The sequence below is a fragment of the Pseudomonas sp. P5_A2_2 genome, from assembly GCF_054177685.1.
In genome coordinates, this window is the sequence record NZ_JBGCUL010000001.1 from 1 (window position 1) to 57,671 (window position 57,671).

Sequence of the window (57,671 nt, forward strand, 5' to 3'; positions counted from 1 at the left end):
TCGATGAACTGCTCCAGCAGACCATTGACCGCGCCCCGGATCGCAGCAACCAGATGCAGGGTCTTGGCGCAATCGGCATCGGACTCGAGCGCTCGCTCCACGGCTTCCACCTGTCCGGCAATCCGTCTTACCCGCTTGATCAAGTCATCTTTGTGTTCGTGAATGTGCGACATACCTATACCCCCTACCTCTATATGGCGTGTATGGTCGTCGATAGAGCGGAGCCTGGCAAGGCACAATCCGATGACAGGCAGGCCTGGCGGGTCAGCGACTTTCCCAGCTAGTTGGCCGTTAAAGGCCTGGGTTCAACTCCCAACTGCCCGATCCGTCCTGCATCCGGCCAGAACAACGCCGCCTGCCCCACCCGCGCACCGTGTTGATCGATGAGCGTCCACACCTTGCCTTCATGAATCATGAAGGCATTACCTTGCCGATCCACCCGATAGCCACTGTAACCGTGAGCAATGCCATTGGCGGTGACCTGCTCCAGCAGGGTCTGACGCACCGCGCGGTCCAGTGGCGAGGCGCTGAAGCGTGACGGCATGCCCAGAAATTCCGGGCGCGGGTACTTGAAGCAGGCCAGCGCCTGTTCGTTGGCGTAGAAAAAAAGAGGGTCGTCTTCAGCGCCATGGGCCAGCAAACTGTAGGGCGCGTGGGTGTGCAGCCAGTGCAGGCGTTCCAGCCCGGTCAGCGATTCCGGAGCTGGCAGGTGTTTACCGGTCCAGTGCCGATAAGACTGGTCCAGCAGTTCGATGGCTGTAGCGTATTCGTTGATTAGCGGCATGGGCCTCCCAGGCAATCGCGGTCAGTCATCCCGCGTCAGCACTTCCAGCAATTCAATTTCGAAGATCAGGTTCGAATTCGGCGTGATCTTGCCCATGGTGCGTTCGCCATAGGCCAGATGCGCCGGCACCAGCAACTTGCGCTTGCCGCCGACCTGCATGCCCAGGATACCCAAGTCCCAGCCCTTGATGACCCGCCCGGTGCCAATCACGCACTGGAAGGGTTTACCACGGCTATAGGAAGAATCGAATTCGGTCCCGTCCTCCAGCCAGCCACGGTACTGGGTGGTGATCAGTGCGCCTTTGATGGCGGCTTTTCCGTCACCTACTTGCAGATCGATTACCTGAAGCTCGTCATTCATTGAATTCACTCGTATGCTCACTCGCCCTCAAGGGCCTGACGGGCGCCGTTTTCCCAGATTTGCCCTCGATTGGCAACCATTGCCACCTCCCGCGCGACGTTTAAAGCTGTTTGCTGAACTAAAATAATCAACAATTACCCGTACGGTTCACCGCCCTGATGGCCATCCCCGAATGATCCTGCTATGGACCAGCGTCATCCTTGGTTCAACGACGCTCATCCTGATCCTCGCGCTGAAAACCACGACGAGGAATACCGCGTGGTCTGGTCCGACGGCACCATCCGCTGGCTGCGGGAAACCGGCAACGTGGTCAAGAACGACCGCGACGAAACGATCAAGATGATGGGCGTGGTGCGCGACATCACCGAAGAAAAGGCCTCGGCCAACTACCTCAAGTACCTGGCCCATTACGACCCGTTGACCGGCCTGCCCAATCGCCTGGTGCTCGAAGAGCGCCTGTCCGAAGCGCTGGAGCTGGCGCGCACCAGTGCCACATCGGCACCAKCCTTGGCGTCGCGGTGTTTCCCGATCACGCACCGAGCATCGACCGCCTGCTGCACATTGCCGACCTGGCGATGTATGAGGCCAAGCGCRGCGGGAACAATCAGTATCGGCTGGGCACCGAGAGCGTGGTGTGGGCACATAGCGAATAACGCTTCGGCGGCGGGTGCCCATCGCGAGCAAGCTCGCTCCCACAGTGATTTGTGCTGTACACAGTATTTGCGTACGACCAAAAAACATTGTGGGAGCGAGCCTGCTCGCGAAGGCGGCGGCACAACTGCATGGATGTAACTGAAAGCCCACGGTAGATCTTCACAGAGCCCAGCCTTTATCCTTGGCGCCCCCGTTGTGTCGAGTTCTGGAGTTTCGCCCATGCCCCATGAAGGCAACCTGCTACAAGCCGCTGTCGTATTTCTGATGGCGGCCGTGCTCATCGTTCCATTGGCCAAGCGCCTGCAACTGGGGGCGGTTCTGGGTTATCTGTTTGCCGGGGTGATCATCGGCCCGTCGGTGCTGGGCCTGATCGACAACCCGCAAAGCGTCGCGAACATTTCCGAACTCGGCGTGGTGTTGCTGTTGTTCATCATCGGCCTGGAGCTGTCGCCGCGACGCCTGTGGGTGATGCGCAAATCAGTGTTTGGCGTAGGTTTGGCGCAAGTGTTGTTGACCGGCACGGTGATTGGCGTGGTGGCGCTGTGGCTGTTTGGCCAGCCATTGAACACCGCGATCGTCCTCGGCCTCGGGCTGGCGCTGTCATCCACGGCATTCGGCCTGCAAAGCCTGGCTGAACGCAAGGAACTGACCAGCCCCCACGGGCGGCTGGCGTTCGCGATCCTGTTGTTTCAGGACATCGCCGCGATTCCGTTGATCGCCATGGTGCCATTGCTGGCCGGCGGCGATCACCGCACCACCGCCAGCGAAGACCTGAACCACGGCCTGCAAGTGCTGTTCAGCATCGCGGTGGTGGTGATCGGCGGGCGTTATCTGCTGCGGCCGGTGTTTCGTGTGGTGGCCAAAACCGCGCTGCCAGAGGTTTCCACCGCCACGGCGTTGCTGGTGGTGATCGGCACGGCATGGCTGATGGAACTGGCTGGAATTTCCATGGCCCTGGGCGCATTCCTCGCCGGCCTGCTGCTGGCGGATTCCGAGTATCGCCATGAACTGGAAGCCCAGATCGAGCCTTTCAAAGGCCTGTTGCTGGGGCTGTTTTTCATCAGCGTCGGCATGGGTGCGAACCTGAGCCTGTTGCTGAGCATGCCGATCTCGGTGCTGGGCCTGACCCTGATGCTGATCGCGATCAAACTGCCGCTGCTGTTTATTGTCGGTCGCCTGGCCGGTGGCTTGAAGAAGGTCAGTGCGATCCGCCTGGGTATCGTGCTTGCGGCCGGTGGTGAATTTGCCTTTGTGGTGTTCAAGATCGGTCGCGATCATGGGCTGTTCGCCGCAGAACTGTATGACTTGCTGGTGTTGACCATCACCCTGTCCATGGCCGTGACGCCGCTGTTGCTGCTGGTGTGCGCGCGCTTGGTCAGCCCGAAAGTGCAACCGGTGGAAGTACCGGAGAAGTTCCGCGAAATCGACGCCGACGCGCCACGGGTGGTGATCGCCGGTATGGGTCGCATGGGCCAGATCATTGCGCGGATTCTGCGTGCGCAGAACATCAAGTTCGTGGCCCTCGACACCTCGGTGGAAACCATCGAACTGTCTCGCAGCTTCGGTGGCGTGCCGGTCTTCTACGGCGACCCGATGCGCCCGGAAATCCTCAACGCGGCCAAGGTCGGGGAAGCCGAGTATTTCGTGATCGCCACCGACGACCCGGACACCAATATCAAGACCGCCGAACTGGTGCGCAAGCTCTACCCGCACATGAAAATCATCGCCCGTGCCCGTAACCGCCAGCATGTGCACCGGCTAATGGACGTCGGCGCTCACGCCGTGCGCGAAACCTATTATTCGAGCCTGGAAATGAGCCGGCAAACCCTGATCGGCCTGGGATTGACCCAGGCCCAGGCGGATGCGCGGATCAAACGCTTCAAGCAGCACGACGAAGAGGTGCTTGAAGCCCAGCATGCGGTGTATGACGACGCGGTGAAAGTGCTGCAGACGGCGCAGGAAGCGCGGGCGGAACTGGCCAGGTTATTCGAGTCGGATCAACTGCAAGAGCAAGCGGGCACAAAATGAGGTGAATTTGAGGGCCTCATCGCGAGCAGGCTCGCTCCTACACTGGATCTTTGTCGCTTATACGCTCTTCTGTAGGAGCGAGCCTGCTCGCGATGAACGATGACGCGGTGTGATGGATCAACAACAATCGCCAAGGAGCCACCATGGCTGACAAACCCTCTCCGGCCCTCAAGGAAATCTTCAACACCGAGCGCCTCCAGCACATCGCGAGCGAAATGACCGCGGTCTATCCGCCCTTCGAGGCCAGGCGTTTCCTGAAGCTGGCCCAATCCGGCCTGGCTGACCTCAGCGTCATGCAGCGCATGGCCCGGGTCAGCGAATGCCTGCACGCGGTGTTGCCGCTGGACTATGAAGCGTCGCTGGGGGTGCTGCGCGCCCTCGCCCCGCGCCTCAACAGCGGCTTCGTCAGCATGTGCCTGCCGCACTATGTCGCCAGCTACGGCGTCCATGCGTTCGATCAGTCGATGGACGCACTGAAGTACTTCACCGCCTTCGGCTCCTCGGAATTCGCAATCCGTCACTTTCTGCGCAGCGACCTCGAACGCTCACTCAAGTTGATGCACGACTGGTCACTGGACGACAACGAGCATGTGCGGCGCCTGGCCAGCGAAGGCTGTCGGCCACGCCTGCCCTGGTCATTCCGGCTGGAGCCCATCCAGACCGATCCGACACTGGCCGCGAACATCCTCGACAACCTCAAGGCCGACAACAGCCTGTACGTGCGCAAGTCCGTCGCCAACCACCTCAACGACATCACCAAGGATCACCCCGACTGGGTGCTGGACCTGATCGAAGGCTGGTCGCTGGACAACAGGCACACCGCATGGATCGCCAGACACGCCCTGCGTAGCCTGATCAAACAGGGCAACCGGCGGGCACTGGCGATCATCGGCGCGGGCGGCAAGCCTGAGGTCGAGATCGTTGATGTAAAAGTCGAACCGCCGGTGATTGGTCTGGGAGAAAAGATCACCCTGTCGTTTGCCGTCAAATCCACCGTTCAAAGCAGCCAACGCCTGGTGATCGACTACGCCATCGATTACGTCAAGGCCAACGGCAGCACCTCGGCGAAGGTATTCAAACTCAAGGCGCTGACGCTGCCGGGCAATGCCGTCGAAGCCGTCAGCCGTGGTCAGCAGATCAAGGAACTCACCACCCGCCGGCATTATGCGGGGCGCCACGCGGTGCATATCATGGTCAATGGTGAAAGGCTGGCCAGTACCACATTCGAGATTGTTGCTTGAACCTCGGGATGGATATTGGATGTGCCGCCGCCATCGCGAGCAAGCTCGCTCCCACAAGGTCTGTGTATGCCCGACTTAATGCACCTCCTCCAGATCATCATGCAGCAGCCCGAAGATCTCGCGTTTCATCTCGATGAACGAGCGCTCCATGACCATGTCCAGGTTGCGTGGACGCTCGATCGGCACATCCAATATCTGCTTGATCCGGCCAGGTCTGGCGCCCATGACGTAGACCCGGTCACCCAGCAGAATCGCCTCGTCGATATCGTGGGTCACGAACAACACGGTCTTCTTGCTGTTGCCCCACACCCGCAGCAACAACTGCTGCATTTGCAGGCGCGTCTGGCTGTCGAGGGCGCCGAAGGGTTCGTCCATCAGCAGGATCTGTGGATCGTTGGCCAACGCCCGGGCAATCGCCACGCGTTGCATCATCCCACCCGACAACTGCTTGGCGTAGTTGTCGGCAAAGCCGCTCAGGCCCACCTCATTGACGTAGTAATCGACGATGTCCTTGCGTTGCGCCGCTGGCATGCCGCGCCGCTTGAGGCCGAACTCGACGTTCTGGCGCACGGTCAGCCACGGGAACAGCGTGTAGCTCTGGAACACCATGCCGCGATCCGCACCGGGGCCTTCCACCTGTTGGCCGCCGACGTAAATTTCGCCCGAGGTCGGTTCGGCCAGGCCGGCGGTGAGGTACAGCAGACTCGACTTGCCGCAGCCCGAAGGCCCCACCAGTACAGCGAATTGCTGGTCCGGCACCTCGAACGACACTTCCTCCAACGCGGTAAAGGTACCGCCATCGGGTTTCTTGTAACGCAGGCTGACCTTGTCCACTTGCAGCCGAGGCGCGTTCACCTGGGCAGCCTGAGGGGCGACAAAACGATGAGTGGCGGCGGTTACTGAGCCCATGCGGTAATCCTCAGGCGTAGGAAACGGAACAGTTGATCGGTGACCAGGCCCAGCAGGCCGATGATCGCGATGGCGAGGAAAATCACATCCACCTGGAAGCCACGCATGGCCTTGAGGCTCAGGTAACCCAGGCCACTGGAAGCGGCGACCAGTTCAGCCACCACCAGGTAAGTCCAGGCCCAGCCCATGGTCACGCGCAGGGTGTCGAGCACACCCGGCAGTGACGCCGGGGCGATCACATGCAGCACCGCGTCACGACGGTTCGAACCGAGGGTATAGGAGGCGTTGATCAGGTCCTTGGAGATGCCTTTGGACACGTCCGCGATCATCACCAGTTGCTGGAAGAACACGCCGAAAATGATCACCGACACCCGCTGCTCCAGACCGATGCCGATCCACAGGATGAACAGCGGCACGAACGAGGTCACCGGCAGGTAACGAATGAAATTCACCAGCGGCTCAAGAAAGGCCTGGACGATGCGGAAGCTGCCCATCAGCAAACCCAGCGGCACTGCCACCAGGGACGACACGATGAAGCCGACCATCACCACTTCGACGCTGGCCCACACATGCTGGCCGAGTGTGCCGTCGCGACCGAGGCGCACAGCGGCCTCGACCACCGCACCCGGCGTCGGCAGGAACATGCCCGGCACCACGCCACCGTAGGACAAGCCGGCCCACAGGCCGACCAACAGCACCCAGGCAAGACCGCTCGCGCTCCAGATCACCGAGACCGGCAGACCGGTCTTGGGCGTGATGCAGCGGCTCAGCCATGAATTGCGCTTGAACATGCAGCCTCCTAGAGCGGGGTGACGAAGCGGTTGTCGATGAGGTCGTCATTGCTGACGTTGTAGGGCTTGCCTTGCAGCTCGCTGGCGGTCTCGTTGGCCAGTTTGATCAGCGGTGCGCTGTCACCCGGTTTGCCCGGCGAGCCCAGGAGTTTTTCGCTCATGGCCTGATCGTAGAAACGCACGCCCTGGGCGGCGGCTTCCAGCTCCTTCGGATCGGCCAGGTAACCGCCAACGCCCTTGGCCATGATTTTGTAGGCTTCCTGTGGATGATCCTTGGTGTACTGCACGGCTTTGTACAAACCGGCCACCAGAGCCTTGACGTCTTCCGGCTGCTTTTCGATCACGGTGCAGTTCAGTGCGACCACGTCGACGATCACCCCCGGTGTGCTGCTGCTGTCGATCAGCACCTTGCCCTGCTGCTTGTCGCGAACCATCGACAGGTGCGGCTCCCAGGTCACGGCAGCCGGTACGCGACCGGCGATGAACGCGGTGGCGGCGTCGTCGGCCGTCATGTTCTGCACGGTGATGTCGCTCATGCTCATGCCGTGTTTTTTCAGCAGATACGAGAGCCAGAACTGCGAGGTCGAACCTTCGTTGACCGCAACGGCCTTGCCCTTGAGCTCCTGCAGGCTCTTGACGTCCTTGCCTACCAGCACGCCGTCGCCACCATGGCTGTCATCCAGCGCGGCCACGGCCTTGAAGCAGAATTGCGGACGGTACTTGAGCACCTCGTCGATGGTCGACGCCGAGCCGGACAACTCACCAGAAGCTTGCGCGGCCATGTACATCGCCGCTTCCTCGACCACCGGCAACTCGACGGTCAAACCGTTTTCCTTGAAGTAGCCAAGGTCCTGGGCCAGGTACAGGGTGCCGTAGCCGACCCAGGTGGTATGACCGATGGACAGGGTGCCGGCCTGGGCGCTAGTGGCGACCGTCGCGGCGATGGCGGTGACCGCCAGTGGATGGGCAACGCGGGTAAGCAAGGACTTGATCATGGAGCACTCCCAAAGCTGTTGATTTAGTTTTGTCATGGGCAGTACGGCCAGTGGCCCTGAAGCAGCTGCGGCCTGTGGTCTCTGATGGACCCTTTGGTGTGCAGCATTGGGCTGGCTGGGGAGATCGATGTTGGCCCAAGGGCGGGATTAGGAAAATGAGGAAATATGTGGATGCGAACGATGAAAAAACTCGTTAGCGCGCACTGCTAAAGGGCGCTGTGGGCGGGGATGCCCGAGGTGGGTGCAAGACTTGAGAAGTATGTTGATTCGACAAAAGCAATCGCGAGCAGGCTCGCTCCTACAGGGGTCTATGTCGCCCTCATTACCGATGATCGACACAAATCCAATGTAGGAGCGAGCCTGCTCGCGATAAGGTCCGCAGGACCTTCCAGCAAGATCAGAGCCGGCCGTATTCCTGCGCCGTTCGATCCACCGCTTTCAAGGTCTTGCCGATCAGTTCATCAATCTCTTCACGGCTGGCAATCAAGGCCGGCGCCATGATCATCCGGCCCAGTGTGGAGCGAATGATCACGCCCTCCTCAAAACCAATCGTACGGCAGCGCCAGGCGATGTCGTTCTCGTTGGCGAAACGCTTGCGGCTGTTTTTGTCTTCGGCCAGTTGCAGCGCCGCGACCATGCCGGTGCCCTGGATATCGCCCACCAGCGGGTGCTTGCCGAACACTTCGCGCAGGCACTGTTGCAGGTACGGACCAATGTCATCCTTGACCCGCGTCACCACGCCTTCATCACGTAGCGCCTTGAGGTTGGCAATCGCCACCGCCGCCGCCACCGGATGCCCGGAATAGGTCAGGCCGTGGGCAAACACGCCGCCCTGTTCCACCAGCACCGAGGCCATTTTTTTCGACAGGATCAAGCCGCCCATGGGAATGTAGCCCGAGGTCAGCCCCTTGGCGATGGACAGGGTGTCCGGCTCGAAACCGAAGTACTCGTGGGCGAACCATTCGCCGGTACGACCGAAGCCGCCGATCACTTCATCGGCGCACAGCAGCACGTCGTACTTGCGGCAGATGCGCTGGATTTCCGGCCAGTAGCTTTCGGGCGGGAAGATCATCCCGCCCGCGCCCTGGAACGGTTCGGCGATGAAGCCTGCGACCTTGTCGGCACCCAGTTCGAGAATCTTCGCTTCCAATTGCCGGGCCGCACGCAGACCGAATTCGGCCGGCGTCAGGTTGCCTTCGTGGGCGAAGAAGTACGGCTCGTCGATGTGCTCGATGTCTGGAATCATGCCGCCCATTTCGTGCATGAATTTCATGCCGCCCAGCGCCGTCGCGGCCAGGGTCGAACCGTGGTATCCGTTCCAGCGGCCGATCATGATTTTCTTCTCGGGCTTGCCGAGCACCTGCCAATAGCGACGCACCGTGCGGATCAACACCTCGTTGGCTTCGGAGCCGGAGTTGGTGTAGATCGCGTGGCTGTAGTGACCCGGCAGCAGGCTGAACAGCAGCTCGGACAGCTCGATCACCTGCGGGTGGGTGGTGTGGAAAAACATGTTGTAGTACGGCAGCTGTTCCAGCTGCCGGCTCGCCGCGGCGGCCAGGTCCTTGCGCCCATAACCGAGGTTGGTGCACCACAGCCCGGACATGCCGTCGAGGTAACGCCGGCCATCGTTGTCCCACAGGTGCAGGCGCTCGCCACGGACCATCACCCGTGGCCCCTCGTCGTTGAGGGCTTTCTGATCGACGAACGCATGAATGTGGTGCGCAGCGTCGGCGGCCTGGTAGTCGCGGGTGTCACGTGGTGTGGTCATCGCCAGTTCTCCGTTTTGTTATCAGCGCAATTGAAACCAGGTGGTCTTCAACTGGGTGTATTTATCGAATGAATGCAGGGACAAGTCGCGGCCGAAACCCGACTGCTTGCCACCGCCAAAAGGCACGGTCACGTCCAGTGCGTCGACGCTATTGACCGACACCGTTCCGGCCCGCAATTGTCGCGCCACACGGTGGGCGCGATTGAGGTCGTCGGTCCACAGCGAGGCCGCCAAGCCGTAGACGCTGTCGTTGGCCAAGTGCAAGGCGTGGGCCTCATCGTCGAATGGCGTAATCGCCAGCACCGGGCCAAACACTTCATCGCGAAACAGCGGCATATCCGGGGTCACACCGGTGAAAATCGTCGGCTGGATGAAGTTGTCCGAGCCGTTGAAAATCGACTGCCGACCGCCACAGATCCTGGTCGCGCCTTGCTGTTCGGCCTGCTGGATAAACTTCATGATGCGCGCGGTCTGACGGCTGTCGACGATGGCTCCGGCGGCGCTCGACGGGTCCAGCGGATCCCCCGGCAACCAGCGCTCGGCCTGGGCCTTGAGGCAGTCGACGAACTCGTCATGAATCGAGCGTTGCACCAGCAATCGCGAGTTGGCCGAGCAGACTTCGCCCTGATTGAAGAAGATGCCGAATGCGGCTTTCTCGGCCGCCAGATCCAGGTCCTGGCAATCGGCGAACACCAGGTTGGCGCTCTTGCCGCCGCACTCCAGCCACACCTGCTTGAGGTTCGACTGGGCCGAGTACTGCATGAAATATTTGCCGACTTCGGTGGAGCCGGTGAACACCAGGCAATCGACGTCCGGGTGCAGGCCCAGAGCCTTGCCGGTCTGCTCGCCGAGGCCCGGCAGCACGTTGAGTACACCTGGAGGAAGACCCGCCTCCAGCGCCAGCTCAGCCAGACGCAGGGCGGAAAACGGCGACTGCTCGGCCGGTTTGAGGATCACCGAGTTGCCGGCGGCCAGGGCCGGCGCGAGTTTCCACGCCGCCATGTCCAGGGGGAAATTCCACGGCACCACGGCCGCCACCACGCCGAGGGCTTCGCGGGTGATGGTCGCCAGCACGTTCTGCGCGCTCGGCGCGACCTGATCGTAGAGTTTGTCGAGGCTTTCGGCGTACCAGCGCAACACCCCAGCGGCACCCGGCACGTCGATGTTGTAGGCATCGGCGACTGGTTTACCCATGTTCAGTGAATCGAGCAGTGCCAGCTCTTCACGGTTTTCGAGGATCAAGTCGGCCAGGCGCAACAGCACTTGCTTGCGTTCGGTCGGTGAGCGCGCCGCCCAGGTGCCCGCCTCGAAGACCTGCCGCGCATTACGCACCGCCGCATTCACGTCTTCTTCGCCGCAAGCGGCAACGTTGGCCAGGCATTGCCCGGTAGCGGGGTTGATCGCGGCGAAAGTCTGCCCCGACTGCGCCGCACGGCGCTGGCCGTTGATCACAGCCTGGTCGGGAAACCGCAGGGAAGCGGCCTTGCGTTGCCAATACTCAAGCTCGAACACGTTCAGATGCTCCAGAGGACATTCTTGTGTATTGGATAGTCGCTCAGGCCCAAGCAGTGGAAAACCAGTAAAAATGTGTTCGCAGGCCAAGAAAAAACTACGTAGCCAATCTCCCTTCTGGTGCAGCATGTGGTTATTGTTCAACCACAACAAATCGCTGCCCGAGCGGATAGGGGTGGCGCGCAAATTGCCCGGATGCCTGATCCGTTCTCCCCCGAGGTTTGCTGTGGCTGCCTACAATCTGCGTCAACTGAAATATTTCATCACCACTGTCGAATGCGGCAGCGTCGCCGAGGCCTCGCGCAAGCTGTACATCGCCCAGCCTTCGATCTCCACGGCCATCAAAGGGCTGGAAGACAGCTTCGGTGTGCAACTGCTGATCCGCCATCACGCCCAGGGCGTGTCGTTGACCCCCAGCGGTGCGCGCTTCTATCGCAAGGCCCAGGAACTGTTGCGCATGGCCAGGGAGTTCGAACAAAACGCCCTGGCCGATAACGACGTGGTCTCCGGGCAGATTGATATTGGCTGCTTCGAAACCGTCGCGCCGCTGTACCTGCCGCAATTGATCGCCGGGTTTTCGGCGTTGTACCCGGGGGTGGAAATCCGCATCCGCGACGGCGAGCAGCAAGAGCTGGTGCAGGGCCTGACTTCTGGTGCCTTCGATCTGGCGATCCTTTACGAGCACGATCTGGACGGCACCATCGAAACCGAACCGCTGATGCCGGCGCAACGACCTTACGCATTACTACCGGCGGATCACCGCTTTGCCCAACAGGCACAAGTGTCGCTGCGGGATCTGTGCCTGGAGCCGATGATTCTTCTGGACGTGCAGCCGAGCCGGACCTACTTCGTCAGTCTGTTCGATGAGCTCGGACTGACCCCACGCATCGCCTTCAGCTCGCCATCCATCGAGATGGTGCGCGGCATGGTTGGCCAGGGCTTTGGTTTTTCGATTCTGGTGACCAAGCCGCACTCGGAGTGCACCTACGACGGGCAGAAAGTGGTGTGCGTGGACATCGCCGAAGACGTCACCGGTTCGGGGCTGGTGGCGGCATGGCTCAAGCGTGGGCAACTGACCAAGCCGGCGCAGTTGTTCGCGGACTATTGCCGCGAACAACTCACGGCGAAATCCGAAAGATCAACCCAGACCTCATAGGAGCTGCGATTACTTGCGCGGTTTGATCCGCGCAGTCGCCTCCGCCACCAGCGGATCATCCGGCCAGTAATGCTTCGGATAACGCCCCTTCAGATCCTTCTTCACCTCGGCGTAGGTGCTGCGCCAGAAATTGGCCAGGTCCTGGGTCACCTGCACCKGCCGCCGCGCCGGTGACAGCAGATGCAGCTTGACCACCTGCCGGCCCCCGGCGATGCGCGGGGTTTCCGCCAGGCCGAACAACTCCTGCAAACGCACCGCCAGAATCGGCGGCTGTTCGCTGTAGTCCAGACGAATCGACGAGCCCGACGGCACACTCAAATGATGCGGCGCCAGTTCGTCAAGCCGTTGCGGCAGCGGCCACGGCAGCAGGTTGTGGACGATGCTCGACAGGTCCAGATTGGCGAAGTGGCTGAGTCGCGAAACCTTGCCCAGATACGGCATCAGCCAGTGCTCCAGACTCTTGAGCAACGCCGCGTCGCTGACGTCCGGCCATTCGCTCTCGCCTTTACCGGCGAGGTCCAGTTGCCGCAACAAGGCGACCCGCGCCTGCCACTGACGCAGCTCCGGGGTCCACGGCAACAGCTCCAGGCCTTTGCGCCGCACCAGGTTCACCAGCGCCTGGCTGCGGGCGGCTTCGTCGAGGCCTGTCAGTGGCTCGCGGCTGAGGATCAGCTCGCCAACCTTGCGCTGACGCTCTGCCCGCAGCACCCCTTCACGTTCATCCCAATCCAGTTGATCGACGCAGCGCACCTGCTCGGCCAGCACTGAATCGAACAGCGCCGGATCGAAGTCCGTCGCCAGATAAATCCGCTCCTCACGCTGGCCCTGGCGACTGCCCAGATCGGCGATTACCAGCCACGGTTGCTTCATCAGGCTGTCGGCCTCGGCGAACAGTGCGGCACGTCCGTTGGCCAAACGATATTCCGCACCACCGGCGCGCCGTTGTTGGGCGACGCGGTCGGGATAGGCCAGCGCCAGCAACGCGCCGAGCCAGCGCGGGTGATCCGGATCGCTGACCGGCTCCGTCGCTTTGCCCCGCAGATAACCACGATACTGCCGCGCCAGTTGCCGTGCGCGCTGCACGCCCCCCTGAGCACCGCGTGCAGCGCGCTCTTCACCCGACAACAGCACCAGTCGGCTGTGCAGGTCCGCCCCGGAGCCGCGCAAGATATCGCGCTCACCGAGCAGCGCGGCGACGTCGCAGGCCATGTCCGCCAGACCCAGCGCCTGGCCGCGCAACAGCAAATGCGCAATGCGTGGATGCGCCGGCAGTTCGGCCATGGCCTGGCCGTGACGGGTCAGCGCTTCACCCTCCAGCGCCCCCAGGCGTTCGAGCAGGTCCTGGGCCTGTGCATAAGCGGCGGCTGGCGGCACGTCGAGCCACACCAGTTGCCCCGGTGTCACGCCCCAGCGTCCCAGTTGCAAGGCCAACCCGGCGAGGTCCGCCGAAAGGATTTCCGCACTGCCGTAGGCCGCCAGTTGCTCGTGCTGGTCCTGGGACCACAAGCGATAACACACGCCCGGCTCCAGTCGCCCGGCCCGGCCCGCACGCTGGGTCGCACTGGCCTTGGAAATCCGTTGCGTGTCGAGACGGGTCATGCCGCTGCCGGGGTCGAAACGCGGCACCCGCGCCAGCCCGGCATCGATCACCACGCGCACGCCGTTGATGGTCAAACTGGTTTCGGCGATATTGGTGGCCAGCACCACTTTGCGCTTGCCCGCCGGTGCCGGATCAATCGCTGCACGTTGCGCGGCCAGGTCCAGTTCACCGTGCAACGGGCACAACAGAACCTGTGGATTATCGCCCAACGCATCCGCCAGTTGCTGATGCACACGCCGGATTTCCGCCTGCCCCGGCAGGAACACCAGCACGCTGCCGGTCTCGTCGTTCAAGGCTTCAAGGATGGTCTGCACCAGACGCGGCTCGATGAATTCACCGGCCTGGAACGGCCGCCCCCAACGCATCGCCACCGGGAACATGCGCCCTTCGCTGCGCAGGATCGGCGCGTCGTCGAGCAACCCGGACAAACGTTCGCCTTCGAGCGTGGCCGACATCAAGAGGATTTTCAGCKGCTGATCGTCCCGGAACAGCTCCCTGCCATTAAGGCTCAGGGCCAAGGCCAGATCAGCGTCGAGGCTGCGTTCGTGAAATTCATCGAAGATCAGCAGGCCCACGCCTTCCAGCGCCGGATCATCCTGCAAACGCCGGGTGAGGATGCCTTCGGTGACCACTTCGATGCGGGTGTTGGGGCCGACCTTGCTGTCGAGACGAATGCGATAACCCACGGTCTCGCCGACCTTCTCCCCCAGCTCACTGGCCAGCCGCTCCGCCGCTGCACGCGCGGCCAACCGACGGGGTTCGAGCATCAGGATAGTCTGCCCGGCCAGCCACGGCTCGTTGAGCAAGGCCAAAGGCACACGGGTGGTCTTACCGGCACCGGGCGGCGCTTCGAGCACGGCTTCGTGGCGTGTAGCGAGGGCTTCACGCAGGGCGGGTAAAACTTCATCGATCGGCAAAGAAATCATGCTGGCTCCCCAGGGCGTGCCCACAGTAAATTGCGAGTCGCGTTGAAGCTGTGGGCGTGCCAGGCAAGGCGCGGGACGCAGGTAAGGGTCGTTTCCTTACCAAGTTCCGCAACGCAGCATGGCGCGTCCACAGCTTCAGCCCGGAGGGCCGAACCCCGATTACAAGTGTCAGCCGTTACGCGTTGTTGAACTGAAAAAAACAACGTCCATCCTCAACTATCTCTGTAGGGGTGAGACGCGGCCGCAATTTACTGTGGGCACGCCCTGCCAGCGCGAGTATAACGGCGAACTGCGTGGCGTTAATCACGGTCCTAATTCATACCGACGACGTTTCGTTTCGAGATTACCCAGGAGATTTCATATGCGTGCTCCCTTTCGCCTGATTGGCGGTGTTCTGGTCGCAACCTTGCTGACTCAAGTGACCGCCTGCGGATCGATCTTCTACCCCGATCGCCGTGGCCAGATCGAAGGCAAGATCGACCCGGCCATCGCCGCGCTCGACGCCGTTGGCCTGCTGTTCTACATCATCCCCGGCCTGATCGCGTTTGCCGTGGACTTCGCCACCGGCGCGATTTACTTCGAACCGGGCAAGACCGCCCAGGTCGACCCGCAAAAACTCAAGGACGCCATCGGCCCCGACGGCAAAGTCGATAACCGCAAGTTACAGACTATTCTGGAAAGCGAACTGGGCCGCAGCTTCCCGCTGGACGATCCACGCCTGATCCAGAGCAAAGGCAGCACTCAGCAACTGGCGATGTTCGGCCTGCAACCCGCCGCATAATCCCTGCGCGCAAAAGGACTCTTCAAGTAACGATGGCCACTATGACCTCCAGCTCCGAACACGCCCGCCTGCTGCGGCTGGCGACCCGTGCCTCGGTGGCGGTGGCGTGCACCCTGATCGTCGCCAAAGCCATTGCCTGGTGGCTGAGCGGCTCGGTGAGCATGCTCGCCGGGCTCACCGACTCGGCACTCGACGGCGTCACCTCATTGCTCAACCTGCTGGCGGTGCATTACGCCCTGCGTCCGGCCGACGACGATCATCGCTACGGCCACGGCAAGGCCGAGTCGTTGTCGGGCATGGCCCAGGCGTTGTTCATTGGCGGCAGTGCGGTACTGATTGCAATGCAGGCCTTTGATCGGCTGAAACATCCCGAACCGGTCGGCGCGCCGTGGATCAGCATCGGTGTGATTGTGTTCTCGCTCGCCCTGACCCTGGCCTTGCTGATGTTGCAACATCGGGTGGTCAAGGCTACCGGCTCCAACGCGGTGCGTGCCGACTCGCTGCATTACCGTTCGGACATGTTGCTCAACGGCAGCATTCTGCTGGCGCTGGTACTGGCCGGGTTTGGCTGGGATCAGGTCGACGCCTGGTTTGGCCTGGGCATCGCCGCTTATATCTTTTGGAGCGCAGTGCGGATCGCCCGGGAGAGTTTTGCGGTGTTGATGGATGAAGAACTGCCGCCGGATGTCAGCCAGCACATGCTGGAATTGGCGTGCAGCGTACCCGGTGTGTTGGGTGCCCATGACTTGCGTACGCGGATCTCCGGCAACCAGTGGTTTGTGCAGTTGCATCTGGAGTTGCCGGGGGAACTGACGCTGTCAGTCGCCCACGGCATCAGCGATCAGGCTGCCGCGGCCATTCACAACGCCTACCCACGCGCCGAAGTGCTGGTGCACGCCGACCCGCGGGAAGTGGTGAAAGCCGCCCGGGCTCAGTAATTCACCTGATAACCGCGACTGCTCAGGCAGTTGCCCTGGGCCTGTCGGTAGGCTTGCACCACCGACGGGTCTGGCTGGTAGGTAGCGGTTCGTGGATCGAAACCACTCTGCTGCACCGCGTATTGATAACACTCGTAGCCATCCCGACCGACCTGCTCCGTCGACTGACCGTTGGCCGGATACGCCTCCACGTCATAACCATTGCTGCCGGCCGGTGGTTCGCCAACCTGCGGCTCGACCACGACGTAGTCCTGAGTGCTTTCCTCATAGGCGTAATACGAACCGGCCGCAAGGAACAGCAGTGCCCCGCCGATGAACACTTGCTGGGCGTAATCGGGCAGGTATCTGACGCGAATCCCGCGCGGTGGCTTCACCACTTCATAGCGCGGGCCGAGCGGGCGATACCAGTAACCGCCGGAATAGTAGTAATCCATGCCACGGTAAGGCACGCGCAAGTGGCGTTCGGGGAAGCGGTCGATCATCTGGCCGGGGCGATACCTGGGACCTGGCCCCCAGCCGTTACCGTATCCACTCGAGCGCCCCTGCATGTGATTGTCATAGGACGGTGCGACTGTGTAGCCATTCCAGCGCTGGTTGTAGTTATTGCGACGCGGCTGGTCCTGGTAGTAACCACGCTGCGGCTGCTGGGTCTGGCGCACGGTGTCGGGACGGGGCTGGATCGGCATGTCAGTGGCCGGCAACTGCGGCGGTGGTGGTGGCGAGCGAACCCGGCTGTTGAAATCCGGCACTGGACGGTTCTGCCACTGGCCGTTGTTCTGATGCTGATTCTGGCCGTTGTGCTCGTCGTGGCGGTTGTCGTTGTTCTGCGCACGGGGCTCGTTCTGCGGCTGGCTGATTTGCGGGCGCGGCTGGTTGTTGCCCCCATGGCCCTGATTGTCACCCTGATGCCCGCCCTGGCCGTGTTGCCCGCCATCACGGTCATGGTTTTGTGGCTCATCGGCCATCGTTTGCGCGGTGACACTGACACACAGCAAACCAACGCCGGCCAAACGCCAGATGCGCGACTTCATGCTTTTCCTCATTGCGTGCTAGGGCCTGTACATAAGACTGGGAAAGCAGTGGCCGGTTCTGCTACAGGTTATCTGTCACGCAACTTATTTATTGAGGGCCGCGCTTTAATTCACGGCAGCAAATTCCACGCAAGAAAAAGGGGAGACCCGTCGGCCTCCCCTTAGAGAACTTCGTCCTGGCTCGACGCTTGTGGCGCCGGCTCACCTCACGCCGTCTTCTGGACAGTGTGTAGCTCGGGGGCCGGCACATCCCCGGTGGGGGTGGCGACCGCGGCGGGCCTGATTGGGCGAGCCGCACTGGACTGTTTGTCCGAGCAGTGATTCTGGTGATAAGAATAGGCCGGGAGCGCCGGCAGAGGATTGCGAAGATTGCTGAATTAAACATCACTTGCGCAATTTTTAACCACGGATACATAATCCTCCGCAATAGTTACGACAAAGGACCGTTTGATGAGCAAGCTCGACCGTTACGACCTGAGTATTTTGGCGGAATTGCAGCGCGACGCACGCATCTCCAACCAGGAGCTGGCCGAACGCATCGGCCTGTCGCCTTCGCCATGCTCGCGGCGGGTCAAGCAACTGGAAGACGACGGCTACATTTCCCGCCAGGTTGCCCTGCTCGACCGTAAAATGCTCGGCCTGAGCCTGACGGCCTACGTACTGATCGGCATGGACCGTCACACGCCGGAGCGTTTCGAAAACTTCGAAGCGGCCATCCGCACCCTGCCCCAAGTGCTCGAATGCAGCCTGGTGACCGGAATGGATGCCGACTATCAACTCAAGGTCGTGGTGCCGGACATGGATCACTACCAGAAACTGCTGCTGGGACATCTGACGCGGATTGAAGGGGTGACCAGCGTGCGTTCGAGTTTTGTGTTGAACCAGGTGTTGAACAGCACCGAACTACCTTTGACTCATCTGCGTAGCTGAGGGACCCATCGCGGGCAAGCCACGCTCCCACAGGTTTTGTGTTGACCGCACTATCGCGATCCATACAAAACCTGTGGGAGCGAGCTTGCTCGCGATAGGGCCGGCACAGGCGACGAATGACTGCGACACACCGACGCAGGTCAATACAGCGCGAACCCGCGCAGGCGTATACTGCCCCGCGCCCTTTTAGCCACGCCCGCGCTGGAGATGTTCGATGGATCCTGCCGTTTTCGAAGAGTGGATGATGACCGGTCTGGTCAGCATCCTGATCATTTTCATGGGTTTCATCGTCTGGGATCTGGCGAAGAAGTCCAAGGCCGGGCGCTTCGGCTCGTTCATTCTGTTTTTCGTGTTGGGCCTGGGCGTAGCGGCGTTCATCATCAAGAGCGTGGTGATCGGCCTGATCGAATCCGGCGCCTTATAAGCGCGCCGGTACTTCTTTCCACTGGCCCTGATCGAGCCCTTCGATCGTCCAGTCACCGATTCTGACCCGTACCAGGCGCAACGTCGGCAAACCCACCGCAGCGGTCATGCGCCGCACCTGGCGGTTGCGCCCTTCGCGAATCACCAACTCCAGCCAACTGGTCGGCACGCTTTTACGAAAGCGCACCGGCGGATTGCGCGGCCACAACTCGGGTTCGTCCAGTTGCCGCGCCTCGGCGGGCAAGGTCATGCCGTCATTCAACTCGACGCCGTCACGCAAGCGCTGCAACTGTTCGGCGCTCGGTTCACCCTCGACCTGTACCCAATAGGTCTTGGCCAGCTTATGTTTCGGGTCGGCGATCCGCGCCTGAAGCTGACCGTCGTTGGTCAGCAGCAACAAGCCTTCGCTGTCGCGATCCAGCCGTCCCGCCGGATAGATGCCCGGTACTTCGATGTAATCCTTGAGGGTCGCGCGCCCTTCGCCGTCGCTGAATTGCGTCAGCACATCGAAGGGTTTGTTGAACAGGATCAGTTTCGGCTCGGTCGGCGGTGCCTTGGCGACACGGCGCGGGGCTGAAGCAGAGGGTTTCACGCCAGGGCGGCGGGAAACGGGGCGTTGAGGACGGGACATGGCAAAGAGAGCATCTAACGGTCAGGGCTCACTATGCTAGTGGCCTGACCGTCAAATGACCATGATAACGATCAGCGGAACGGCGGCTCGTCAAAGCTGCGCAGTTTGCGCGAGTGCAGCGAGTTGAGCTCTGTGCGCAACAGATCTACAGCCTCGATACCAATCTTCAAGTGCTGGCTGACCGCGCGCTCATAGAAGGCGTTGGCCGAGCCCGGCAGCTTGATTTCGCTGTGCAGCGGTTTGTCCGAGACACACAGCAACGTGCCGTACGGCACCCGCAAACGATAACCCTGGGCAGCGATGGTGCCGCTTTCCATGTCCACCGCCACGGCACGGGACAGGTTGATCAGCGGCCGTTCCTGGGCCCAGCGCAGTTCCCAGTTACGGTCGTCGTAGGTCAGCACGGTGCCGGTACGCAGGCGCTTCTTCAGTTCGTCGCCCTTCTCGCCGGTGATGTTCGCCGCCGCCTGCTGAAGCGCGAGCTGCACTTCGGCCAATGCCGGAATCGGAATGTTCGGCGGCACCACCCGGTCGAGAATCCCGTCGCGCCGCATGTAGGCGTGGGCCAGCACGTAATCGCCAATGGTCTGCGACTGACGCAGGCCGCCGCAGTGGCCGATCATCAGCCAGCAATGCGGGCGCAGCACGGCCAGGTGGTCGGTGATGTTCTTGGCGTTGGACGGGCCGACACCGATGTTGACCAGGGTCACACCGTGGCCGTCACTGGCGATCAGGTGATAGGCCGGCATCTGGTAGCGGTGCCAGACCACACCGGCAGCAATTGCCGCGGCTTCGTCGTGGTCCATGCTTTTTTCGATGATCACGTTGCCCGGCAGGACCATGCGCACAAAACGCGGGTCTGTGCGCAGTTGCTCCAGGCCATGAACGATGAATTGGTCGACGTAGCGGTGATAGTTGGTCAGCAGAATCCACGGCTGCACATGCCGCCAGTCGCTGCCGGTGTAATGCACCAGCCGGCGCAGGGAAAAATCCACCCGGGCGGCATCGAACAGGGCCAGTGGCAGCGGATCGGTGTTTTCCCAATCGTACAAACCGTCTGCAATGCCGTCGGTCGCCGCCGACAGGTCAGTGCTCGGGAACACCCGCGCCAGCACGGCGGCAGTGACGCCGGAGCCAGCCAGTTCATCGCCCTGCTCGACCACATACGGATACGGGATGTTCTGCTGGCTGACACCGACCTCCACTGTCACGGTGAAGTCGTGCATCAGCGGAACGAGCTGTTCCAGCAGGTATTTACGGAAAGCCGACGGATGAGTGACGGTGACGCTGTAAGTGCCCGGCAACTGAACCTTGGCGTAAGCGCGAGTGGTCTGCGGGACTTCGCCCTGGCATAGGTAGGTCAAGCGCAATTCGGGATAGCGGAACATCGAGCGCTGTTCGGCATCGGGCTCGACGCGGTCCTTGAGGTAGCGCTTGAGCGCCTGGCTCAGCGCGGTGGTTGCACGATTGTGCAAGAGTGCAAGCCGGTCCACGGCTTGCTCGGCGGTTTGAACCACAATAAAAGCTTCGGTCACGATCAGCATCCTGTGTTCTGACTTGCAGACCTTCATCTTGCCTGCATCGTCGCTTCACGGGAACAGTGGCGTGTTGGCAATGCATCATTGCGGTATACACAGAACAACTGTAGGAGCGACGGTGCGGCGATCCGACCTGCTCGCGATAGCGGTGTATCAGCCAACACAAATGTTGAATGTTACTCCGTCATCGCGAGCAGGCTCGCTCCTACAGGTTCTCTACAGTGCTTGCGGGGTCGAGCGAGCGACAATGGCTTCCACGTCCAGGCCGCGTGGCAATGCGCCGTACACTCGGCCACCACCATCCAGACGGCTGGCAATAAACGCATCACTGACCACCACATTCCCGGCTTCCAGCAACAACTTCGCCTGCAACCCCAAGGCGATGTCCTCCGTCAACTGCCGGGCACGGTACTGAATGTCGCTGGTGTCCTTGAAGGCCGCCTGCAATTGATTGATATGCGCAGCCAGGCGCTTGTCGCCATGGCCATCGCCCAACTCGCTGAACAACGCATCGAGCACGCCCGGCTCTTTCGACAGGGCACGCAGCACGTCCAGGCACTGCACGTTGCCGGAACCTTCCCAGGTCGAATTCACTGGCGCTTCGCGGTAGAGGCGCGGCAGGATGCTGTCTTCGACATAACCGGCACCGCCCATGCATTCAGCGGCTTCGTTGATCATCCCGGGGGCACGTTTGCAGATCCAGTACTTGCCCACCGCCGTCACCAGCCGGGCGAATTTCGCTTCCTGCGAATCATCCAGATGATCCAGCGCCCGCCCCATGCGCAGACTCAAGGCCAGGGCGGCTTCGCTTTCCAGAGCCAGATCCGCCAGCACGTTCTGCATCAACGGCTGCTCGCTGAGCAGTTTGCCGCCAACCGAACGGTGAGCGCAGTGATGACTGGCCTGGGTTAGCGCCTGGCGCATCAGAGAACTGGAGCCGACCATGCAATCGAAGCGGGTCATGGCGACCATTTCGATGATCGTTGGAACACCCCGGCCCTCTTCACCGACCATCCACGCCAGTGCGCCACGGAACTCCACTTCGCTGGAAGCGTTGGAGCAGTTGCCGAGCTTGTTCTTCAGGCGCTGGATGTAGAACTGATTGCGCGTGTCGTCCGGACGATGGCGCGGCAACAGGAAACAGGTCAGGCCCTTGTCGGTCTGCGCCAGGGTCAGGAAGGCGTCGCACATCGGCGCCGAACAAAACCACTTGTGCCCCACCAGCTCATAGGCCTGGCCCGGACCGCTGGCACCGACCGGATACGCCTTGGTCGTATTGGCCCGCACATCGGTGCCGCCCTGTTTCTCGGTCATGGCCATGCCGATGGTGACCCCGGCCTTGTGGGCCATGCCGACGTTGCGCGGGTCGTATTCGGTAGCGAGGATTTTCGGCAGCCACTTTTCCGCCAGGTCCGGTTGCAGGCGCATGGCTGGAACGCTGGCGAAAGTCATGGTCAGCGGGCAGCCGCTGCCGGCTTCGGCCTGGCTGTGCAGATACGACATGCTAGCGCGGGCAACATGGGCGCCGTCCTGCGGGTGCGCCCAGGGCAGCGAGGTGAGGCCGTGCTCGACCGCCGTGCGCATCAATTGGTGATAGGCCGGATGAAATTCCACCAGGTCGATGCGATGACCAAACCGGTCATGGCTGTTGAACACCGGCTTGTTCTGATTGGCCAGGAACCCGGCTTCCATCAACGGGCCACCGGCCAGCGCGCCGTAGGCGTCGATCCGCGATTCGGCCCAACCGGCCCCGAACCGCCGCGACCATTCCTGCAACGGCAAGTCGATGCGGTACAGGTTGGCGCCGTCCAGTGACGGTGGCTGGTTGGTGACTTCGTGGGTTTCGGCGAACTGATGCAGGTTCATGACAGGGCTCCTTTGGTCGGCCAAGGGACTTCAGTTAAGCACCGCCCCTCGGCCGATCAAAGTGTCATATCCGCCTAACTGTCGGCGCTTTCACCCTGTTGCGAGCAGAGCACGCGGCGGTAGAGGGCGGCCTGCAAGTCTTCGAATTTCACCGGTTTGTTCAAGTGATCAATTACCGCGCCGGTCGGGCAGCGCTCACGGTCGCCGCCCAGGGCCATCATGAACAGCGGCAGTTCGGCATAACCGGGTAACGCGCGGATCTGGCAGCACACCGGCTCACCGCCCTGCAGCGGCAACTGACAATCGACCAGTACCGCGTCAAACACTTCGCGCTGCAAGAGATCGAGTGCAACATCGGCTCCGTCGGCCGTACGTACGCGAAAGCCCAGCTTGAGCAACATGCCGCGCATCACCAACTGGCTGATACTGTTGTCATCCACCAACAGCACGGCACAATCCTGAGGCAAGCGCAGGCGCGGAAAATCCCGGGGCATCAACGGCATCACCGGACGTTCGGCCACCGGCAGCCCGACTTCCACATCCAGCTGAAACCGGCTGCCGCGTCCTGGCTCGGTGCGATGCGTCAGGCGTCCACCCAGCAATTCGACCAACTGTCGGCAAATCGCCAGGCCAACACCCAGGCCACCGTACTCACGGGTCATCGAGCCATCGAGCTGGAAGAACCGTTGATACATCGTGGCCTCCCCCAAATCAGTGAAGCCAATGCCCGTATCGATCACCGCAAAGGTCAACGCCAGCCGGTCGGGCTCAATGGCCTTGCCGGTCACCCGCAGGGCCAGGCCGCCGATCCTGGTGAACTTGATGGCATTATCCAGCAGACATTCCAGGCACTGCGCAATCTTGACGTTGTCGCCGTGCAAACGATCCGGCACACCTGGCGCGACATCGACCTTGAAGTCCAGCGACTTGCTTGATGCGTTGCCCTCGAACTGCATGCGCAATGCCTCGACCATGCCGCGCAAGCTGAAGGTGTCGGCCGAGGCCTTGAGTTTGCCGGCCTGCAGTTCGGTGAGGGTGAGGATGCCGTTGACCATGCGCATCATGTCCCGCGCCGATCCCGCAGCCGTCAGCTGATACTGCTCGAGCTCCGGGTCCATTTCGACCGTCTGCATCAGCTCCAGCGAACCGATCACGCCGTTCATCGGCGTGCGCAGTTCGTGGGTCAGGGTGGCAAGGAACTCGTCCTTGAGCTTGTTACTGCAAGCCAGTTGCTGGTTGAGCACTTCAAGCTTCTGGCTGGCGTCGAACAGGGTTTGTGCCTGCTGCTCGCGCATGTCGTTGATGCGGTCGGCCAGTGCCAGGGACAGCAACGCCACTTCGATGGCCGAGCCGATCTGGCTGGAATACATGGTCAGGAACACGTTCGGCAGGTAGCCCAGCACCATTAGCGTATTGACGATGCCGCCGAGCAAAAACGCCGACCAGGCAATAATGAAATACCGCGCCACCCGCAGGCCCCGCAGCCAGGCAAAGATCCCGGCGGCAAAAATCACCACGGTGAACGTCAGCGCCAGCGCCGTGGCCAGCCGCAGGGCCAGGGCGTAACTGCTCATCAACGACAGTCCGACCACCAGCGCACCGAACGCAACCAGCGCCTGCAACAAGCGGTCAAGCCAGCGACTGTGGGTAGCCATTTGCAGGAAACTGCGGGCGAACTGACTGCCGAACAAACCCGCACAGCCGATGAAAAACGGCGTCGCGGCGTTGGCCCACCAAGGGTTGTCCGGCCAGAAATACTGCACAGCCGCACCGTTTACCGACAGCTGATACAAGCCGAACGAGGCGATATAGAAGATGTAGTAGAGGTAACTGGTGTCGCGCACGCTGAGGTAGATGAACAGGTTGTAGACCAGCATCCCCAGCAGCACGCCGTAGATCAGCCCCAATACGTAGAGGCGCACAGGCTGATCTTCGAGGTAGGCGGTGCTCGACCACAAGGTTACCGGTGCCTGGATCGAACCTTCGCTTTGCAATCGCAAGAATACGGTTTCGGCCTGGTCAGGTTTGAACGTCAGGTCGAACAAATAGTTGTTCTGACGAATCTCGCGGCTGGCGAACGGCAAGGCATCGCCGGTCTGCCTGACCAACTGATAGTTGCCGGCCGCATCGGGCAAATAGAGATCGAGATGATCGAGGGGCGGATAGGCCAATTCCAGCAGCCAGGTCCGTTGCGCCGCCGGATTGGCCGGACGGAAATGCAGGTCGATTTTCAGCCAGAATACCGAACGCGAGTACCCGGCGTTGAGCGTGTCTTTTTGGTGCGATTTGAAGTTGCCGGCCGCCGCTTGCGCACGGATATCCGCGATGGTCGCCTGACCACCTGCGTCCTCGTAGACCTGCAGGGTTCGGCCCAAGGGGAGGCTTTGAGTGAACTCATCGAACTCGACGGCGTTTGCCAGGAGGGGCAAACACAACAGCAACATCAGCAAATAGTGCATTGAAGCCCCAGCGTGGCCTGTCCGGTTCTGTCAGGAAGCCCCCCATTCCTTTTGAGCAGACGTAAAACCGGTATTACCTGTTATTGGTTTGGATCCACTCTAGCATAGCCGTTGATAGCCATTAAGCACCATTGAAATTTTTCCTACAAAGGCTCTAGGACGGGCGTTTCAGCAACATCACCAGAACACATTCAGAGGCAGGCAAATCACTGTGGCGAGGGAACAGCCGGACTGGATGTCGCTACACCCGAAAAACGTTGTTTGGTGGTAAGCTCGCGCACCATGAATATCTACAGCTCTCGCCCCGTTGTCCTCTGTCTCTCCGGCCACGACCCAAGTGGTGGCGCCGGCTTGCAGGCAGATATCGAAGCCCTGCTAGCTCAGGGTTGCCATGCGGCTCCGGCCGTCACCGCCCTGACCGTGCAAGACACCGTCAATGTCACTGACTTCCGCGTCCTCGACCGTGAGTGGGTACTGGCCCAGGCCAATGCCGTGCTCAACGACTCCGAAGTCGCGGCGGTCAAACTGGGCATGCTCGGTTCCCTGGAAATGGTCGACACCGTGGTCGAACTGCTTTCGGCGCATCCGCACTTGCCGGTGGTCTGCGACCCGGTGCTGCGCGCCGGCGGCGGCGGACGCCTGGGCAAGGACGAAGTCGGCTATGCCATGCGCGAACGCCTGCTGCCCTTGTCGATCATTGCGACCCCCAACCTTCCCGAAGCCCGGATCCTCGCCGAACTGCCTGAAGGCACTGCGGACGAGTGCGCTGAAAAACTGCTGCCGTTCGTCAAACACCTGCTGATCACCGGCGGCCATGGCGACGAAACCGAAATCCACAATCGCCTGTACAGCCGCGACGGCCAGCGCGAAACCTTTACCTGCCAGCGCTTGCCGGGCAGCTATCACGGTTCCGGCTGCACCCTGGCCAGTGCGCTGGCCGGTCGTCTGGCCCAGGGCGAAAACCTCGCCAGTGCCGTACAGACCGCGCTTAACTACACTTGGCGCACCCTGCGTGATGCCGAGCAGTTGGGCAAAGGCCAGTTTGTGCCGCGCCGTTTGCCACTGGATTTCTGTTCGTAACTTCTATTTGTAATGCGGTGAGGCTTGCCCGATGAAACTACGTGGCCTGTACGCCATTACCGACAGCCATTTGCTGGACGGTAAGTTGCTCAAGTACGTGGAGGCGGCGCTGGAAGGCGGCGTCACCTTGCTGCAATACCGCGACAAGAGCAGTGACGACGCCCGCCGCCTGCGTGAGGCCGAAGCCTTGCGCGAGTTGTGCGAACGTTACAAGACGCAGTTGATCATCAACGATGACGCCGAGTTGGCGGCACGCCTGAACGTGGGCGTACACCTGGGCCAGACCGATGGCCCACTGACTCCGGCCCGTGCACTGCTCGGGCGTCAGGCGATCATCGGTTCAACCTGCCACGCGCAGCTCGAACTGGCCGAACAGGCTGCCAAAGAAGGTGCCAGCTACGTCGCCTTCGGCCGCTTCTTCAATTCGAACACCAAGCCCGGCGCGCCGACCTGCAGCCTCGACCTGCTCGACCAGGCCCGCAAGCAGTTGCACTTGCCGATCTGCGCGATCGGCGGCATCACCCTGGATAACGCTGCCCCGCTGGTGGCCCATGGCGTCGATCTGCTGGCGGTGGTGCATGGCCTGTTTGGCGCCGAGAGCACGGTCGAAGTGACCCGCCGCGCCCGCGCCTTCAACGAACTACTGAAAATCTGATTTGAGAGCCCGACCATGTCTCGTTCCGAAACGCTGTTTGCCAATGCCCAAAAACACATTCCCGGTGGCGTGAACTCGCCGGTTCGCGCGTTCAAGAGCGTCGGTGGCACGCCGTTGTTCTTCAAGCACGCCGAAGGCGCCTACGTCACCGACGAAGACAACAAGCGCTATGTGGATTACGTCGGTTCCTGGGGCCCGATGATCCTCGGCCACAGCCACCCGGACGTGCTGGACGCGGTGCGCAAACAGCTTGAGCACGGCTTGTCCTACGGCGCCCCGACCGAGATGGAAACGCAGATGGCCGACCTGGTCTGCTCGCTCGTGCCGTCGATGGAAATGGTGCGCATGGTCAGCTCCGGCACCGAAGCGACCATGAGCGCTATCCGCCTGGCCCGTGGCTTCACCGGCCGCGACAGCATCATCAAGTTCGAAGGCTGCTACCACGGTCACTCCGACAGCCTGCTGGTCAAGGCCGGTTCCGGTGCACTGACCCAAGGCGTACCGAGCTCGGCCGGTGTACCGGCAGCATTTGCCAAACACACCCTGACCCTGCCGTTCAACGACATCGATGCCGTTGAGAGCATGCTGACCGAAGTCGGCCAGGACGTAGCCTGCATCATCGTCGAGCCAGTGGCCGGCAACATGAACTGCGTACCGCCTGCTCCGGGCTTCCTCGAAGGCCTGCGGACTCTGTGCGACAAGCACGGCGTGGTGCTGATTTTCGACGAAGTGATGACCGGTTTCCGTGTCGCCCTCGGCGGTGCCCAGGCGTACTACGGCGTGACACCGGACCTGACCACCTTCGGCAAGATCATCGGTGGCGGCATGCCGGTCGGCTGCTTCGGCGGCAAGCGCGAAATCATGCAGCGCATCGCTCCGCTGGGCCCGGTCTACCAGGCCGGCACGCTGTCCGGTAACCCTCTGGCGATGGCCGCCGGCCTGACCACCCTGCGCCTGATCAGCCGCCCGGGTTTCCATGCCGAGCTGACCGACTACACCACTCGCCTGCTCGACGGTCTGCAACAGCGCGCCGATGCGGCCGGCATTCCGTTCGTGACCACCCAGGCCGGCGGCATGTTCGGCCTGTATTTCAGCGGCGCCGATGACATCGTCACCTTCGATGACGTCATGGCCAGCGACGCTGCCCTGTTCGGTCGCTTCTTCCATCTGATGCTGGAAGGTGGCGTCTACCTGGCACCGAGTGCATTCGAAGCCGGCTTCACCTCGATCGCCCACGGCGAAGCTGAATTGAAGCTGACCCTGGACGCCGCCGAACGCGCCTTCGCTGCCTTGAAGTAAGCCCCTGAAGCTGACGTTGGCCATTGCCAGCGTCAGCTTTCACCTACACGCCCGCCTGTATTCCTGCGCGTTCAGCAAAAATCCCCCGCAAAACGGGTGATATATTTCCCGCGCAGCAGAAAAACGAGTAAAGACTTTGTAAGGTTGCCCCTGCTTATTTCATAATGCGCGCTTATTGGATCCCTCGATGGGTCCGCGCGCCCTTCAGAGGTAAGTCGATTCCCATGAACCGCACCGGCCGCACCCTTGCACTGGGCTGCCTGTTGCTTCTTCAGCCCCTGCTCGCGCACGCACAAGCAGGCGGCAACTCGTTGTTAATCCCAGCGATGGGTCGCTGCACCCTCAATACCCAGCCACAAGACCTGGAACAGGCGCTCGCCGCCTGCCAGAAAGCGTCGGATGAAGGGGATGCACAAGCGCAATACGAGTTGGGTGAGTTCTACTACGAAGGCAAAAACGCGCCGCGCGACCTCAATCAAGCCCTGAGCTATTTCGAAAAAGCCTCGCTGCAGGGCCACGCCCAGGCGCAATTCAAGCTCGGCACCATGTTCTTCCGCGGCGAAGGCGTGCCGGCCAATAACGTTCAGGCGTACATCCTGCTGAAGATGGCGGCGGTCAACGGTGCCGAAGATGCACTGGACACCGCCGACGAAGTCACCGAAAAAATGCCCCGCGAAGAACTCGAAGTCGCCACCCAGGTGCTCGGGCAAATTTTCCGTAAATATTTGATGGAGTTGCAGAGCGCTGACGGGCGTACGCCTTTCGCGCCTCTACCCTGATTCCTGTGTTGATCTGACTGGCCCCATCGCGAGCAAGCTCGCTCCCACAGTTGATCTCCAGCGTTTGGAAGATCCAATGTGGGAGCGAGCTTGCTCGCGATGGGGGCAACTCGATCTTGAGATTTACTTCTCAGGCATTGGCATCGGAAACGGCATGACATTGCCGACCGCGCCACGGGCTTCGCTGATTTTCGGTGTCCCCAGACGCTCGACTTCATCGATACGCACGATCGAATGCATCGGCACAAAGCTGCGCACCACGCCTTCGAACTGAGCCTTGAGCTTTTCTTCGCTCGGATCGACGACCACTTGCGTACGCTCGCCAAAGACGAACTCTTCCACTTCCAGAAAGCCCCACAGATCACTTTGATAGATCTGCTTGGCGTACATTTCGAACACCTGGCCCTGATTGAGGAAAATCACCTTGTAGATTGGAGCTTCACGTTTGGTCATGGTGGGCGGGTAACACATCGGGGTAAAAATGAGGGCGCAAACTATAGCACGTCCGCCGGACGCGCAACGGTAGGAACCACGGGACATGTTCCCTATAATGTGCGGTTCTTTGAATCAGGTGATGACTCTTTCCATGGCCAAGAAGCTTTACATCGAAACCCACGGTTGCCAGATGAACGAGTACGACAGCTCGCGCATGGTCGATCTGCTGGGCGAACATCAGGCCCTGGAAGTCACCGCCCGTGCTGAAGACGCCGACGTGATCCTGCTCAACACTTGCTCAATCCGCGAACGTGCCCAGGATCGCGTCTACTCGCAGCTCGGCCGCTGGCGCGAACTGAAGCTGGCCAACCCGGACATGGTGATCGCCGTCGGCGGTTGCGTGGCCAGCCAGGAAGGCGCGGCCATCCGTGATCGCGCGCCGTACGTCGACGTGGTCTTCGGCCCGCAGACCCTGCACCGTCTGCCGGAAATGATCGACGCCGCGCGCATCAGCAAGCTGCCGCAAGTCGACGTCTCGTTCCCGGAAATCGAAAAATTCGACCATCTGCCCGAACCGCGCATCGACGGCCCGAGCGCTTACGTGTCGGTGATGGAAGGTTGCAGCAAGTACTGCACGTTCTGCGTGGTGCCCTACACCCGCGGCGAAGAAGTCAGCCGGCCGTTCGACGACGTGATTGCCGAGATCATCCACCTGGCCGAAAACGGCGTGCGGGAAGTGACGCTGCTGGGGCAGAACGTCAACGGCTATCGTGGGACTACTCATGATGGGCGCCTGGCCGACCTGGCCGAACTGATCCGCGTGGTCGCCGCGGTCGATGGTATCGACCGCATCCGCTACACCACGTCGCACCCACTGGAGTTCTCCGACAGCCTGATCCAGGCCCACGCCGACGTGCCGGAACTGGTCAAGCACCTGCACTTGCCGGTGCAGTCGGGCTCGGACCGCATCCTCGCCGCGATGAAGCGCAACCACACCGCGCTGGAATACAAATCCAAACTGCGCAAACTGCGCGCCGCCGTGCCGGGGATCTGCATCAGCTCGGATTTCATCGTCGGCTTCCCGGGCGAGACCGAGAAAGACTTCGAGCAAACCATGAAGCTGATTACCGACGTCGGCTTCGACTTTTCCTACTCGTTCGTCTACAGCCAGCGCCCGGGCACACCGGCCGCCGATCTGGCCGACGACACGCCGCAAGAGCTGAAAAAAGAGCGCCTGAATGCCCTGCAACACCGCTTGAACCAGCAAGGTTTCGAGATCAGCCGACAAATGGTCGGCTCGATCCAGCGGATCCTGGTGACCGATTACTCGAAAAAGGACCCGGGCGAGCTGCAGGGCCGGACCGAGAATAACCGTATCGTCAACTTCCGCTGCGACAATCCGACCCTGATCGGCCAGTTCGCGGACGTGCACATCGATGCCGCGCAGCCGCATTCGCTGCGGGGTTCGCTGATCCAATAACACCGCATACCCCTGTGGGAGCGAGCTTGCTCGCGATTGCGATCTGACATTCAGCAAAGGTATCGACTGTCACGCCGCCATCGCGAGCAAGCTCGCTCCCACAGGGATAGCGTCAGACCAGCGAATCAACTTGGTCTGTATAAGAGCTTTCGCGCCCACGCCACTGGCGCTATCCTTGATTCATCACTATTTCCCCAGGGCGGCTAAATACGACCTTGAACGCACCCATAGAACCACATCGTTTCATCCTCGAGCCTTTTGAAGCTCGTCGCTTCGCCAATCTGTGCGGGCAATTCGACGAGCATTTGCGCTTGATCGAACAGCGCCTGACCATCGAGATCCGCAATCGCGGAAACCAGTTCGAGCTGATCGGCGAACCCAAACACACCACCTCCGCGGAAAACCTCCTACGCCGCCTGTACCGGGAAACCAAGGGTACCGAGCTGTCGCCGGACATGGTTCACCTGTTCCTGCAGGAATCGGCCGTCGAACAGCTGGACAACCACTCCCCCGCCGAACCGTCCGTGGCCCTGCGCACCAAGAAAGGTATGATTCGCCCCCGCGGCTTGAATCAAGTGCGCTACGTGAAGGAAATTCTCGGTAACGACATCAACTTCGGTATCGGTCCGGCCGGTACCGGCAAGACCTATTTGGCCGTCGCCTGCGCGGTCGATGCACTGGAGCGCGAGCAGATCCGCCGCATCCTGCTGGTACGTCCGGCGGTCGAAGCGGGTGAAAAACTCGGCTTCCTGCCCGGCGATCTCGCACAGAAGATCGACCCGTACCTGCGTCCGCTCTATGACGCGCTCTACGAAATGCTCGGCTTCGAATACGTCGCCAAGCTGATCGAACGACAGGTGATCGAAGTCGCGCCGCTGGCCTACATGCGCGGCCGGACGCTGAACAACAGCTTCATCATTCTCGACGAAAGCCAGAACACCACGGTCGAGCAGATGAAGATGTTCCTGACCCGGATCGGCTTCGGCTCCACGGCCGTCATCACCGGGGACATCACCCAGGTCGACCTGCCACGCGGCACCAAGTCCGGCCTGCACCACGTGATAGAAGTGCTCAAGGATGTGCCGGGGATCAGCTTCACCCATTTCCAGCCCAAGGACGTCGTGCGCCATCCACTGGTGCAGCGCATCGTCGAAGCCTACGAGCGCTTCGAAACCAAAGCGGCCGATGATGCCGCCGCCAAGGATAGCCGCCGCGATGCTTGAGCTTGACCTGCAAATCGCCACCCAAGACTGCGCCCCCAGCGAAGCCGAGTTCCGCCAGTGGTGCGAACTGGCTTTGCGCCAGCGCACCGCCGATTCGGAGATGACCATTCGTCTGGTCGACGAAGCCGAAGGCCGCGAGCTGAACCACACCTGGCGACAAAAGGATTACGCAACCAACGTCTTGTCATTCCCGGCCGATGTGCCGGATGAGTTCCTCGACATCCCGCTGCTGGGCGATCTGGTGATCTGCGTGGCCGTGGTCGAGCGCGAAGCCGCCGAGCAAGGCAAGGAGCTCAGGGCCCATTGGGCACACCTGGTGATTCACGGCTGCTTGCATCTGCTCGGTTACGACCATATTGAAGACGACGAAGCCGAAGAGATGGAAGCACTGGAACGAACGTTGCTTGCAGAACTGGGCTTTCCCGATCCGTACGCGGACGACGAAACCGACGCATTCCCCACCGAAACAACAAAGGATTCAGAGTAATCGCTATGAGCGAAGATCGATCGAGCAACGGGCAGAAGTCATGGCTGGGTAAGCTCACCCAGGCTTTTGCCCACGAGCCGAAAAACCGCCAGGAGCTGCTGGAGCTGCTGCGCGATGCACACCAGAACAAACTGCTGGACAGCGAAGCGCTGGCCATCKTCGAAGGCGCCATCCAGGTGGCTGACTTGCAGGTTCGGGACATCATGGTCCCGCGCTCGCAAATGGTCAGCATCAAGGCGAACCAGACACCCCGCGAGTTCCTGCCTGCCGTGGTCGACTCGGCCCACTCCCGCTATCCGGTCATCGGCGAAAGCCACGATGACGTGATGGGCGTGTTGCTGGCCAAGGACTTGCTGCCGTTGATCCTCAAGGAGAACGGCGACAGCTTCAACATCAAGGACCTGCTGCGTCCGGCCACCTTCGTGCCGGAATCCAAGCGCCTTAACGTGCTGCTGCGCGAATTCCGCGCCAACCACAATCACATGGCCATCGTCATCGACGAGTACGGCGGCGTGGCCGGTTTGGTGACCATCGAAGACGTGCTGGAGCAAATCGTCGGCGACATCGAAGACGAACACGACGTCGAAGAAGACAGCTACATCAAGCCGCTGCCCAGCGGTGATTTCCTGATCAAGGCCCTGACACCGATCGAGAACTTCAACGATTTTTTCGACAGCGAGTTCTCCGACGATGAGTTCGATACCGTTGGCGGCCTGGTGATGAGCGCGTTCGGGCATTTGCCAAAACGTAACGAAATCACTGAAATCGGCCCGTACCGCTTCCGCATCCTGAACGCCGACAGCCGTCGGATTCACTTGCTTCGCCTGACGCCCATTGCTCGCTAAGGATTGAAATGCGCTGGACAACCCGCCCCGGCTGGCCCGGTAACCTGCTGGCCGTGGCGGCCGGTGCAATCACCACCCTGGCCCTGGCGCCGTTCGATATCTGGCCACTGGCACTGCTCGCCGTCGGCCTGTTCTATGCCGGTTTGCGCGAACTGAGCCCACGCCAGGCGCTGGGTCGCGGCTGGTGTTTCGGTTTCGGCCTGTTCGGTGCCGGCACCAGCTGGATCTACTACAGCATTCACCACTTCGGCGGCGCGTCGATGCTGCTGGCCGGCTTCCTGATGCTGCTCTTCACGGCGGCGATTGCCTGGTTCTTTGCCCTGCCCGCCTGGATCTGGGCGCGCTGGCTGCGTCGCAATGAGGCACCGCTGGCCGACGCACTGGCCTTCGCTGCGCTGTGGGTTGGCCAGGAAGCTTTCCGTGGTTGGTTCCTGACAGGTTTCCCGTGGCTGTATTCCGGTTACAGCCAGCTCGATGGCCCGCTGGCCGGGCTTGCTCCCATCGGCGGGATGTGGCTGATTTCCTTTACCCTGGCCCTGACAGCTGCGCTGATCTACAACGGCTTGCGCCTGGTTCGCACAGGGCGTAAAGGCTTCATCGCAGCCGGTATATTACTGCTGGTCGGCCCATGGCTGGTCGGTACGGCACTCAAGCACCACGCCTGGACCAGCCCGTCGGGCCCGCCACTGAGCGTCGCCGCCATTCAGGGCAACGTCGAACAAAGCATGAAGTGGGACCCGGCGCAGCTCAACGCGCAATTGGCGTTGTACCGCGACATGAGTTTCAGCTCCAGGCGCGCCGATCTGCTCATTTGGCCGGAAACGGCGATTCCGGTGCTCAAGGAGTCCGCCGAGGGCTACCTGAACATGATGGGAAGCTTCGCGGCCGAACGTAAATCGGCGTTCATTACCGGTGTCCCGGTGCGCATGGAAGTACGCCACGAAAAGCGACTCTTCAATGGCATCACCGCTACCGGTGAAGGCGACGGCACTTACCTGAAGCAAAAACTGGTGCCGTTTGGTGAATATGTCCCCTTGCAGGACATGCTGCGCGGACTAATCGCTTTCTTCGACCTGCCAATGTCGGACTTCGCTCGCGGCCCGGCCGACCAGCCGCTGCTGCAAGCCAAGGGTTATCAGATCGCGCCGTTCATCTGCTATGAAGTGGTTTATCCGGAGTTCGCCGCCAGCCTTGCCGCCCGCAGCGACCTGCTGCTGACCATCAGCAACGACACCTGGTTCGGCACCTCCATCGGCCCCCTGCAACACCTGCAGATGGCGCAGATGCGTGCACTGGAGGCCGGCCGCTGGATGATCCGCGCTACCAACAACGGCGTATCCGGCCTGATCAACCCGTTCGGTCAGATTACCGATCAGATCCCGCAGTTCGAGCGCGGCATCCTGTATGGCGAAGTGGTGCCGATGCATAACCTGACGCCGTACCTGGAATGGCGTTCGTGGCCATTGCTCATTGTCTGCGTGTTGTTGTTCGGTTGGGCGCTGATTGCGAGCCGGATGGCCAAGACCGTCTAAAAATTGATACAGAACACTTGTGGCGAGGGAGCAAACTCCCTCGCCACAAGGTTTAGCTCTCAGCGATAGAACAACGAATAACCGATCTGCCCCACCGCCTCGTTCATCAATTGCCCGTTCTGCCAGATCGCCTTGAACTCCGGCATCCAGCCACCCAGTGGCCGCGCGTTGTCGCCGCCCAGAAACCCTACCGGCGCCGGCACCACCTCAAACCCGGCCTTGCGGAAACTCCAGACCGCTCGTGGCATATGCCAGGCCTGAGTCACGAGTACCACACGCTTGACGCCCTGTGGCAGCAACACCTCGGCGCTGAACTGCGCATTTTCCCAGGTCGTGCGGCTGCGCCCTTCCTGCCAGCGCACGCTCACGCCAAAATCGTCACGCAAGGAGTCAGCCATCATCTGCGCTTCGCTTGGCGGCGTGTTGTAATGCAAGCCGCCGCTAGTCAGCACCGGCAGACCGGAAGCCTTGGCCAACCGCGCAGCAAAGCGCTGGCGCTCCAGGCCGACGCCCGTGGGCTGGTCGGCGCCCCAGGCCACGTCACCGCGTTCGCGCCCCGAGCCGAGGATCACGATCGCATCCGCGCGTTGCCCCAGGACGGCCCATTCATCGCGGGCCAGCGGTGGCTCCCGCTCGAGCAGGCCGGCACTCCACTGCACCACCACCGGCAGGCTCATCAGCCAGAACCCCCCCAGGCCCAGCGCAAAGCACGCACCGGCAAGCCTTGGCCTGGATCGGCGCAACCACCAGGCAAGCAAAAGCAGCAGCAATAGAATGCCGGGTGGCAAAAGAAGTTGTTTTACGAAATAACGAAAAGGCATTGAGCATCTCCCGGAGATGCCCGAAGCCTAAGTGGGTTAGCGCAATGCGACAATCATTACGCAAGGACTATGCTGCAAAAATGCATGGAGCATGGCTCTGTGCCCTATTTGAACTGGAAAGACCGGACCTTTACCGCGTCTCTACCGGGAGCCTTGTCCTTGAGCCAGATAATCTTGGCCGAACGTGGTACGTCGAGTTGCTTTACCGCCTCTGACAAGCATCCGTGTGTCTCACGCTCACTGCGATCCAGATACGCCTTGACCAGTGCAAACTCTGCGGGGCTCAGACCACGCAGTTCCAGTTCCAGAGGGTGTTCGTCGCGCAACCGGCCAGCGGTCCTTGCCGCATCCAGGGCCAAGGCCAAACGATCGATCAGCCTTTCGTACAGCTCCGGTTTTGTAGCTTTTTGCTGAGACTCAACCATCCCTCACCTCATTGGAAGATAAGACCTACTCCCCAGTTAGAGCTTAGCTTCCATGAACAAACCGGCTGAACGCCGCGACCAACGGCCCTCGCAGCGCTTTTTGCAGGACGTGCGGCAGCAATCAGGGTTTCCCTCGGTAGAGCGCGGTCATGTATGCTACGGCGCTTCCTGTAACTCCACTTCCAGCTCGGCTGGGCCTCGAAAACGCCAATGTGGCGTGTTCACCGTCCAGCGTTGCATTGAAGAGGATTAGGCCACCCCTATTCAGTTCAAAAGTAGCCATGCACGAACAATATCAGCCCCGTGAAATCGAAGCCGCCGCCCAGTCGTTCTGGGACGAGCAAAAGTCCTTTGAAGTCAGTGAACAGCCAGGCAAGGAGACTTACTACTGCCTGTCGATGTTCCCTTACCCCAGCGGCAAGCTACACATGGGGCACGTGCGCAACTACACCATCGGCGACGTGATCTCCCGCTACCAGCGCATGCAAGGCAAGAACGTCCTGCAGCCCATGGGTTGGGACGCCTTCGGCATGCCGGCGGAAAACGCCGCGATGAAGAACAACGTAGCGCCCGCCAAGTGGACCTACGAAAACATCGCCTACATGAAAAGCCAGCTGCGCAGCCTGGGCCTGGCGGTGGACTGGTCGCGCGAAGTGACCACCTGCAAGCCCGATTACTACCGCTGGGAACAATGGCTGTTCACCCGCCTGTTCGAAAAAGGTGTGATTTACAAAAAAAGCGGCACCGTGAACTGGGACCCGATCGACCAGACCGTCCTGGCCAACGAGCAAGTGATCGACGGTCGCGGCTGGCGTTCCGGCGCGCTGATCGAAAAGCGCGAAATCCCGATGTACTACTTCAAGATCACCGCCTACGCGGATGAGCTGCTGGAGAGCCTCGACGACCTGCCGGGCTGGCCTGAACAGGTCAAGACCATGCAGCGCAACTGGATCGGCAAATCCCGCGGCATGGAAGTGCAGTTCCCGTACAACGTCGATTCCATCGGCGAAGCGGGCACGCTGAAAGTCTTCACCACCCGTCCGGACACTCTCATGGGAGCGACCTACGTCGCCGTGGCCGCCGAACACCACCTCGCCACCCTCGCTGCACAGAACAATCCTGAGCTGCAAGCGTTCATCGCAGAATGCAAGGGCGGCAGCGTGGCTGAAGCCGACGTCGCCACCCAGGAGAAAAAAGGCCTGCCGACCGGCCTGTTCGTCGAGCACCCGCTGACTGGCGAAAAACTGCCGGTATGGGTCGCCAACTATGTGCTGATGCACTACGGCGATGGCGCCGTGATGGCAGTTCCGGCCCACGACGAGCGCGATTTCGAGTTCGCCCACAAGTACAACCTGCCGGTTAAATCGGTCGTGCGCACCAGTTCCGGTGACAGCAACCCGGCGCCATGGCAAGACGCCTACGGCGAGTACGGCACGCTGATCAATTCCGGCGAGTTCGATGGCCTCGACTTCGCGGGTGCCTTCGACGCCATCGAAGTGGCGCTGATCAAGAAAGAACTGGGCGCCTCGCGCACCCAGTTCCGCCTGCGCGACTGGGGCATCAGCCGTCAGCGCTACTGGGGCTGCCCGATCCCGATCATCCACTGCACCACCTGCGGTGATGTGCCGGTACCGGAAGATCAATTGCCGGTCGTACTGCCGGAAGACGTGGTGCCGGACGGCGCCGGCTCGCCACTGGCGCGCATGCCTGAGTTCTACGAGTGCAACTGCCCTAAATGTGGCCAGCCTGCCAAGCGTGAAACCGACACCATGGACACCTTCGTCGAGTCGTCGTGGTATTACGCCCGCTACGCCTCGCCGCACTTTGAAGGCGGCCTCGTGGAAAAATCCGCAGCCGACCACTGGCTGCCGGTGGATCAGTACATCGGCGGTATCGAACACGCGATCCTGCACCTGCTTTACGCACGCTTCTTCCACAAGCTGATGCGTGACGAAGGCCTGGTGAGCTCCAACGAGCCGTTCAAGAACCTGCTGACCCAGGGCATGGTGATCGCCGAGACTTACTATCGTCGCGAAGCCAATGGCGCTTACACCTGGTTCAACCCGGCGGACGTCGAGCTTGAGCGTGACAGCAAGGCCAAGGTTATCAGCGCCAAATTGAAAGCTGACGGCTTGCCGGTGGAAATCGGCGGCACCGAGAAGATGGCCAAGTCGAAGAACAACGGTGTCGACCCACAGTCGATGATCGACCAGTTCGGTGCAGACACTTGCCGCCTGTTCATGATGTTCGCCTCGCCGCCTGACATGAGCGCGGAATGGTCTGACTCCGGCGTGGAAGGTTCGCACCGTTTCCTCAAGCGTGTCTGGCGTCTGGCTCAAGCCCACGTCACCCAGGGCCTGCCGGGCAAACTGGACGTCGCCATCCTGAATGACGAGCAGAAAGCCGTTCGTCGCTCGATCCACCTGGCCATCAAGCAGGCCAGCCAGGACGTCGGCCAGAGCCACAAATTCAACACCGCCATCGCCCAGGTGATGACGCTGATGAACGTGCTGGAAAAAGCCGCGCAAGGCACCGGGCAGGATCGCGCACTGATTCACGAAGGTCTGGAAACCGTGACTCTGCTGCTGGCTCCGATCACGCCGCATATCAGCCACGAACTGTGGAATCAACTGGGTCACGCTGATCCTGTGATCGACGCCGGTTGGCCGGTGCAGGACGACAGCGCACTGGTGCAGGACAGCCTGACGCTCGTCATCCAGGTCAACGGCAAGCTGCGTGGCCAGATCGAAATGCCCGCCAGCGCCAGTCGCGAGGAAGTCGAAGCCGCCGCCCGCGCCAACGACAACGTCCTGCGCTTCGTCGACGGTCTGACCATCCGTAAAGTGATCGTAGTGCCCGGGAAACTGGTCAATATCGTCGCCAGCTAATTGGATCGGGCGCCAGGTGAGCCTGGCGCCGAGTAAAACCTTTCGGGCCGCTTGATCGGCCCACATGGTTTCAAGGGGAGCAACAAGATGATCAAACGCAATCTGCTGGTGATGGGCCTCGCGGTTCTGTTGAGCGCCTGCGGTTTCCAGCTGCGCGGCACCGGCACCGACGAACTGGCGATCAAGGAACTCGACCTGAGCGCCCGTAACGCTTACGGCCCAACCGTGACCCAATTGCGTCAGGTACTGGAGGGCAGCGGCGTCAAGGTCTACAACGGCGCACCTTACAAACTGGTGCTGACCGATGAGCAGGAAAGCCAACGCATCCTCAGCTACGCAGGTGCCGGTCGTGCTGGCGAGTACCAGGTGACCACCGTATTGAACTACGACATCCGTGGTCGCGGTGACCTGCCACTTATGAGCGACAAGCTTGAAGTGCAGAAAATCTACATGCACGACGGCAACAACCTGGTGGGTTCCGACCAGGAAGCCGCAACGGCCCGGACAGAAGCCCGCCGCGAGCTGGTTCAGCGCATGATGCTGCGCCTGCAACAACTGAGCCCAGGTCAACTGGATCAGCTGCAGCAGACGGCTGAAGCCAGGGCCAAGGCTGATGCCGCAGCACTGGAAGCGGCAAAGAAGGCTGAAGCGGATACCCCGCGTCAGTCGCCTGTCGAACTGCCGCAGCAGTAAGACTTACGGGGCGCTCAGGCGCCCCGTTCGCCCTCTCTTATGAAACTCGCCCCCGCCCAACTCGCCAAACACCTGCAAGGTGCCCTTGCGCCGGTCTACATCATCAGCGGCGATGACCCGTTGTTGTGCCAGGAGGCGGCCGACGCTGTTCGCGCCGCCGCCCGTCAGCAGGGATTCGATGAACGCCAGGTGTTTGCCGCCGACGCCAGTTTCGACTGGGGGACGCTGCTGCAAGCCGGTGCCAGCATGTCGCTGTTCGCCGAAAAGCGCCTGCTGGAACTGCGCTTGCCTTCCGGTAAACCCGGCGACAAAGGTGCCGCCGCGCTGATCGAGTACTGCTCGCGCCCGGCTGACGACACCGTACTGCTGATCAGCCTGCCGAAACTCGATGGCAGTGCGCAGAAAACCAAGTGGGGCAAAGCGCTGGTCGAAGGACAGCAGACCCAGTTCGTGCAGATCTGGCCAGTCGATGTCGCCCAGTTGCCAAGCTGGATCCGCCAACGCCTGTCCCAGGCCGGGCTTTCCGCCAGCCAGGACGCCGTTGAGCTGATCGCGGCGCGGGTCGAGGGCAATTTGCTGGCCGCCGCCCAGGAAATCGAAAAGCTCAAACTGATGGCCGAAGGGGGTCAGATCACCGTTGAAACCGTGCAGGCGGCGGTGGCCGACAGTGCGCGCTTCGACGTCTTTGGCCTGACCGATGCGGTGCTCAATGGTGAAGCGGCCCATGCGTTGCGCATGCTCGAAGGCTTGCGCGGTGAAGGCGTCGAGCCGCCGGTGATTCTCTGGGCCCTGGCCCGGGAGTTGCGCCTGCTGGCCAACATTTCGCTGCAATACAGCCAGGGCACGCCCCTGGACAAGGCCTTCAGCCAGGCCAAACCTCCGGTCTGGGACAAGCGCAAACCGTTGATGAGCAAAGCCCTGCAACGCTATTCGGCCCAACGCTGGGCGCAGCTTTTGCTCGAAGCACAGCGTATCGACGCACAGATCAAGGGCCAGGCTGCGGGTTCGCCGTGGATGAGCTTGAGCCGGTTGACGTTATTGATGGCTGGGCAAAAATTGACGTTGCCTGCCGAGTGAGATCAAGAGATCTTTCTTCCTACAAAATCCACATCCATCGCCCCTATAGACAGAACCTGTACTTCGGCCGATGATTTGCCCCGCAAAAACCACTCACTTGCGAGAAATCATCATGAGCAAAAAGCCATCGAAGCATGGCCCCAACAAGGCCAAATCCATCATTGCCCGGCCATTGTTCCGCAGCCGCCAGGAACGCCCCACCAAGGGCAAAGGCAGCTACCGCCGCGAAGCCTTCCAGTCTGACAGCTGGGAGGCTTCTTACTTTCTGGCGGCCTGAAAGGCAAGCATCCGCTCAACATGTTAAGGTCTGCACCTGATCCATATTCCCTGGACCCGTGCATGCCCTTTTGTCTTTCCCGTCGTTGGCACTTGCGCCAATTGATTGCTGCCTCCAGCCTCGTTTTGCTAGTCGCCTGCGCGGAAAAACCCACCGCCGCCGACGCCCAGCCGCTTCAGACCCTCCCTGTCGCCACCGCCCCGGCGGTTATTCCGCCTGTGGTTCCGAACGGTGAGAACCTCGACATCCAACCCACCCAGACCTTCGCTGAATGGCAGGCGGGTTTCCGCAAGGATGCCTTGGCCGCCGGTATCCGCGCCGATCTGTTTGATCGCGCTTTCGCCGATGTCAGCTTCGACCCCAGTGTGATTCGTGCCGATCGCAGCCAACCGGAATTCGCAAAACCGGTGTGGGAATACCTCGACGGCGCCTTGTCGCCACTGCGGGTACGCAAAGGCCAGTCGCTGGTCAACCAGTACGCCGACATCCTGCAAAGCATCGAGCAGCGTTACGGCGTTGATCGTCAGGCGCTGGTGGCCGTGTGGGGCATGGAAAGCAACTTTGGCCAATTCCAGGGCAGCAAGTCGGTGATCAACTCGCTGGCGACCCTGGCCTACGAAGGCCGTCGCCCCGGTTTCGCCCACGCACAATTGATTGCCGCCCTGCAAATCCTGCAACAAGGCGATATCGAACCCGAGAAGATGCTCGGATCCTGGGCCGGTGCCATGGGCCAGACCCAGTTCATCCCGACCACCTACAACACCCATGCCGTGGACTTCGATGGCGACGGACGCCGCGATATCTGGGGCAGCTCGGCTGATGCCCTGGCCTCGACCGCGCATTACCTGCAAAGCTCAGGCTGGCAGAGAGGCCAGCCGTGGGGCTTCGAAGTGCAGTTGCCAGGCGGGTTCAATTACGTGCTGGCCGATGGCACGACTCGCAAGAGCGTCGCCGAATGGCGCCAACTRGGTGTTACGCTGCCCAACGGCAGCCAGGTCCCGGCCGGCTCCGAGCAATTGTCCGCGGCCCTGCTGCTGCCGGCCGGTTACCGTGGACCGGCGTTCCTGGTGCTCGATAACTTCCGGGCGATCCTCAAGTACAACAACTCGTCCTCCTACGCCTTGGGGGTGAGCCTGTTGTCCGAACGCTTCAATGGCGCGGGACTGATCAGCGGCACGTGGCCAAAGGATGACCTGCCACTGAGCCGTACCGAGCGGATCGAGCTGCAAAACCTGCTGAGCACACAAAACTACGATGCCGGCACTGCCGACGGAATCATTGGCGCCAACACGCGCAAGGCGATCCGCAGCGCCCAACAGTCGTTTGGCTGGCCGGCGGATGGGTACCCGACGCACAAATTGCTGGAAGGATTGCGTAACCGATAGTTTGTCGTATGGCGAATACCGCCATCGCGAGCAGGCTCGCTCCCACAGGTTCAAAGGTGATCACGCCACTTGCGTACACCTCAAACTTTGTAGGAGCGAGCCTGCTCGCGATGACTGCCTGACAGGCGAAAAATATCTAGCGCCTGGTAACCACATCCTGTTCCAACAGCAACTCCTTGTTCCCCGCATCCAGCCGCACCAACGCCCCCATCGGCAACGTCAGGTTCGGGTTGCAATGCCCACTGCGCCAGCCGGACAGCACCGGAATCGGCAATGGCTCGAACGTCTGCTTGAGCAAGCGCTCCAGCGCGACCACCTCAACTCCCGCGATGTCCCCCACCAGCACCCCACGCAGCTTGTGCAGGGTTCCCGCAAGACGCAGATGGGTCAGCAACCGGTCGATGCGATACAGCGGCTCGTTGATATCTTCGATGAACAGAATGACGCCCTCGGCATCGATCTGGTAGGGCGTACCCATCGTCGCGGCAATCATCGACAGGTTGCCACCGAGCAGGCGCCCATGAGCGACACCCGGTACGATCGTTGTCAACGGGCGGCCAATCGGATGCGTGAGCACGCTACCGGCCCTGCATTGCCCACGGAGCATGTTAAAAAAAGAGGATTCGGTAGGTGGCAGCCGCTCACCCAGCAGATCGGCGTTGAGCAGCGGGCCATGGAAGGTCACAAAACCCGCATAACGGCTGATCGCCAAATGCAACGCGGTGATGTCGCTGTAGCCGATGAATGGCTTGGCGTGGTGGCGCAGCAACTGGAAATCGACGCGATCAAGCAACCGAGGCGTGCCGTATCCGCCGCGCAGGCAAATGATGGCATCGACCTCCGGGTCGGTGAACGCGGCGTGCAGGTCATTGAGTCGTACATCGTCGCTGCCGGCGAGGTAGCCATCCTTCTCGAACACCCCGGGAAATATCCGCAGCGAGTAACCACGTGCGCGCATCCAGGCTATGGCCTTGCCGGTGTCCAGCGCAGCAGGGCCGGCAGGCGCGATCACGGCGATCAACCCTTGCATCGGCAACGCCGGTACAGGCGTGTGAGGCATGAGCGTGGGGTCAGGTCTTGCGGTCATCCATGGATCTCCCAGCGTAGAAGCGTCAAGCACACATTAGTCAGGAACGGCGACAAACAGAAGGGGATCAATCGTCCCGTCGTTCGCAGGAAAGGGCCGAAATCACTGTCAGACGGGCAAAAAAAGCCCGCAAGGCCGATTAAACCTTGCGGGCACTTTTCACAGCGCAGAATCAGGACGACATCAGCTCGGCCTTGACCAGCTTGGCCTGCTCGTCAGCGTGATACGAAGAGCGTACCAACGGACCGGACGCCACGTTCTTGAAGCCCATCTTGTAGCCTTCCTCGGCGAACCAGGCGAAGGTGTCCGGGTGCACGAAGCGCTGCACCGGCAAGTGGCTGCGGGACGGTTGCAGGTACTGGCCGAGGGTCAGCATGTCGATGTCGTGTTCGCGCATGCGCTTCATGACTTCGATGACTTCTTCGTCGGTCTCGCCCAGGCCCAGCATCAGACCGGACTTGGTCGGAATGTGCGGCATCATCTGCTTGAAACGTTGCAGCAGGGTCAGCGACCACTGGTAGTCCGAGCCCGGACGCGCGGCCTTGTACAGGCGCGGCACGGTTTCCAGGTTGTGGTTGAACACATCCGGTGGCTCGGCAGCGGTGATTTGCAGCGCGATGTCCATGCGGCCACGGTAGTCCGGGACCAGGGTTTCGAGCTGCACATTCGGCGACAGTTTGCGGATTTCGCGGATGCAGTCGGCAAAGTGCTGGGCACCGCCGTCACGCAGGTCATCACGGTCCACCGAGGTGATCACCACGTACTTGAGTTTCAGGTCGGCGATGGCGATGGCCAGGCTTTCCGGCTCGTTGACGTCCAGTGGCTTCGGACGGCCGTGGCCGACGTCGCAGAACGGGCAACGACGGGTGCAGATGTCACCCATGATCATGAAGGTCGCGGTGCCGCCGGAGAAGCACTCGCCCAGGTTCGGGCAGGACGCCTCTTCGCACACGCTGTGCAGCTTGTGTTTGCGCAGCAGGGCCTTGATGCGGTCGACTTCCGGTGAAACCGGGATGCGGACACGAATCCAGTCCGGCTTTTTCGGCAATTCCGTAGTCGGGATGATCTTCACCGGGATGCGTGCAACCTTTTCGGCGCCGCGCAGCTTGACGCCGGCTTCTACCTTGGGACGCGGGGCCGGGCGCTCGGTGACATCGAGCGTCGGGATCATGGTTTGCACTGCATCAGTAGTCATATCAGTCGATTCCGCCCGTCAGGGTCGTCTGCTCAGCATAGTCGAGGTGTTTGACGAGCTGCGCGCGCAGCCGGGCACTTACCTCGGCAAATTCAATCGATCCTGCGTGATCGCTCAGCTGGGTCATCGCCAGCCCGGCATAGCCGCAGGGATTAATCCGTCGAAACGGTTCCAGGTTCATGTCCACGTTCAGGGCCAGGCCATGAAAGGAGCAGCCATGGCGGATCCGCAGACCCAGCGAGGCGATTTTCGCCCCGTCGACGTAGACACCCGGTGCATCGGGTTTGGCCACGGCGGTTACGCCGTAACTGGCCAGCAGCTCGATCAGGCACTGCTCCATCCGGGTGACCAGATCGCGCACACCAAACCCGAGCTTGCGCACGTCCAGCAGCAGATAAGCCACCAACTGGCCAGGCCCATGGTAGGTCACCTGGCCACCACGATCGACCTGCACTACCGGAATATCACCGGGGAGCAGCAAATGTTCGGCCTTGCCCGCCTGGCCCTGGGTGAACACCGGTGGATGCTCTACCAGCCAGATCTCGTCGGCGGCATCGCTGCCGCGTTCGTTGGTGAAGCGTTGCATGGCATGCCAGACCGGCTCGTAAGCCATCTGGCCGAGCTCGCGAAAGCCCAGCGCGCCAGACATCACAGCACCATGTGCACGAAACCGGTGGCCCGCAGTTCGCTGTTGATGTTGTACAGCTGGTCCTGGTCGGTCGCGACGATGTGCAACTGAATGGTGGTGTATTTGCCGTTGCTGCTCTGGCGTTCGTCAACACGCTCATCGTTGATCTTGGCGTGTTTCTCGACGATCTTGATGATCTTGTCCTTGTTGCCCACACCGGTATCGCTGATTACCTTAACGGGATAGTCAGTGACCGGGAATTCGATCTTTGGCGCCTTTACTTCGGTATCGGTCATGGCGTAACGGCCTCGTAAGCGTAAGCCGTGGCGACGGGCATGGCTGCGCGCCAGATCAACGCGGAGCCATGCAGGTGCACACTAAATTCAGTTGAACAAGCCGTAGAAGAATAGACGGATGCTATCCCACATGCGGCGGAAGATACCACCTTCCTCGACAGCGTCCAGAGCGATCAGATCAGCGCTGTGCACGACCTTGTCGTCCAGTTTCACTTCGACTTTACCGATCACGTCGCCCTTGGCGATTGGCGCGACCAGCTGCGGGTTCATGGTCATGCTGGCAGCGAGCTTTTTCAGCTGGCCTTTGGGCAGGGTCATGGTCAGGTCTTCAGCCAGGCCAGCCTTGACCTGGTTCGTGGAGCCCTTCCAGACTGGAGCCTGAGCCAGCTCGGCGCCCTTCTGATAGAAGGTCTGGGTTTCGAAGAAGCGGAAACCGTAGGTCAGCAGCTTCTGGGTTTCTGCGGCACGAGCCACTTCGCTGTTGGTGCCGAACACCACGGCGATCAGGCGCATGCCATCACGTACGGCCGAAGACACCATGCAGTAGCCGGCTTCGTCGGTGTGGCCGGTTTTCAGGCCATCGACGGTCTTGTCGCGCCACAGCAGCAGGTTACGGTTCGGTTGCTTGATGCCGTTCCAGAAGAACTCTTTCTGCGAGTAGATCGCGTAGTGAGCCGGGTCTTCGTGGATGATCGCGCGGGCCAGCACAGCCATGTCGTGAGCCGACGAATAGTGCTCAGGGTTTGGCAAGCCGGTCGGGTTCATGAAGTGGGTGTTGGTCATGCCCAGGTCGGCGACGGTCTTGTTCATCAGGTCGGCGAAAGCGTCTTCGCTGCCGGCGATGTGCTCGGAGAGCGCGACGCTGGCGTCGTTGCCCGACTGGATGATGATGCCGTGCAGCAGGTCGCTGACAGTGACCTGCGAACCGACCTTGATGAACATCCGCGAACCGCCGGTACGCCAGGCGTTTTCGCTGACGGTCACCGGATCGTTTTCGCCGATCTGGCCGCGACGGATTTCCAGGGTCGCGATGTACGCGGTCATCAGCTTGGTCAGGCTGGCCGGCGGCAGACGCTGATCACCATTGTTCTCGACCAGCACGTTGCCGCTGCTGGCATCCATGAGCACGTAGGCCTTGGCAGCCAGTTGCGGTGGCGACGGCATCATCTCGACCGCGAAGGCGGCTGGAGAGAGGAGCAGCGGGACTAGAAGGCACAGGCGTTTGGCAAAGGTGGTGATGTTCATCCGTCTCTCGAAATCGCTAATGGAAACTGCCCGAAGGCAAAATTTAATCAGATGACTTTCTAACGAGTCATCGCGTGTTCAGTTGCTCACTCCAGCCACCCTTTGCCGGGCTTTTGTTCTTCGACGAGCCAACAACCTGGTTCATCCCCCAAAACTGCAGACGAACCGTCAATCAAGTTCTACGTTTTACTCAGTCACAACACTTGGCGAACCGAGATTGGCCAGGCGCACACTGTTCTGCACCTGCTGGATTTCACCCGGCGATCCGATCGGGCCCAGGCGAACCCGATGCAGGGTCTGCTGATTGCGCACGATCGAGCTGATGAACACCGGAGCGCTCACCATCCCGCTGAGCTTCGATCTCAGGAGTTCTGCAGCGTCCGGGTTGGCGAACGCGCCCACCTGCAGATACTGGCCAGAGGCTGGTGCAGAAGCGTTTTTTTTTGCGTCAGCAAGTTGTACGGGCACAACGGCTGCGGCGTGTTGCTGCGGCGGTGGTGTCCATTGCTCGACGGTGCCGGCCGAGGCCGTGATCACCGGGGCGCTATTCTGCGCGACTTGCGGCTCGTTGAGCATTAAAGGCGCCGGACGGCCCTTGGCGGCCCACCACTGTTGTGGATCGATGCCCTCGACCTTGACCCGCGCGGTACCGGTCTCGGCATAACCGAGTTTCTTGGCGGCCGCGTATGACAGGTCGATGATCCGGTCCGAGTAGAACGGCCCACGATCGTTGACGCGCAGGATCACGCTCTTGTTGTTGTCCAGGTTGGTCACCCGAACGTAACTCGGCAGCGGTAAGGTCTTGTGTGCGGCACTCATGCCGTACAGGTCATAGACTTCGCCGTTGGCGGTGTTCTGACCATGGAACTTGGTGCCATACCAGGACGCCGTACCCGACTGCACGTACGTCTTGGATTCTTGCAACGGAAAATAGGTTTTGCCCAGTACCGAGTACGGGCTGGCCTTGTACGGGCCGGTATGCAGGGTCGGCGTGGCGTCCGGGATGCGCGACACATCGACATCCCACCATGGCGCGCCATCCTTGTGGGCACGGTTGATGTCCAGCCCCGGCGTCGAGCGCACGGCGGTGGTGGACTTCTGGGCTGGCGCGCGGCTGGTCGAACAACTGGCGACCAGCACAGCCAACGCGGCGAATGCCATCAACTTCAGGGGTTTATTGATAGGCAATGCCCGCATTACTTGACGCCCCGTGCTTGGACCAGCTGTTCAGACAGTTGATGTACGGCCATGGCGTACATCACGCTGCGGTTATAACGCGTGATCGCGTAAAAATTCTTCAGGCCCATCCAGTACTCGGAGCCATTGTCGCCTTCCAGGCGGAAAGCGGTAACCGGCATATCATCGCGCAGCGCATCATGACTTGACCACCCCAGGGCTCGCAACTCCCCGACGGTTTTCGTTGGTTCGATTCCTGCGGTCAAACCCTCGTCGACCTGATCGCCACGGACATCGGCACGGCTGACCACCGGTTCGCCGGCGCCCCAGCCATGACGCTTGAAGTAACTGGCGACACTACCAATGGCATCGTCGGGGTTGGTCCAGATGTTGATATGGCCATCACCGTCGAAATCCACCGCATAGGCGCGGAAACTGCTCGGCATGAATTGCGGCAACCCCATTGCGCCGGCGTAAGAGCCTTTGAGCGTCAACGGATCGACCTGCTCTTCGCGGGCCAGCAGCAGGAACTCACGCAATTCCTTGCGGAAAAACTCGGCACGGGGAGGATAGTCGAAACCCAGGGTCGACAAGGCATCGATCACCCGGAAATTTCCGGTATTACGGCCGAAAAAGGTTTCAACGCCGATGATCGAGACTATCACCTGGGCCGGAACGCCGTATTCCTGCTCGGCACGGGCCAACACCGCTTCGTGCTGACGCCAGAAATCCACACCCCGGGCTATGCGCGCATCGGTGATGAACATCGGGCGATATTCGCTCCACTGCTTGACCCGTTCGGCGGGTTTCGAAATGGCGTCCAGAATCGACTGCTTGCGCTCGGCTTCGCGGAACACGCCCATCAATTGTTCACCGGCGAAACCATAGTCGCGGGTCATTTCACCGACGAATTCGGCCACCTGGGGTGAGCCTTCGTAGTCGCCGGCCAACGCTTCCTGCACGGTGCCAAGGATGCTTACCAGGCCGACCCATGGCGCATACCGAGTCACCCAGCCACGCATTACTTGCATTGAAAGTTTCACCTTATTCAAACCTGTGCGATCCACTTGCGATGGGTATGGATCGACATCAAAACCCCAAACGCTGACAGCAGCGTCACCAGCGAAGTTCCTCCGTAGCTAATGAACGGCAACGGCACCCCCACCACCGGCAACAGGCCACTGACCATACCGATGTTGACGAAAACATAAACAAAAAACGTCATGGTCAGGCTGCCCGCGAGCAACTTGCCGAACAATGTCTGCGCCTGGGCGGTAATCACCAGTCCGCGGCCGATCAACAGCAGGTAGATCAGCAACAGCGCGCAGATCCCCACCAGGCCGAATTCTTCACCCATTACTGCAATGATGAAGTCGGTGTGGCTTTCCGGCAGGAAGTCCAGGTGCGACTGGGTGCCCAGCAACCAGCCCTTGCCGAACACACCGCCGGAACCGATGGCGGCCTTGGACTGGATGATGTTCCAGCCCGTACCAAGCGGATCGCTCTCCGGATCGAGGAACGTCAGAATTCGCTGCTTCTGGTAGTCGTGCATGATGAAGAACCACATGGCAACCGCCACGGGCACGGCGGCGGCCAGTACGCCGAGGATCCAGCGCCAGCGCAAGCCACCCATGAACAATACGAAAGCGCCGCCGGCCAGGATCAGCAGCGAAGTGCCGAGGTCCGGTTGACGCACGATCAGAATGAACGGCACGCCGATCAGCATCAGGCTGACGCCCACATGCTTGAGCTGGGGCGGCAAGGTGCGTTTGGACAAGTACCAGGCGATCGTCGCCGGCATCAGGATTTTCATGAATTCCGAGGGCTGGAAGCGGATCACCCCGGGAATGTTGATCCAGCGGGTGGCGCCCATGGCGTTGTGGCCCATGATGTCCACCACCAGCAACAGCATTACCCCGACCACGTAGCCCAGCGGCACCCAGCGCGCCATGAAGCGCGGCTCGAACTGGGCGATGACGATCATCGACACCAGGCCGATGCCGAACGAAGTGGCTTGCTTGCCCAGCAGATCCCAGCTTTTGCCACTGGCCGAATACAGCACGAACAGGCTGCCGGCGGCGAGAGTCAGCAGCAGGATCAACAATGGGCCGTCGATGTGCAGGCGTTGCAGCAGCGTCGCACGGCGACGCATCACATCCTCGCTGGAGAGCATGCGATCGAAGTTATTCATCACGGGCGGTAGCCTCTGCACTGATAGGGCTGGCGTATTCGGGCTTCAACCGACCGTCCTGGTCCAGGAGCCAGGCATCCATGACTTGACGCACCACAGGAGCTGCGACGCCGGAGCCGGACTCGCCGTTCTCGACCATCACCGACACCACGATTTTCGGGTCGTCGGCCGGCGCGAAGCCGACGAACAAGGCGTGGTCACGGTGACGCTCCTGGACCTTGGAGCGGTCGTACTTTTCACCCTGCTTGATCGCGACCACCTGGGCCGTACCCGACTTGCCGGCGATTCGGTATTGCGCGCCGATCGAGGCTTTGCGCGCCGTACCCCGGGCACCATGCATAACCTGCTGCATGCCGTGGTTGACCTTGGTCCAGTCCGACGGGTCGCGCAGGATAATGTCCGGCATCGGGTTAGGGTCCACTGGCTTCTCGCCTTCGATGGTCCTGGCCAGGTGCGGACGATTCCAGATGCCTTTGTTGGCCACCAGTGTGGTGGCCTGGGCCAGTTGCAACGGGGTCGATTGCATGTAGCCCTGACCGATCCCCAGAATCAGCGTTTCACCCGGGAACCAAGCCTGCCGGCGGGTCGCACGCTTCCATTCGCGGGTCGGCATCAGACCCGGCGACTCCTCGAACATATCCAGGGAAACCTTCTGACCGATGCCGAACTTGGACAGATACGACGACAACCGATCGATCCCCAGCTTGTGGGCCAGGTCATAGAAGTAGGTGTCGTTAGAACGCATGATCGCCGTATCGAGGTCGACAAAACCGTCGCCGGTACGGTTCCAGTTACGGTATTTATGGTCGTAGTTGGGCAGCATGTAGTAACCAGGGTCGAACACTCGGGTCGAAGCGGTCACCACGCCGGAATCCAGGCCGGCAATCGCCACCGCCGGCTTGATGGTCGAGCCCGGCGGGTACAGGCCACGCAGCACGCGGTTGAACAACGGCCGGTCGATGGAATCGCGCAGCTCGGAATAGGCCCTGGAGCTGATGCCGGTGACGAACAGGTTCGGGTCGAAACTCGGCTGGCTGACCATCGCCAGCACTTCACCGGTTTTCGGGTCCAGCGCTACCACCGCACCACGACGACCACCCAGCGCAGCTTCGGCGGCTTCCTGCAATTTGATGTCCAGGCTCAGGACGATGTCCTTGCCGGGAATCGGATCGGTACGCTTGAGCACGCGCAATACGCGGCCCCGGGCGTTGGTCTCGACTTCCTCGTAACCCACCTGGCCGTGCAATTCAGGCTCGTAGAAACGCTCGATGCCGGTTTTGCCAATTTGATGGGTGCCGCTGTAACTCACCGGATCCAGAGTCTTCAACTCTTTCTCGTTGATCCGCCCCATGTAACCCACCGAGTGCGCAAAATGCGCACCCTGCGGATAGTGACGGACCAGTTGCGCGACCACTTCTACGCCTGGCAGGCGGAACTGGTTCACGGCGATGCGCGCAATCTGCTCTTCGGTCAGCTCAAACAGGATCGGCACCGGCTCGAACGGCCGGCGGCCCTGACGCATGCGCTTCTCGAAGATCACCCGGTCCTCGGGCGTCAGTTGCAGCACTTCGACGATCACGTCGAGCACCTGCTGCCAGTCGCCGGAACGCTCGCGGGTCATGCTCAGGCTGAAACTCGGCCGGTTATCGGCAATCACCACGCCATTGCGGTCGAAAATCAAGCCACGGGGCGGCGGAATCGGCTGCACATGGACGCGGTTGTTTTCCGACAGGGTCGAGTGGTACTCGTACTGGATCACCTGCAGGAAATACAGGCGCGCGATCAGCACGCCAATCAGCGCCACCACTGCAATGGCCCCGAACACGACGCGGCCACGCACCAGACGGGCGTCTTTTTCGTGGTCCTTGATGCGGATCGGCTGGGACATGAGGGCAGAGCTACTTGTGGTAAGGGTGACCGGACAGCACGGTCCAGGCACGGTACAACTGTTCGCCGATCAGGATCCGCACCAGCGGGTGCGGCAAGGTCAGCGGCGACAACGACCAGCGCTGGTCAGCCCGGGCACAGACTTCCGGCGCCAGCCCTTCGGGGCCGCCGACCATGAAGTTGACCGTACGCGAGTCCAGCCGCCAGCGATCGAGCTCGACCGCCAGCTGCTCGGTGCTCCAGGGCTTGCCGTGGACTTCGAGAGTGACAATCCGCTCGTTCGGCCCGACCTTGGCCAGCATGGCTTCGCCTTCCTGACGGATGAAGCGAGCCACGTCGGCGTTCTTGCCACGGGTATTGAGCGGTATTTCCACCAGTTCCAGCGCCAGCTCGGACGGAAGACGCTTGGCATATTCATGCCAGCCTTCTTCCACCCATTTGGGCATGCGTGAACCGACGGCGATCAGTCGCAGTCGCACAGCGGTCCCTTATTCCTGGTCTTTGTTGAGCTTGTTGAAGTGCTCGTGACCAACTTCAGGGCTGTGGTGTTTGCCATCGGCCGCGCGGCTCTGCTCGGCACCTTTCCACAGGCGCTCCAGGTCGTAGAACTGGCGTGCATTGGAAGTCATCATGTGGACGATCACGTCGTCCATGTCCAGCAGCACCCAGTCGCTATCGCCCTTGCCTTCTTCACCCAGCGGCTTGATGCCCAGGGCTTTGACCGCTTCGCGGACCTTGTCCAGCATCGCGCCGATCTGGCGGTTGGAGGTACCGGTGGCGATGATCATGTAGTCGGTGATGCTCTGCTTGTCGCGAACATCGATCACCAGCACGTCCTGGGCCTTGACGTCTTCCAGGGCGGCTACGGCGATCTTGACCAGCTCGTCGCCTTTAGGCGGCTCGGCAGCGAGGACTTTCTCAGGCAGCGGGGCGCTCTTGAACGTGCCTTTGCGTTTTACTTTGGTTTCGTTGTTGCTCGTCATATAAAACTCGTTTTGCTCGTATGTTCGGGGCTTCGATACACGTTGTTGCCACGTGCCTTGAAGCACTCCTATTCAGTTCGACGCACGGTAGAGACCGTGCGCATCGATGTAGGCCAGGACCGCGTCGGGCACCAGGAAACGTACCGACTTACCGCTGGCCAGCAGTTGACGGATCTGGGTGGCGGATACCGCGAGCGGTGTCTGCCAGACGAATGCAATCTGTCCGCTCGGCCCCTTGAGGGCCAGCGGGTCGCTCACCGAGCGCGCTGCCAGCAGGTTGCGCAAGGCATCCGGCGGTTCGCTGTCGGCATCCGGGCGTTGCAACACCAGGATATGGCAATGCTGGAGCAACTCTTCCCAGCGGTGCCAAGTGGGCAGGCCGCAAAAAGCGTCCCAGCCCAAAAGCAGAAAAACCTGGGTCTCGGCGGCCAGTTCGGCGCGCATCAGCTCCAGGGTATCAATGGTGTAGGACGGTTTGTCCCGCTGCAATTCGCGGGCGTCCACCACCAACGGCGCCACACCGGCTACCGCGCACTCGACCATCGCCAGACGGTCTTTGGCTGACACCTGCGGCGTATCCCGATGGGGCGGCCTGGCACTGGGTGTCAGTCGCAGTTCATCGAGCGCCAGTGTTTCGGCGACTTCCAGCGCACCACGCAAATGGCCGATGTGCACCGGGTCGAACGTTCCGCCCAGCACGCCAATGCGGCAAGGCACTGGCTCGCTGACGGCGATCGGGGCTGGCAGGTCTAAGTCGCCCAAGTCAGGCTGGCTCCTGTCCGCGCAACTGCCCGTCGCCGACCACGATGTACTTCTCGCAGGTCAACCCTTCGAGGCCCACCGGGCCGCGGGCGTGCAGCTTATCAGTAGAAATGCCGATCTCGGCACCCAATCCGTATTCGAAGCCATCGGCGAAGCATGTCGGGGTATTGATCATCACCGACGAGGAGTCGACTTCAGCCACGAAACGCCGGGTTTCGCCCTGGTGTTCGCTGACAATCGAATCGGTGTGATGGGAACCGTAGTGGTTGATGTGCTTGATGGCCTGGTCCATTCCGTCGACTACACGGATCGACAGAATCGGCGCCAGGTATTCGGTGCTCCAGTCTTCTTCAGTGGCGACCACGGCATCGATGATTGCCCGGGTACGTTCACAACCGCGCAGTTCGACGCCTTTTTCGCGGAACTGTGCCGCCATCGCCGGCAGGAAATCCCTGGCGACGGTTTGATCCACCAGCAGCGTTTCCATGGCACCGCAGATGCCGTAACGGTAAGTCTTGGCATTGAACGCAATGCGCTGGGCCTTGGCCAGATCGGCGTGTTCACTCACGTAAACGTGGCAAATGCCGTCCAGGTGCTTGATTACCGGTACGCGGGCGTCACGGCTGACACGTTCGATCAGGCCACGACCGCCGCGCGGCACGATGACATCGACGTATTCAGGCATGGTGATCAGCGCGCCGACGGCCGCGCGATCGGTGGTTTCGACCACTTGCACCACGGCGGCCGGCAACTCTGCTTCGGCCAGACCGCGCTGAATGCACGCGGCAATCGCCCGGTTGGAATTAATCGCTTCGGAGCCACCGCGCAGGATGGTCGCGTTGCCGGACTTCAGGCACAAGCTGGCGGCATCGATGGTCACGTTAGGACGGGATTCGTAGATGATCCCGATCACGCCCAGTGGCACGCGCATCTTGCCGACCTGAATGCCCGACGGACGGAAGCTCATGTCGCGGATCGCACCGACCGGATCCGGCAGCGCAGCAACCTGACGCAGACCGACGATCATGCCGTCGATGCGTGCCGGGGTCAGTTCCAGACGCTCCAGCAACGCTGGCTCCAGACCATTGGCACGACCGGCAGCCAGATCCTGTTCATTGGCTGCTGCAAGCTCGGCGCGAGCGGCGTCCAGGGCATTGGCAGCAGCCTGCAAGGCGCGGTTTTTCTGCGCGGTGCTGGCACGGCCGATGACCCGGGAGGCTTCACGGGCGGCGCGACCCAATCGGGTCATATAGTCAAGAACGGACTCAGTCATGGTCTGCTGGGGTCTTGGCAAAGAGGAAAGCGGCAGATTATAGCTGTCGCGTCCCGGGACTAACAGCGGTGACGGGCGGATGGTCGAAATGAACGCTGATTCGCCAGCGTTCAGGCCCAATTAAGCCGTGCATTGTTATCATCACGACCTCTTCAGTCTGGATAAACGTTGCCTGCCATGTCCAATCTGACCGTTCGCAACCGCGCCGAGCGCCTGCCGCTGGGCTTACCGGATGCCTTTTTCGACCGAGATGCGCAAATGCTGGCGCAGGATCTGCTCGGTAAAGTCATCCGTCATCGGGTCGGCGATCTGTGGCTGAGCGCGCGGATCATCGAAACCGAAGCCTATTACTGCGCGGAAAAAGGCAGCCACGCCTCGCTGGGCTACACGGAAAAGCGTAAGGCTTTATTTCTGGATGGCGGCCACATCTATATGTATTACGCCCGTGGCGGCGATTCGCTGAACTTCAGCGCTCAAGGGCCAGGCAATGCGGTGCTGATCAAATCGGCTTATCCGTGGGTCGATGAAATCAGCGGGCCGGCGAGCCTTGCGCAGATGCTGCTGAACAATCCCGATGCTCAAGGACGTGCGCGGCCATCGCAGAAACTCTGCGCCGGGCAGACCTTGCTGTGCAAGGCACTGGGGTTGAAGGTTCCGATGTGGGATGCCAAGCGTTTCGATCATGACGTTCTTCTGGTAGAAGACACCGGGCCGGCGCCTTCGCACATCATTCAAACCACACGCCTGGGCATTCCCCATGGCCGTGATGAGCACCTGATGTACCGCTTTGTCGACGCGACCTACGCGCAATGGTGTACGCGCAACCCGCTGCGACGCGGCCAGGTCGAAGGCCGGGATTATTTCTTGCGGCCCTGATATGCGCTAAATCCGCGACAAATGAAATCCCACAAGGGGGAACTGAGTGCTGCTGAAGATTGCCTGCATCCTTTGGGATCAATTGAAGTTTTGATGGAGTGGTTTTATGGGCCCATGGCTCGATAGCGTGACCGGATGGCTGGCGGCCAATCCGCAGTGGCTGGCTGCTGCGGTCTTCATTGTTGCCTTTGTGGAGTGCCTGGCGATTGCCGGCTTGATCGTGCCAGGCACCGTGCTGCTGTTCGCCGTCGCCGTTTTGGCCGGCAGCGGCGCGCTATCACTGAGCGAAACTTTGTTGCTGGGCTTTCTCGGCGGGATTTTCGGTGATCTGATCTCGTACTTCCTCGGGCRCCATTTCCACCAGAACATCCGAAGACTACCGGGGTTGCGCCATCATCCTGAATGGATGGCCGGCGCTGAAAGCTATTTCCAGCGCTACGGCATTGCCAGCCTGTTGGTCGGTCGCTTCATCGGCCCGCTGCGACCGATGTTGCCAATGGTCGCCGGGATGTGCGACATGCCCTTCCCGCGCTTCGCTGCTGTCAGCCTGCTGGCCGCCGCCGGCTGGAGCCTGGCTTATCTGCTGCCGGGTTGGGCCACCGGGGCGGCCTTGCGCCTGCCATTGCCTGAAGGGTTCTGGCTGGAAGCCGGAATTGTCGCAGGCAGTATTGCGGTGATGATCGGACTCAGCGTCAACAGCAGCCTGCGCCGCCACCGTCGCGCAACCATCTGGATCGGCAGCATGAGCCTGTTGATTCTGATCGGCCTGTTCATCGGCTATCCGTACCTGACGGCACTCGATCAAGGCGTGATGACGCTGGTGCAGGAACACCGCCAACCCGTGCTGGATGAAATCGCGATCACACTCACCCTGATCGGTGAGTTCCGCAACATGCTGCTGTTCAGTGCCCTGCTCACCGGCCTGCTATTGCTGTGCCGACAATGGCGCCAGGCGCTGTTTGCCGGCGGCACCCTGCTCTGCACCGCCCTGGCCAATACCGCGACCAAGAACTTCTTCGCCCGGGTACGCCCGGAAGTGCTCAGCGACCCCTTGACCAGCTACAGCATGCCCAGTGGCCACGCTTCGGGGGCGTTTGCCTTGTTTCTGACCCTTGGGGTACTCGCCGGTCGCGGACAGCCCCCGCGTATGCGCCTGACCTGGCTGCTGCTGGCCTGCCTGCCGGCACTGTCGATCGCCTTGTCCCGGGTTTATCTCGGCGCACATTGGCCCACCGACGTGCTGGCCGGCGCCATGCTGGCAGCGTGCGTGTGTGCCGTGAGCTTGTGGCTGAGCCAACGCCAGACGTCCCTCAATGCCATGCCCTTCAAGGTCTGGTGGCTGATCCTGCCGGCACTGTTGGCATTGTTCA

At 61.1% G+C, this 57,671-nt stretch carries 53 protein-coding genes and 1 pseudogene (1 of these 54 running past the window's edge); 24 read left to right on the forward strand and 30 right to left on the reverse strand.

The window, feature by feature from the left end; all coding sequences use genetic code 11:
- From ACXRVY_RS00005 to ACXRVY_RS00015, 3 genes are all read right to left on the reverse strand, one after another.
- On the reverse strand, positions 1–173 hold a 173-nt coding region (locus ACXRVY_RS00005; protein ID WP_458236945.1), incomplete at its 3' end, for a metal-sensing transcriptional repressor.
- 107 nt (positions 174–280) lie between these two features.
- Positions 281–784, reverse strand: a complete 504-nt coding sequence (locus tag ACXRVY_RS00010) for an MEKHLA domain-containing protein (RefSeq protein WP_223461965.1) — start codon at positions 782–784, stop codon at positions 281–283.
- Positions 785–805: 21 nt separating this feature from the next.
- Entirely contained in the window at positions 806–1,144 is a 339-nt protein-coding gene (locus ACXRVY_RS00015; protein ID WP_223461967.1) for an FKBP-type peptidyl-prolyl cis-trans isomerase, read from the reverse strand.
- A 216-nt stretch (positions 1,145–1,360) separates the two neighbouring features.
- Here ACXRVY_RS00015 and ACXRVY_RS00020 point away from each other — a divergent pair.
- From ACXRVY_RS00020 to ACXRVY_RS00030, 3 genes and pseudogenes are all read left to right on the forward strand, one after another.
- A pseudogene (locus tag ACXRVY_RS00020) lies at positions 1,361–1,797 on the forward strand (diguanylate cyclase domain-containing protein); the annotation flags it as partial.
- Between the two features lie 220 nt (positions 1,798–2,017).
- Positions 2,018–3,826: a monovalent cation:proton antiporter-2 (CPA2) family protein gene (locus ACXRVY_RS00025; protein ID WP_223461969.1), complete on the forward strand. Its 1,809-nt coding sequence runs from the start codon at positions 2,018–2,020 to the stop codon at positions 3,824–3,826.
- Between the two features lie 143 nt (positions 3,827–3,969).
- On the forward strand, positions 3,970–5,067 hold the full coding sequence (locus ACXRVY_RS00030; RefSeq protein WP_223463751.1) for a DNA alkylation repair protein: 1,098 nt from the start codon (positions 3,970–3,972) through the stop codon (positions 5,065–5,067).
- A 75-nt stretch (positions 5,068–5,142) separates the two neighbouring features.
- Here ACXRVY_RS00030 and ACXRVY_RS00035 read toward each other — a convergent pair whose 3' ends face one another.
- The 5 genes from ACXRVY_RS00035 to ACXRVY_RS00055 form a co-directional block, all read right to left on the reverse strand.
- The gene (locus ACXRVY_RS00035) at positions 5,143–5,976 is read right to left on the reverse strand and encodes an ABC transporter ATP-binding protein (protein WP_223460970.1); all 834 of its coding nucleotides are present in this window, start codon (positions 5,974–5,976) and stop codon (positions 5,143–5,145) included.
- Positions 5,964–6,767, reverse strand: coding sequence for an ABC transporter permease (locus ACXRVY_RS00040; protein ID WP_007990681.1), 804 nt, complete (start codon positions 6,765–6,767; stop codon positions 5,964–5,966). Before ACXRVY_RS00040 ends, ACXRVY_RS00035 begins: the two co-directional genes overlap by 13 nt.
- A gap of 8 nt (positions 6,768–6,775) precedes the next feature.
- Positions 6,776–7,762, reverse strand: coding sequence for an ABC transporter substrate-binding protein (locus tag ACXRVY_RS00045; protein ID WP_223460967.1), 987 nt, complete (start codon positions 7,760–7,762; stop codon positions 6,776–6,778).
- Positions 7,763–8,159: 397 nt separating this feature from the next.
- Positions 8,160–9,530, reverse strand: a complete 1,371-nt coding sequence (locus ACXRVY_RS00050; RefSeq protein WP_223460965.1) for an aspartate aminotransferase family protein — start codon at positions 9,528–9,530, stop codon at positions 8,160–8,162.
- A 21-nt stretch (positions 9,531–9,551) separates the two neighbouring features.
- The gene (locus ACXRVY_RS00055) at positions 9,552–11,042 is read right to left on the reverse strand and encodes an aldehyde dehydrogenase (RefSeq protein WP_223460963.1); all 1,491 of its coding nucleotides are present in this window, start codon (positions 11,040–11,042) and stop codon (positions 9,552–9,554) included.
- A 226-nt stretch (positions 11,043–11,268) separates the two neighbouring features.
- Between ACXRVY_RS00055 and ACXRVY_RS00060 the strand changes: the two genes are divergently transcribed.
- Positions 11,269–12,198, forward strand: coding sequence for a LysR family transcriptional regulator (locus tag ACXRVY_RS00060; RefSeq protein ID WP_223460961.1), 930 nt, complete (start codon positions 11,269–11,271; stop codon positions 12,196–12,198).
- 9 nt (positions 12,199–12,207) lie between these two features.
- On the opposite strand, the gene hrpB is transcribed toward ACXRVY_RS00060, so the two are convergent.
- Entirely contained in the window at positions 12,208–14,724 is a 2,517-nt protein-coding gene (gene hrpB, locus ACXRVY_RS00065) for an ATP-dependent helicase HrpB (protein WP_458236938.1), read from the reverse strand.
- A 361-nt stretch (positions 14,725–15,085) separates the two neighbouring features.
- Between hrpB and ACXRVY_RS00070 the strand changes: the two genes are divergently transcribed.
- Entirely contained in the window at positions 15,086–15,505 is a 420-nt protein-coding gene (locus tag ACXRVY_RS00070) for a hypothetical protein (RefSeq protein WP_007990667.1), read from the forward strand.
- Between the two features lie 41 nt (positions 15,506–15,546).
- Complete coding sequence (locus ACXRVY_RS00075) at positions 15,547–16,443, forward strand: cation diffusion facilitator family transporter (RefSeq protein WP_223460957.1); 897 nt, start codon at positions 15,547–15,549, stop codon at positions 16,441–16,443.
- Here the strand turns inward: ACXRVY_RS00075 and ACXRVY_RS00080 are convergent.
- Entirely contained in the window at positions 16,437–17,474 is a 1,038-nt protein-coding gene (locus tag ACXRVY_RS00080) for a DUF6515 family protein (protein ID WP_223460954.1), read from the reverse strand. The genes ACXRVY_RS00075 and ACXRVY_RS00080 overlap by 7 nt on opposite strands.
- Positions 17,475–17,924: 450 nt before the next feature.
- Here ACXRVY_RS00080 and ACXRVY_RS00085 point away from each other — a divergent pair, with 450 nt between their 5' ends.
- Together ACXRVY_RS00085 and ACXRVY_RS00090 are read left to right on the forward strand one after the other, a co-directional pair.
- Positions 17,925–18,404: an Lrp/AsnC family transcriptional regulator gene (locus ACXRVY_RS00085; RefSeq protein WP_007937367.1), complete on the forward strand. Its 480-nt coding sequence runs from the start codon at positions 17,925–17,927 to the stop codon at positions 18,402–18,404.
- 214 nt (positions 18,405–18,618) lie between these two features.
- Positions 18,619–18,828, forward strand: coding sequence for a DUF2788 domain-containing protein (locus ACXRVY_RS00090; protein ID WP_003228500.1), 210 nt, complete (start codon positions 18,619–18,621; stop codon positions 18,826–18,828).
- Here ACXRVY_RS00090 and ACXRVY_RS00095 read toward each other — a convergent pair.
- From ACXRVY_RS00095 to ACXRVY_RS00110, 4 genes are all read right to left on the reverse strand, one after another.
- Positions 18,823–19,458 (reverse strand): pseudouridine synthase, encoded by a 636-nt coding sequence (locus tag ACXRVY_RS00095; RefSeq protein WP_223460952.1) that lies wholly within the window; start codon positions 19,456–19,458, stop codon positions 18,823–18,825. The genes ACXRVY_RS00090 and ACXRVY_RS00095 overlap by 6 nt on opposite strands.
- 71 nt (positions 19,459–19,529) lie before the next feature.
- Complete coding sequence (gene amn / locus ACXRVY_RS00100) at positions 19,530–21,029, reverse strand: AMP nucleosidase (RefSeq protein WP_223460950.1); 1,500 nt, start codon at positions 21,027–21,029, stop codon at positions 19,530–19,532.
- A 183-nt stretch (positions 21,030–21,212) separates the two neighbouring features.
- A complete protein-coding gene (locus ACXRVY_RS00105) occupies positions 21,213–22,862 on the reverse strand; it encodes an acyl-CoA dehydrogenase family protein (protein WP_223460947.1) in 1,650 nt (549 codons plus the stop codon).
- A gap of 74 nt (positions 22,863–22,936) precedes the next feature.
- On the reverse strand, positions 22,937–25,321 hold the full coding sequence (locus ACXRVY_RS00110) for a hybrid sensor histidine kinase/response regulator (RefSeq protein WP_223460945.1): 2,385 nt from the start codon (positions 25,319–25,321) through the stop codon (positions 22,937–22,939).
- Between the two features lie 282 nt (positions 25,322–25,603).
- Here ACXRVY_RS00110 and ACXRVY_RS00115 point away from each other — a divergent pair, with 282 nt between their 5' ends.
- From ACXRVY_RS00115 to ACXRVY_RS00130, 4 genes are all read left to right on the forward strand, one after another.
- On the forward strand, positions 25,604–26,401 hold the full coding sequence (locus ACXRVY_RS00115; protein ID WP_223460943.1) for a hydroxymethylpyrimidine/phosphomethylpyrimidine kinase: 798 nt from the start codon (positions 25,604–25,606) through the stop codon (positions 26,399–26,401).
- A gap of 31 nt (positions 26,402–26,432) precedes the next feature.
- A complete protein-coding gene (thiE, locus tag ACXRVY_RS00120; protein ID WP_223460941.1) occupies positions 26,433–27,056 on the forward strand; it encodes a thiamine phosphate synthase in 624 nt (207 codons plus the stop codon).
- A gap of 15 nt (positions 27,057–27,071) precedes the next feature.
- The gene (gene hemL, locus ACXRVY_RS00125) at positions 27,072–28,355 is read left to right on the forward strand and encodes a glutamate-1-semialdehyde 2,1-aminomutase (protein WP_223460939.1); all 1,284 of its coding nucleotides are present in this window, start codon (positions 27,072–27,074) and stop codon (positions 28,353–28,355) included.
- Positions 28,356–28,579: 224 nt separating this feature from the next.
- Entirely contained in the window at positions 28,580–29,134 is a 555-nt protein-coding gene (locus ACXRVY_RS00130) for a tetratricopeptide repeat protein (RefSeq protein WP_223460936.1), read from the forward strand.
- A gap of 123 nt (positions 29,135–29,257) precedes the next feature.
- Here the strand turns inward: ACXRVY_RS00130 and ACXRVY_RS00135 are convergent, their stop codons facing one another.
- Entirely contained in the window at positions 29,258–29,587 is a 330-nt protein-coding gene (locus ACXRVY_RS00135) for a DUF1820 family protein (RefSeq protein WP_003185742.1), read from the reverse strand.
- A 133-nt stretch (positions 29,588–29,720) separates the two neighbouring features.
- Here ACXRVY_RS00135 and miaB point away from each other — a divergent pair, with 133 nt between their 5' ends.
- The 5 genes from miaB to lnt all read left to right on the forward strand — a co-directional run bounded on the left by miaB (position 29,721) and on the right by lnt (position 35,136).
- Complete coding sequence (gene miaB / locus ACXRVY_RS00140; RefSeq protein ID WP_223460934.1) at positions 29,721–31,049, forward strand: tRNA (N6-isopentenyl adenosine(37)-C2)-methylthiotransferase MiaB; 1,329 nt, start codon at positions 29,721–29,723, stop codon at positions 31,047–31,049.
- Between the two features lie 215 nt (positions 31,050–31,264).
- Positions 31,265–32,272 (forward strand): PhoH family protein, encoded by a 1,008-nt coding sequence (locus tag ACXRVY_RS00145; protein ID WP_223460932.1) that lies wholly within the window; start codon positions 31,265–31,267, stop codon positions 32,270–32,272.
- Positions 32,265–32,759, forward strand: a complete 495-nt coding sequence (gene ybeY, locus ACXRVY_RS00150) for an rRNA maturation RNase YbeY (protein WP_223460930.1) — start codon at positions 32,265–32,267, stop codon at positions 32,757–32,759. Before ACXRVY_RS00145 ends, ybeY begins: the two co-directional genes overlap by 8 nt.
- A 5-nt stretch (positions 32,760–32,764) precedes the next feature.
- Positions 32,765–33,604, forward strand: a complete 840-nt coding sequence (locus ACXRVY_RS00155; protein ID WP_458236939.1) for an HlyC/CorC family transporter — start codon at positions 32,765–32,767, stop codon at positions 33,602–33,604.
- Positions 33,605–33,612: 8 nt separating this feature from the next.
- Positions 33,613–35,136, forward strand: coding sequence for an apolipoprotein N-acyltransferase (gene lnt / locus ACXRVY_RS00160; protein ID WP_223460926.1), 1,524 nt, complete (start codon positions 33,613–33,615; stop codon positions 35,134–35,136).
- A 59-nt stretch (positions 35,137–35,195) separates the two neighbouring features.
- Here lnt and ACXRVY_RS00165 read toward each other — a convergent pair whose 3' ends face one another.
- Both ACXRVY_RS00165 and ACXRVY_RS00170 read right to left on the reverse strand, forming a co-directional pair.
- Complete coding sequence (locus tag ACXRVY_RS00165) at positions 35,196–35,957, reverse strand: YdcF family protein (protein WP_223460924.1); 762 nt, start codon at positions 35,955–35,957, stop codon at positions 35,196–35,198.
- A 104-nt stretch (positions 35,958–36,061) separates the two neighbouring features.
- Positions 36,062–36,382, reverse strand: coding sequence for a hypothetical protein (locus tag ACXRVY_RS00170; RefSeq protein WP_223460922.1), 321 nt, complete (start codon positions 36,380–36,382; stop codon positions 36,062–36,064).
- 281 nt (positions 36,383–36,663) lie between these two features.
- On the opposite strand from ACXRVY_RS00170, the gene leuS reads away from it, so the two are divergent.
- The 5 genes from leuS (at position 36,664) to ACXRVY_RS00195 (ending at position 42,702) form a co-directional block, all read left to right on the forward strand.
- Positions 36,664–39,270: a leucine--tRNA ligase gene (leuS, locus tag ACXRVY_RS00175; RefSeq protein ID WP_223460920.1), complete on the forward strand. Its 2,607-nt coding sequence runs from the start codon at positions 36,664–36,666 to the stop codon at positions 39,268–39,270.
- 87 nt (positions 39,271–39,357) lie between these two features.
- Positions 39,358–39,963 carry an LPS-assembly lipoprotein LptE gene (locus ACXRVY_RS00180; RefSeq protein WP_223460918.1) on the forward strand — a complete coding sequence of 202 codons (606 nt, stop codon included), beginning with the start codon at positions 39,358–39,360 and terminating at the stop codon, positions 39,961–39,963.
- A gap of 39 nt (positions 39,964–40,002) precedes the next feature.
- Entirely contained in the window at positions 40,003–41,040 is a 1,038-nt protein-coding gene (holA, locus tag ACXRVY_RS00185) for a DNA polymerase III subunit delta (protein ID WP_223460916.1), read from the forward strand.
- A gap of 112 nt (positions 41,041–41,152) precedes the next feature.
- Positions 41,153–41,317, forward strand: coding sequence for an alternative ribosome rescue factor ArfA (gene arfA, locus ACXRVY_RS00190; protein ID WP_223460913.1), 165 nt, complete (start codon positions 41,153–41,155; stop codon positions 41,315–41,317).
- Positions 41,318–41,379: 62 nt separating this feature from the next.
- Entirely contained in the window at positions 41,380–42,702 is a 1,323-nt protein-coding gene (locus tag ACXRVY_RS00195; protein WP_223460911.1) for a lytic murein transglycosylase, read from the forward strand.
- 136 nt (positions 42,703–42,838) lie between these two features.
- On the opposite strand, the gene ACXRVY_RS00200 is transcribed toward ACXRVY_RS00195, so the two are convergent.
- The 13 genes from ACXRVY_RS00200 to ACXRVY_RS00260 all read right to left on the reverse strand — a co-directional run bounded on the left by ACXRVY_RS00200 (position 42,839) and on the right by ACXRVY_RS00260 (position 55,425).
- Complete coding sequence (locus ACXRVY_RS00200) at positions 42,839–43,789, reverse strand: S66 peptidase family protein (RefSeq protein WP_223460909.1); 951 nt, start codon at positions 43,787–43,789, stop codon at positions 42,839–42,841.
- Positions 43,790–43,961: 172 nt separating this feature from the next.
- Positions 43,962–44,960: a lipoyl synthase gene (gene lipA / locus ACXRVY_RS00205; protein WP_160385797.1), complete on the reverse strand. Its 999-nt coding sequence runs from the start codon at positions 44,958–44,960 to the stop codon at positions 43,962–43,964.
- A gap of 25 nt (positions 44,961–44,985) precedes the next feature.
- Positions 44,986–45,633, reverse strand: a complete 648-nt coding sequence (gene lipB / locus ACXRVY_RS00210) for a lipoyl(octanoyl) transferase LipB (protein WP_223460907.1) — start codon at positions 45,631–45,633, stop codon at positions 44,986–44,988.
- Positions 45,633–45,908 carry a DUF493 domain-containing protein gene (locus ACXRVY_RS00215; RefSeq protein WP_007990615.1) on the reverse strand — a complete coding sequence of 92 codons (276 nt, stop codon included), beginning with the start codon at positions 45,906–45,908 and terminating at the stop codon, positions 45,633–45,635. The genes lipB and ACXRVY_RS00215 overlap by 1 nt, the downstream gene beginning before the upstream one ends.
- 87 nt (positions 45,909–45,995) lie before the next feature.
- A complete protein-coding gene (locus ACXRVY_RS00220; protein WP_223460905.1) occupies positions 45,996–47,153 on the reverse strand; it encodes a D-alanyl-D-alanine carboxypeptidase family protein in 1,158 nt (385 codons plus the stop codon).
- A 186-nt stretch (positions 47,154–47,339) separates the two neighbouring features.
- Positions 47,340–48,350: a septal ring lytic transglycosylase RlpA family protein gene (locus ACXRVY_RS00225; protein ID WP_223460903.1), complete on the reverse strand. Its 1,011-nt coding sequence runs from the start codon at positions 48,348–48,350 to the stop codon at positions 47,340–47,342.
- Positions 48,350–49,360 (reverse strand): lytic murein transglycosylase B, encoded by a 1,011-nt coding sequence (gene mltB / locus ACXRVY_RS00230; protein ID WP_223460901.1) that lies wholly within the window; start codon positions 49,358–49,360, stop codon positions 48,350–48,352. The genes ACXRVY_RS00225 and mltB overlap by 1 nt, the downstream gene beginning before the upstream one ends.
- Before the next feature lie 17 nt (positions 49,361–49,377).
- A complete protein-coding gene (gene rodA, locus ACXRVY_RS00235) occupies positions 49,378–50,481 on the reverse strand; it encodes a rod shape-determining protein RodA (RefSeq protein WP_108216488.1) in 1,104 nt (367 codons plus the stop codon).
- A gap of 31 nt (positions 50,482–50,512) precedes the next feature.
- Positions 50,513–52,408 carry a penicillin-binding protein 2 gene (gene mrdA / locus ACXRVY_RS00240; RefSeq protein WP_223460899.1) on the reverse strand — a complete coding sequence of 632 codons (1,896 nt, stop codon included), beginning with the start codon at positions 52,406–52,408 and terminating at the stop codon, positions 50,513–50,515.
- Between the two features lie 10 nt (positions 52,409–52,418).
- Entirely contained in the window at positions 52,419–52,886 is a 468-nt protein-coding gene (gene rlmH / locus ACXRVY_RS00245; protein ID WP_003185785.1) for a 23S rRNA (pseudouridine(1915)-N(3))-methyltransferase RlmH, read from the reverse strand.
- A gap of 9 nt (positions 52,887–52,895) precedes the next feature.
- Entirely contained in the window at positions 52,896–53,390 is a 495-nt protein-coding gene (rsfS, locus tag ACXRVY_RS00250; protein ID WP_110658309.1) for a ribosome silencing factor, read from the reverse strand.
- Positions 53,391–53,462: 72 nt separating this feature from the next.
- Positions 53,463–54,152, reverse strand: coding sequence for a nicotinate-nucleotide adenylyltransferase (gene nadD, locus ACXRVY_RS00255; protein WP_263289728.1), 690 nt, complete (start codon positions 54,150–54,152; stop codon positions 53,463–53,465).
- 1 nt (position 54,153) lies between these two features.
- Entirely contained in the window at positions 54,154–55,425 is a 1,272-nt protein-coding gene (locus ACXRVY_RS00260; RefSeq protein ID WP_223460897.1) for a glutamate-5-semialdehyde dehydrogenase, read from the reverse strand.
- Positions 55,426–55,602: 177 nt separating this feature from the next.
- Here ACXRVY_RS00260 and ACXRVY_RS00265 point away from each other — a divergent pair, with 177 nt between their 5' ends.
- Both ACXRVY_RS00265 and ACXRVY_RS00270 read left to right on the forward strand, forming a co-directional pair.
- Positions 55,603–56,301, forward strand: coding sequence for a DNA-3-methyladenine glycosylase (locus tag ACXRVY_RS00265; RefSeq protein WP_223460895.1), 699 nt, complete (start codon positions 55,603–55,605; stop codon positions 56,299–56,301).
- A gap of 106 nt (positions 56,302–56,407) precedes the next feature.
- On the forward strand, positions 56,408–57,671 hold the 5' portion of the coding sequence (locus ACXRVY_RS00270) for a bifunctional DedA family/phosphatase PAP2 family protein (RefSeq protein WP_458236940.1). Its footprint extends 53 nt past the window's final position; only the first 1,264 of its 1,317 coding nucleotides appear in the window; its start codon is at positions 56,408–56,410; its stop codon lies off the right edge, out of view.

Bases quoted from the DNA above. Each gene is read 5' to 3' on its own strand.
- ACXRVY_RS00010 (WP_223461965.1), bottom strand. From the start codon at position 784: ATGCCGCTAATCAACGAATACGCTACAGCCATCGAACTGCTGGACCAG.
- ACXRVY_RS00015 (WP_223461967.1), bottom strand. From the start codon at position 1,144: ATGAATGACGAGCTTCAGGTAATCGATCTGCAAGTAGGTGACGGAAAA.
- ACXRVY_RS00025 (WP_223461969.1), top strand. From the start codon at position 2,018: ATGCCCCATGAAGGCAACCTGCTACAAGCCGCTGTCGTATTTCTGATG.
- ACXRVY_RS00030 (WP_223463751.1), top strand. From the start codon at position 3,970: ATGGCTGACAAACCCTCTCCGGCCCTCAAGGAAATCTTCAACACCGAG.
- ACXRVY_RS00035 (WP_223460970.1), bottom strand. From the start codon at position 5,976: ATGGGCTCAGTAACCGCCGCCACTCATCGTTTTGTCGCCCCTCAGGCT.
- ACXRVY_RS00040 (WP_007990681.1), bottom strand. From the start codon at position 6,767: ATGTTCAAGCGCAATTCATGGCTGAGCCGCTGCATCACGCCCAAGACC.
- ACXRVY_RS00045 (WP_223460967.1), bottom strand. From the start codon at position 7,762: ATGATCAAGTCCTTGCTTACCCGCGTTGCCCATCCACTGGCGGTCACC.
- ACXRVY_RS00050 (WP_223460965.1), bottom strand. From the start codon at position 9,530: ATGACCACACCACGTGACACCCGCGACTACCAGGCCGCCGACGCTGCG.
- ACXRVY_RS00070 (WP_007990667.1), top strand. From the start codon at position 15,086: ATGCGTGCTCCCTTTCGCCTGATTGGCGGTGTTCTGGTCGCAACCTTG.
- ACXRVY_RS00075 (WP_223460957.1), top strand. From the start codon at position 15,547: ATGACCTCCAGCTCCGAACACGCCCGCCTGCTGCGGCTGGCGACCCGT.
- ACXRVY_RS00080 (WP_223460954.1), bottom strand. From the start codon at position 17,474: ATGAAGTCGCGCATCTGGCGTTTGGCCGGCGTTGGTTTGCTGTGTGTC.
- ACXRVY_RS00085 (WP_007937367.1), top strand. From the start codon at position 17,925: ATGAGCAAGCTCGACCGTTACGACCTGAGTATTTTGGCGGAATTGCAG.
- ACXRVY_RS00090 (WP_003228500.1), top strand. From the start codon at position 18,619: ATGGATCCTGCCGTTTTCGAAGAGTGGATGATGACCGGTCTGGTCAGC.
- ACXRVY_RS00095 (WP_223460952.1), bottom strand. From the start codon at position 19,458: ATGTCCCGTCCTCAACGCCCCGTTTCCCGCCGCCCTGGCGTGAAACCC.
- amn (WP_223460950.1), bottom strand. From the start codon at position 21,029: ATGAAGGTCTGCAAGTCAGAACACAGGATGCTGATCGTGACCGAAGCT.
- ACXRVY_RS00105 (WP_223460947.1), bottom strand. From the start codon at position 22,862: ATGAACCTGCATCAGTTCGCCGAAACCCACGAAGTCACCAACCAGCCA.
- ACXRVY_RS00110 (WP_223460945.1), bottom strand. From the start codon at position 25,321: ATGCACTATTTGCTGATGTTGCTGTTGTGTTTGCCCCTCCTGGCAAAC.
- ACXRVY_RS00115 (WP_223460943.1), top strand. From the start codon at position 25,604: ATGAATATCTACAGCTCTCGCCCCGTTGTCCTCTGTCTCTCCGGCCAC.
- thiE (WP_223460941.1), top strand. From the start codon at position 26,433: ATGAAACTACGTGGCCTGTACGCCATTACCGACAGCCATTTGCTGGAC.
- hemL (WP_223460939.1), top strand. From the start codon at position 27,072: ATGTCTCGTTCCGAAACGCTGTTTGCCAATGCCCAAAAACACATTCCC.
- ACXRVY_RS00130 (WP_223460936.1), top strand. From the start codon at position 28,580: ATGAACCGCACCGGCCGCACCCTTGCACTGGGCTGCCTGTTGCTTCTT.
- ACXRVY_RS00135 (WP_003185742.1), bottom strand. From the start codon at position 29,587: ATGACCAAACGTGAAGCTCCAATCTACAAGGTGATTTTCCTCAATCAG.
- miaB (WP_223460934.1), top strand. From the start codon at position 29,721: ATGGCCAAGAAGCTTTACATCGAAACCCACGGTTGCCAGATGAACGAG.
- ybeY (WP_223460930.1), top strand. From the start codon at position 32,265: ATGCTTGAGCTTGACCTGCAAATCGCCACCCAAGACTGCGCCCCCAGC.
- lnt (WP_223460926.1), top strand. From the start codon at position 33,613: ATGCGCTGGACAACCCGCCCCGGCTGGCCCGGTAACCTGCTGGCCGTG.
- ACXRVY_RS00165 (WP_223460924.1), bottom strand. From the start codon at position 35,957: ATGCCTTTTCGTTATTTCGTAAAACAACTTCTTTTGCCACCCGGCATT.
- ACXRVY_RS00170 (WP_223460922.1), bottom strand. From the start codon at position 36,382: ATGGTTGAGTCTCAGCAAAAAGCTACAAAACCGGAGCTGTACGAAAGG.
- leuS (WP_223460920.1), top strand. From the start codon at position 36,664: ATGCACGAACAATATCAGCCCCGTGAAATCGAAGCCGCCGCCCAGTCG.
- ACXRVY_RS00180 (WP_223460918.1), top strand. From the start codon at position 39,358: ATGATCAAACGCAATCTGCTGGTGATGGGCCTCGCGGTTCTGTTGAGC.
- holA (WP_223460916.1), top strand. From the start codon at position 40,003: ATGAAACTCGCCCCCGCCCAACTCGCCAAACACCTGCAAGGTGCCCTT.
- arfA (WP_223460913.1), top strand. From the start codon at position 41,153: ATGAGCAAAAAGCCATCGAAGCATGGCCCCAACAAGGCCAAATCCATC.
- ACXRVY_RS00200 (WP_223460909.1), bottom strand. From the start codon at position 43,789: ATGACCGCAAGACCTGACCCCACGCTCATGCCTCACACGCCTGTACCG.
- lipA (WP_160385797.1), bottom strand. From the start codon at position 44,960: ATGATCCCGACGCTCGATGTCACCGAGCGCCCGGCCCCGCGTCCCAAG.
- lipB (WP_223460907.1), bottom strand. From the start codon at position 45,633: ATGTCTGGCGCGCTGGGCTTTCGCGAGCTCGGCCAGATGGCTTACGAG.
- ACXRVY_RS00215 (WP_007990615.1), bottom strand. From the start codon at position 45,908: ATGACCGATACCGAAGTAAAGGCGCCAAAGATCGAATTCCCGGTCACT.
- ACXRVY_RS00220 (WP_223460905.1), bottom strand. From the start codon at position 47,153: ATGAACATCACCACCTTTGCCAAACGCCTGTGCCTTCTAGTCCCGCTG.
- ACXRVY_RS00225 (WP_223460903.1), bottom strand. From the start codon at position 48,350: ATGCGGGCATTGCCTATCAATAAACCCCTGAAGTTGATGGCATTCGCC.
- mltB (WP_223460901.1), bottom strand. From the start codon at position 49,360: ATGCAAGTAATGCGTGGCTGGGTGACTCGGTATGCGCCATGGGTCGGC.
- rodA (WP_108216488.1), bottom strand. From the start codon at position 50,481: ATGCGTCGCCGTGCGACGCTGCTGCAACGCCTGCACATCGACGGCCCA.
- mrdA (WP_223460899.1), bottom strand. From the start codon at position 52,408: ATGTCCCAGCCGATCCGCATCAAGGACCACGAAAAAGACGCCCGTCTG.
- rsfS (WP_110658309.1), bottom strand. From the start codon at position 53,390: ATGACGAGCAACAACGAAACCAAAGTAAAACGCAAAGGCACGTTCAAG.
- ACXRVY_RS00260 (WP_223460897.1), bottom strand. From the start codon at position 55,425: ATGACTGAGTCCGTTCTTGACTATATGACCCGATTGGGTCGCGCCGCC.
- ACXRVY_RS00265 (WP_223460895.1), top strand. From the start codon at position 55,603: ATGTCCAATCTGACCGTTCGCAACCGCGCCGAGCGCCTGCCGCTGGGC.